The sequence below is a fragment of the Chryseobacterium sp. GTID13 genome, from assembly GCF_056172655.1.
This window is the reverse complement of record NZ_JAOCMB010000006.1, coordinates 229576-287246: the sequence shown is the minus strand read 5'-3', so window position 1 is coordinate 287246 and position 57671 is coordinate 229576. Positions and strand designations below refer to the sequence as shown.

General features: G+C 37.9%; 47 protein-coding genes, 1 tRNA gene and 6 pseudogenes (2 of these 54 only partly in view). 28 read left to right on the top strand and 26 right to left on the bottom strand.

Annotation, left to right across the window (positions count from 1 at the left end):
• The 3 genes from N4G44_RS17560 to argS all read left to right on the top strand — a co-directional run.
• On the top strand, window positions 1-267 hold the end of the coding sequence (locus N4G44_RS17560; protein ID WP_474928575.1) for a SusC/RagA family TonB-linked outer membrane protein. The gene continues 2730 nt to the left of window position 1, outside the view; the window shows 267 of its 2997 coding nt (coding positions 2731-2997); its start codon lies off the left edge, out of view; it ends in the stop codon at window positions 265-267.
• A 12-nt stretch (window positions 268-279) separates the two neighbouring features.
• The gene (locus N4G44_RS17555; protein WP_474928574.1) at window positions 280-1701 is read left to right on the top strand and encodes a SusD/RagB family nutrient-binding outer membrane lipoprotein; all 1422 of its coding nucleotides are present in this window, start codon (window positions 280-282) and stop codon (window positions 1699-1701) included.
• A 131-nt stretch (window positions 1702-1832) separates the two neighbouring features.
• Window positions 1833-3593 carry an arginine--tRNA ligase gene (gene argS, locus N4G44_RS17550; RefSeq protein ID WP_474928573.1) on the top strand — a complete coding sequence of 587 codons (1761 nt, stop codon included), beginning with the start codon at window positions 1833-1835 and terminating at the stop codon, window positions 3591-3593.
• Between the two features lie 91 nt (window positions 3594-3684).
• Here argS and N4G44_RS17545 read toward each other — a convergent pair whose 3' ends face one another.
• The 5 genes and pseudogenes from N4G44_RS17545 to ccoN all read right to left on the bottom strand — a co-directional run bounded on the left by N4G44_RS17545 (window position 3685) and on the right by ccoN (window position 15641).
• Window positions 3685-4623, bottom strand: a complete 939-nt coding sequence (locus N4G44_RS17545; protein ID WP_474928572.1) for a YihY/virulence factor BrkB family protein — start codon at window positions 4621-4623, stop codon at window positions 3685-3687.
• Window position 4624: 1 nt separating this feature from the next.
• Complete coding sequence (tamL, locus tag N4G44_RS17540) at window positions 4625-6949, bottom strand: translocation and assembly module lipoprotein TamL (protein ID WP_474928571.1); 2325 nt, start codon at window positions 6947-6949, stop codon at window positions 4625-4627.
• Window positions 6949-11978: pseudogene (locus N4G44_RS17535) on the bottom strand (translocation/assembly module TamB domain-containing protein). The gene tamL and the pseudogene N4G44_RS17535 overlap by 1 nt, the downstream one beginning before the upstream one ends.
• Window positions 11979-12457: 479 nt before the next feature.
• Window positions 12458-13345 (bottom strand): cbb3-type cytochrome c oxidase N-terminal domain-containing protein, encoded by an 888-nt coding sequence (locus N4G44_RS17530; RefSeq protein ID WP_474928570.1) that lies wholly within the window; start codon window positions 13343-13345, stop codon window positions 12458-12460.
• A 16-nt stretch (window positions 13346-13361) separates the two neighbouring features.
• On the bottom strand, window positions 13362-15641 hold the full coding sequence (gene ccoN / locus N4G44_RS17525) for a cytochrome-c oxidase, cbb3-type subunit I (protein ID WP_474928569.1): 2280 nt from the start codon (window positions 15639-15641) through the stop codon (window positions 13362-13364).
• Window positions 15642-15825: 184 nt separating this feature from the next.
• Between ccoN and N4G44_RS17520 the strand changes: the two genes are divergently transcribed.
• The 3 genes from N4G44_RS17520 to N4G44_RS17510 all read left to right on the top strand — a co-directional run bounded on the left by N4G44_RS17520 (window position 15826) and on the right by N4G44_RS17510 (window position 18594).
• Window positions 15826-16119: a helix-turn-helix domain-containing protein gene (locus N4G44_RS17520; RefSeq protein WP_474928568.1), complete on the top strand. Its 294-nt coding sequence runs from the start codon at window positions 15826-15828 to the stop codon at window positions 16117-16119.
• Between the two features lie 117 nt (window positions 16120-16236).
• Window positions 16237-17664 carry an amino acid permease gene (locus N4G44_RS17515; protein WP_474928567.1) on the top strand — a complete coding sequence of 476 codons (1428 nt, stop codon included), beginning with the start codon at window positions 16237-16239 and terminating at the stop codon, window positions 17662-17664.
• Between the two features lie 147 nt (window positions 17665-17811).
• Window positions 17812-18594 (top strand): GLPGLI family protein, encoded by a 783-nt coding sequence (locus N4G44_RS17510; RefSeq protein WP_474928566.1) that lies wholly within the window; start codon window positions 17812-17814, stop codon window positions 18592-18594.
• A gap of 71 nt (window positions 18595-18665) precedes the next feature.
• On the opposite strand, the gene N4G44_RS17505 is transcribed toward N4G44_RS17510, so the two are convergent.
• A tRNA-Gln gene (locus tag N4G44_RS17505) sits at window positions 18666-18736 on the bottom strand.
• A gap of 99 nt (window positions 18737-18835) precedes the next feature.
• On the opposite strand from N4G44_RS17505, the pseudogene N4G44_RS17500 reads away from it, so the two are divergent.
• The 4 genes and pseudogenes from N4G44_RS17500 (at window position 18836) to N4G44_RS17485 (ending at window position 22245) form a co-directional block, all read left to right on the top strand.
• Window positions 18836-19862, top strand: a pseudogene (locus N4G44_RS17500) (AMP-binding protein).
• A 51-nt stretch (window positions 19863-19913) separates the two neighbouring features.
• A complete protein-coding gene (gene arfB, locus N4G44_RS17495; protein WP_474928565.1) occupies window positions 19914-20306 on the top strand; it encodes an alternative ribosome rescue aminoacyl-tRNA hydrolase ArfB in 393 nt (130 codons plus the stop codon).
• Window positions 20307-20709: 403 nt separating this feature from the next.
• A pseudogene (locus tag N4G44_RS17490) lies at window positions 20710-21089 on the top strand (GreA/GreB family elongation factor).
• Window positions 21090-21270: 181 nt separating this feature from the next.
• Complete coding sequence (locus N4G44_RS17485; RefSeq protein ID WP_048502613.1) at window positions 21271-22245, top strand: deoxyhypusine synthase family protein; 975 nt, start codon at window positions 21271-21273, stop codon at window positions 22243-22245.
• Window positions 22246-22484: 239 nt separating this feature from the next.
• Here the strand turns inward: N4G44_RS17485 and N4G44_RS17480 are convergent, their stop codons facing one another.
• Window positions 22485-22631, bottom strand: a complete 147-nt coding sequence (locus N4G44_RS17480; RefSeq protein ID WP_474928564.1) for a hypothetical protein — start codon at window positions 22629-22631, stop codon at window positions 22485-22487.
• A gap of 102 nt (window positions 22632-22733) precedes the next feature.
• Between N4G44_RS17480 and N4G44_RS17475 the strand changes: the two are divergent.
• Window positions 22734-23029, top strand: a pseudogene (locus N4G44_RS17475) (MGMT family protein).
• A gap of 211 nt (window positions 23030-23240) precedes the next feature.
• Here N4G44_RS17475 and N4G44_RS17470 read toward each other — a convergent pair.
• The 7 genes from N4G44_RS17470 to N4G44_RS17440 all read right to left on the bottom strand — a co-directional run bounded on the left by N4G44_RS17470 (window position 23241) and on the right by N4G44_RS17440 (window position 30893).
• Window positions 23241-23618, bottom strand: a complete 378-nt coding sequence (locus tag N4G44_RS17470; RefSeq protein WP_474928563.1) for a helix-turn-helix transcriptional regulator — start codon at window positions 23616-23618, stop codon at window positions 23241-23243.
• 439 nt (window positions 23619-24057) lie between these two features.
• A complete protein-coding gene (gene htpG, locus N4G44_RS17465) occupies window positions 24058-25950 on the bottom strand; it encodes a molecular chaperone HtpG (RefSeq protein WP_474928562.1) in 1893 nt (630 codons plus the stop codon).
• A gap of 121 nt (window positions 25951-26071) precedes the next feature.
• Window positions 26072-26560, bottom strand: a complete 489-nt coding sequence (locus N4G44_RS17460; RefSeq protein ID WP_474928561.1) for a hypothetical protein — start codon at window positions 26558-26560, stop codon at window positions 26072-26074.
• A gap of 144 nt (window positions 26561-26704) precedes the next feature.
• Entirely contained in the window at window positions 26705-27559 is an 855-nt protein-coding gene (locus N4G44_RS17455) for a helix-turn-helix domain-containing protein (RefSeq protein ID WP_474928560.1), read from the bottom strand.
• Window positions 27560-27632: 73 nt separating this feature from the next.
• Window positions 27633-28637 carry a recombinase RecA gene (gene recA, locus N4G44_RS17450; RefSeq protein WP_474928559.1) on the bottom strand — a complete coding sequence of 335 codons (1005 nt, stop codon included), beginning with the start codon at window positions 28635-28637 and terminating at the stop codon, window positions 27633-27635.
• Between the two features lie 253 nt (window positions 28638-28890).
• On the bottom strand, window positions 28891-29877 hold the full coding sequence (locus N4G44_RS17445) for an oxygenase MpaB family protein (RefSeq protein WP_474928558.1): 987 nt from the start codon (window positions 29875-29877) through the stop codon (window positions 28891-28893).
• A gap of 242 nt (window positions 29878-30119) precedes the next feature.
• Complete coding sequence (locus N4G44_RS17440) at window positions 30120-30893, bottom strand: response regulator transcription factor (protein WP_474928557.1); 774 nt, start codon at window positions 30891-30893, stop codon at window positions 30120-30122.
• Window positions 30894-31336: 443 nt separating this feature from the next.
• Between N4G44_RS17440 and N4G44_RS17435 the strand changes: the two genes are divergently transcribed.
• From N4G44_RS17435 to N4G44_RS17425, 3 genes are read left to right on the top strand one after another with little or no spacing between them, the layout of a single operon-like run.
• The gene (locus N4G44_RS17435; RefSeq protein WP_474928556.1) at window positions 31337-31984 is read left to right on the top strand and encodes a hypothetical protein; all 648 of its coding nucleotides are present in this window, start codon (window positions 31337-31339) and stop codon (window positions 31982-31984) included.
• 29 nt (window positions 31985-32013) lie between these two features.
• Window positions 32014-32436 (top strand): hypothetical protein, encoded by a 423-nt coding sequence (locus N4G44_RS17430; RefSeq protein ID WP_474928555.1) that lies wholly within the window; start codon window positions 32014-32016, stop codon window positions 32434-32436.
• Window positions 32437-32461: 25 nt separating this feature from the next.
• Window positions 32462-32719 carry a hypothetical protein gene (locus N4G44_RS17425; protein ID WP_474928554.1) on the top strand — a complete coding sequence of 86 codons (258 nt, stop codon included), beginning with the start codon at window positions 32462-32464 and terminating at the stop codon, window positions 32717-32719.
• Window positions 32720-32810: 91 nt separating this feature from the next.
• On the opposite strand, the gene gap is transcribed toward N4G44_RS17425, so the two are convergent.
• The 3 genes and pseudogenes from gap to N4G44_RS17410 all read right to left on the bottom strand — a co-directional run bounded on the left by gap (window position 32811) and on the right by N4G44_RS17410 (window position 35460).
• The gene (gap, locus tag N4G44_RS17420) at window positions 32811-33815 is read right to left on the bottom strand and encodes a type I glyceraldehyde-3-phosphate dehydrogenase (RefSeq protein ID WP_040997219.1); all 1005 of its coding nucleotides are present in this window, start codon (window positions 33813-33815) and stop codon (window positions 32811-32813) included.
• Window positions 33816-33845: 30 nt separating this feature from the next.
• Window positions 33846-34831 (bottom strand): annotated as a pseudogene (pfkA, locus tag N4G44_RS17415) (6-phosphofructokinase).
• 287 nt (window positions 34832-35118) lie between these two features.
• Window positions 35119-35460 (bottom strand): winged helix-turn-helix transcriptional regulator, encoded by a 342-nt coding sequence (locus tag N4G44_RS17410; RefSeq protein ID WP_474928553.1) that lies wholly within the window; start codon window positions 35458-35460, stop codon window positions 35119-35121.
• A 96-nt stretch (window positions 35461-35556) separates the two neighbouring features.
• Between N4G44_RS17410 and N4G44_RS17405 the strand changes: the two genes are divergently transcribed.
• Window positions 35557-36363, top strand: coding sequence for a DNA alkylation repair protein (locus tag N4G44_RS17405; protein ID WP_474928552.1), 807 nt, complete (start codon window positions 35557-35559; stop codon window positions 36361-36363).
• A gap of 98 nt (window positions 36364-36461) precedes the next feature.
• On the opposite strand, the gene N4G44_RS17400 is transcribed toward N4G44_RS17405, so the two are convergent.
• From N4G44_RS17400 to N4G44_RS17390, 3 genes are all read right to left on the bottom strand, one after another.
• Window positions 36462-37010: a TIGR03915 family putative DNA repair protein gene (locus N4G44_RS17400; RefSeq protein ID WP_474929040.1), complete on the bottom strand. Its 549-nt coding sequence runs from the start codon at window positions 37008-37010 to the stop codon at window positions 36462-36464.
• Complete coding sequence (locus tag N4G44_RS17395) at window positions 36995-37219, bottom strand: hypothetical protein (protein ID WP_474928551.1); 225 nt, start codon at window positions 37217-37219, stop codon at window positions 36995-36997. The genes N4G44_RS17400 and N4G44_RS17395 overlap by 16 nt, the downstream gene beginning before the upstream one ends.
• A gap of 135 nt (window positions 37220-37354) precedes the next feature.
• Window positions 37355-38614 carry a putative DNA modification/repair radical SAM protein gene (locus tag N4G44_RS17390; protein WP_474928550.1) on the bottom strand — a complete coding sequence of 420 codons (1260 nt, stop codon included), beginning with the start codon at window positions 38612-38614 and terminating at the stop codon, window positions 37355-37357.
• A gap of 143 nt (window positions 38615-38757) precedes the next feature.
• Here N4G44_RS17390 and N4G44_RS17385 point away from each other — a divergent pair, with 143 nt between their 5' ends.
• The 7 genes and pseudogenes from N4G44_RS17385 to N4G44_RS17355 all read left to right on the top strand — a co-directional run bounded on the left by N4G44_RS17385 (window position 38758) and on the right by N4G44_RS17355 (window position 43727).
• Complete coding sequence (locus N4G44_RS17385; RefSeq protein WP_474928549.1) at window positions 38758-40086, top strand: hydroxymethylglutaryl-CoA reductase, degradative; 1329 nt, start codon at window positions 38758-38760, stop codon at window positions 40084-40086.
• Window positions 40086-40253: a hypothetical protein gene (locus N4G44_RS17380; RefSeq protein WP_265129510.1), complete on the top strand. Its 168-nt coding sequence runs from the start codon at window positions 40086-40088 to the stop codon at window positions 40251-40253. Before N4G44_RS17385 ends, N4G44_RS17380 begins: the two co-directional genes overlap by 1 nt.
• Entirely contained in the window at window positions 40253-40531 is a 279-nt protein-coding gene (locus N4G44_RS17375; RefSeq protein ID WP_474928548.1) for a hypothetical protein, read from the top strand. Before N4G44_RS17380 ends, N4G44_RS17375 begins: the two co-directional genes overlap by 1 nt.
• Window positions 40532-40885: 354 nt before the next feature.
• A complete protein-coding gene (locus tag N4G44_RS17370) occupies window positions 40886-41320 on the top strand; it encodes a hypothetical protein (protein WP_474928547.1) in 435 nt (144 codons plus the stop codon).
• Between the two features lie 2 nt (window positions 41321-41322).
• Window positions 41323-41708: pseudogene (locus N4G44_RS17365) on the top strand (DUF423 domain-containing protein).
• Between the two features lie 269 nt (window positions 41709-41977).
• The gene (sucC, locus tag N4G44_RS17360) at window positions 41978-43168 is read left to right on the top strand and encodes an ADP-forming succinate--CoA ligase subunit beta (protein ID WP_474928546.1); all 1191 of its coding nucleotides are present in this window, start codon (window positions 41978-41980) and stop codon (window positions 43166-43168) included.
• Window positions 43169-43247: 79 nt separating this feature from the next.
• The gene (locus tag N4G44_RS17355) at window positions 43248-43727 is read left to right on the top strand and encodes a hypothetical protein (RefSeq protein WP_474928545.1); all 480 of its coding nucleotides are present in this window, start codon (window positions 43248-43250) and stop codon (window positions 43725-43727) included.
• 41 nt (window positions 43728-43768) lie between these two features.
• Here the strand turns inward: N4G44_RS17355 and N4G44_RS17350 are convergent, their stop codons facing one another.
• Window positions 43769-44653: a mechanosensitive ion channel family protein gene (locus N4G44_RS17350; protein ID WP_474928544.1), complete on the bottom strand. Its 885-nt coding sequence runs from the start codon at window positions 44651-44653 to the stop codon at window positions 43769-43771.
• 95 nt (window positions 44654-44748) lie between these two features.
• Between N4G44_RS17350 and N4G44_RS17345 the strand changes: the two genes are divergently transcribed.
• Window positions 44749-45384, top strand: coding sequence for a peroxiredoxin (locus tag N4G44_RS17345; RefSeq protein ID WP_474928543.1), 636 nt, complete (start codon window positions 44749-44751; stop codon window positions 45382-45384).
• Between the two features lie 100 nt (window positions 45385-45484).
• Here the strand turns inward: N4G44_RS17345 and N4G44_RS17340 are convergent, their stop codons facing one another.
• The 3 genes from N4G44_RS17340 to N4G44_RS17330 form a co-directional block, all read right to left on the bottom strand.
• Window positions 45485-46075 carry a hypothetical protein gene (locus N4G44_RS17340; RefSeq protein ID WP_040997197.1) on the bottom strand — a complete coding sequence of 197 codons (591 nt, stop codon included), beginning with the start codon at window positions 46073-46075 and terminating at the stop codon, window positions 45485-45487.
• A gap of 160 nt (window positions 46076-46235) precedes the next feature.
• On the bottom strand, window positions 46236-46751 hold the full coding sequence (locus N4G44_RS17335; RefSeq protein ID WP_474928542.1) for a hypothetical protein: 516 nt from the start codon (window positions 46749-46751) through the stop codon (window positions 46236-46238).
• Window positions 46752-46833: 82 nt separating this feature from the next.
• On the bottom strand, window positions 46834-49101 hold the full coding sequence (locus N4G44_RS17330) for a TonB-dependent siderophore receptor (protein WP_474928541.1): 2268 nt from the start codon (window positions 49099-49101) through the stop codon (window positions 46834-46836).
• Window positions 49102-49285: 184 nt separating this feature from the next.
• On the opposite strand from N4G44_RS17330, the gene N4G44_RS17325 reads away from it, so the two are divergent.
• Entirely contained in the window at window positions 49286-50341 is a 1056-nt protein-coding gene (locus N4G44_RS17325; protein ID WP_474928540.1) for a Gfo/Idh/MocA family oxidoreductase, read from the top strand.
• A gap of 115 nt (window positions 50342-50456) precedes the next feature.
• Here the strand turns inward: N4G44_RS17325 and N4G44_RS17320 are convergent, their stop codons facing one another.
• Window positions 50457-52346 carry an ABC-F family ATP-binding cassette domain-containing protein gene (locus tag N4G44_RS17320; protein ID WP_474928539.1) on the bottom strand — a complete coding sequence of 630 codons (1890 nt, stop codon included), beginning with the start codon at window positions 52344-52346 and terminating at the stop codon, window positions 50457-50459.
• Window positions 52347-52563: 217 nt separating this feature from the next.
• Here N4G44_RS17320 and N4G44_RS17315 point away from each other — a divergent pair, with 217 nt between their 5' ends.
• Together N4G44_RS17315 and N4G44_RS17310 are read left to right on the top strand one after the other, a co-directional pair.
• Window positions 52564-53076, top strand: coding sequence for a 5' nucleotidase, NT5C type (locus N4G44_RS17315; RefSeq protein ID WP_474928538.1), 513 nt, complete (start codon window positions 52564-52566; stop codon window positions 53074-53076).
• Window positions 53077-53218: 142 nt separating this feature from the next.
• The gene (locus N4G44_RS17310) at window positions 53219-54865 is read left to right on the top strand and encodes an alpha/beta fold hydrolase (RefSeq protein WP_474928537.1); all 1647 of its coding nucleotides are present in this window, start codon (window positions 53219-53221) and stop codon (window positions 54863-54865) included.
• Window positions 54866-54981: 116 nt separating this feature from the next.
• Here N4G44_RS17310 and N4G44_RS17305 read toward each other — a convergent pair whose 3' ends face one another.
• Window positions 54982-55845, bottom strand: coding sequence for a glycoside hydrolase family 25 protein (locus N4G44_RS17305; RefSeq protein ID WP_474928536.1), 864 nt, complete (start codon window positions 55843-55845; stop codon window positions 54982-54984).
• 65 nt (window positions 55846-55910) lie between these two features.
• Here N4G44_RS17305 and N4G44_RS17300 point away from each other — a divergent pair, with 65 nt between their 5' ends.
• Complete coding sequence (locus tag N4G44_RS17300; protein ID WP_474928535.1) at window positions 55911-57173, top strand: NAD(P)/FAD-dependent oxidoreductase; 1263 nt, start codon at window positions 55911-55913, stop codon at window positions 57171-57173.
• Window positions 57170-57671 carry the 5' portion of a tRNA (guanosine(37)-N1)-methyltransferase TrmD gene (trmD, locus tag N4G44_RS17295; protein ID WP_474928534.1) on the top strand. The gene runs 170 nt beyond the window's last position, so the window shows 502 of its 672 coding nt (coding positions 1-502); the start codon lies at window positions 57170-57172; its stop codon lies off the right edge, out of view. The genes N4G44_RS17300 and trmD overlap by 4 nt, the downstream gene beginning before the upstream one ends.

Below are 57671 nucleotides of genomic sequence, written 5' to 3'. Positions count from 1 at the left end.
TCGCGTGAATTTGTTTATGATGGTTCCTTTATTAAGCTAAGAGAGGCAAGTATTGGTTATATGCTTCCTAAATCATTATTGGCCGGAACCAAAATTTATGACGCTAAAATTTCGATTGTAGGTAGAAATTTATGGATTATTCATAAAAATTTACCATATGCAGATCCTGAAGCTGTTGTTGGAGGAGGACTAAATTCTTATGGATGGTCTATCGGTTCAATGCCTACGACAAGAGATATTGGAGTCAATGTAACATTTAAATTCTAAATTACTTTAAAAATGAAAAATATTATAAAAATAAGTTTGATATCTGCATGTATTGGGATCGGGTTAAGCTCATGTCAAAGCGATTTAACATCTCTTAATGATGATCCTAAACATCCTTCCATCCTTCCATCCGAAAATTTATTGGCAACGGCTATGTATCAGTCGTCATATTATATGGATAATCCAAGTGTAAATTTTAATAACTACAGATTCTTTACACAACAATGGGCGGAAACTCAATATCCGGATGAAACTCAATATAATCTCGTAACCCGTAACCAGCCTCGTAACCATTTTAACAGAATGTACGTTTACAGTATCAATAACCTGAAACAGGCAAAAATGAATCTGGTTAATGAAGTAGAGACGGATGATATACGTACCAACAAGTTGGCAACCTTAGAAATTGAAGAAATTTTTATTTGGGAAAATATTGTGGATACTTATGGTGATGTTCCCTATTCTGAGGCTTTCAAACCTGATGAGATTTTAACTCCAAAATATGATGATGCCAAAACTATTTATCTTGATTTAATTAAGAGAATCGATGCTGTTACTGCTACTATAAAGCCGGCTGCTACTGGTTATAGTGATTTAGTTTATGGAGGGAATATGACGAAATGGAAAAAATTTGCTAACTCTATTAAATTAAGATTAGGAATCAATTTAGCAGATGTTGATCCTGCATTATCGAAAACTACTGTTGAGTCAGCAATCGCTGCAGGAGTGATCTCTTCTGATTCTGAAGCCTATAAATTTAGTTATGATGGGAACACCTTTTCAAGCCCTGTTTACGACAATTTAGTTGCTTCCGGTAGAAATGACTTTATTCCAAGTCAGTTAACTATCAATACCATGAGTAGTTTATCAGATCCAAGAATGGACGTATGGTTTACAAAAGTTGGAGGAGTTTATAAAGGTGGGGTTTTCGGAGAATTAAATGATCCTTATACTAATTTCTCTCAATTAAGCTCTTACTTTAGAGGTGCCACTACAGCATCAAACTTGCTAAGTTATGCAGAGGTAGCCTTCTTAAAAGCTGAAGCTGCTGCAAGAGGATATTCAGCAGGGGGGACGGCAGCAGACCTTTATGCTATCGCCGTTAAAGAATCTATGAGGGAGAATGGTGTAAACAGTACTATTGCAGATACGTATGTGCTTGCAAACCCTTATAATCCAGTAAACTGGAAACAGTCTATAGGAGTACAAGCTTGGATTGCAATGTTTAACAAAGGATTTGCAAGCTGGAATTTCACAAGACGTTTGGATAGCCCAACACTTGTTAATCCTCCTAAATCTAATTTGTCATCTGTACCTTACAGAATGCCATATTCTGATCAGGAGTATGTGTTAAACGGAGCTAATGTAAGTGCTGCTGCTAGTAAAATTGGTGGTGACAAGGCAACTACAAAATTATTCTGGGATAAATTTTAATATCCAATATATTTTAACATTCATATCAAAAGCCGCCTTCGGGCGGTTTTTTTATTTCCGTATATTTGTATTTCAAAATTTGAGATGAGACAGGCTATTCTATGTGGTCTGTAAAAAGTAATAGTATACACATGAATATTAAAGATAGTATAGAAAAGAAACTTTCAGAGGTTATTTTAAATGTATATCAGTTAAAAGACATCAATCTGGAGATTCAGGAAAATAAAACCGAATTTGAAGGTGATTTTACCATTGTAACATTTCCATTGGTAAAGCAGCTGAAGAAAAATCCGGAAAGTATTGGCGTTGAACTGGGAGAAGCTTTGACGGAGCAGTCGGACTTGTTCGAAAGCTTTAACGTAGTAAAAGGGTTCCTTAATGTTAAAGTACAGAACCAGCTGTTTGTGGACAATTTCAAATCCGTGAGCAATGATTTTGATGCCATCGAAAAGAAAAATTCTACGGTGATGGTGGAGTATTCTTCTCCAAATACCAACAAACCGCTTCACTTGGGACACGTAAGAAACAACCTGTTAGGATTTTCTGTGGCTCAGATTTTAAAAGAGGCCGGATATGATGTGATCAAAACGCAGATCATCAATGACAGAGGAATTCATATCTGTAAGTCTATGCTTGCCTGGGAGAAATTCGGTCATGGAGAAACTCCGGAAACAACCAATACGAAAGGAGATAAATTCGTAGGAAACTACTATGTAGAGTTCGATAAAAACTACAAAAAAGAAATCTCTGAGCTTGTAGGACAAGGAATAGAAGAAGAACAGGCTAAAAAAGATGCTCCGATCATCAAAGAAGCTCAAAAAATGCTTTTAGATTGGGAAAACGAAGATCAGAATGTGAGAGATCTTTGGAACGAAATGAACTCATGGGTTTATAAAGGTTTCAATGAAACTTATAAAAGACTTGGAGTAGATTTTGATCAGGTACAGTACGAAAGCAATACTTACATTTTAGGAAAAGATCTGATTCAGGAAGGTTTAGACAAGGGGATTCTTTATCAGAAAGAAGATGGTTCTGTTTGGTGCGACCTTACCGACGAAGGCCTGGATCAAAAACTTCTGCTTCGTTCAGACGGTACTTCTGTTTACATGACTCAGGATCTGGGAACAGCTGTAGAGCGTTTTAAAGACAACAATATTCAAAAGCTGATCTACACGGTTGGAAATGAACAGGATTATCACTTCCAGGTTTTATTTAAAATCATGAAAAAGCTTGGATATTCATGGGCAGATCAATTATTCCACCTTTCTTATGGAATGGTTGAACTTCCGGAAGGAAAAATGAAATCCCGAGAAGGAACCGTGGTGGATGCAGACGACCTGATGGCAGAAATGCACGAAACGGCAAAATTAAAAGCTATCGAACAAGGAAAACTTGAAGGCCTTTCCGAAGAAGTAAAAGTAGCTTCTTACGAAATCATTGGAATGGGGGCACTGAAATACTTCATGCTGAAAGTAGATCCTAAGAAAAAAATGTTGTTCAATCCGGCAGAAAGTATTGAATTTAATGGAAATACAGGTCCGTTCATCCAATATACTTATGCACGTACTCAATCTTTACTGGCAAAAGCAGATTATCAGTATAAAGAAGTTTCAAACGTTGCTTTAAACCAGTATGAAAAAGAACTGATCATGCTTTTGGCTAACTACAAAACAGTTGTAGAAAGAGCAGCAGAAGCATTGAGCCCGGCCTTGGTTGCCAATTATGTTTATGATCTGGCTAAATCTTATAATTCATTCTACCAAAGTAATATCATTCTCAAACTGGAAGATGAAAATTTAAAACAATTCCGTTTAAACCTTTCAGATCTTACAGCAAAAACAGTTAAAAAATCATTAGCACTCCTCGGTATCGGAACCGTAGACAGAATGTAAAAAATATAAAGCCTCCTGAAATTTGGGAGGCTATTTTTTTATAATAATATGCGGAATCCAAACCCGAATCCCACACTTCGGACCACGTCTCTCAACTTTCTTTCACTACATTCTCACCATCTTTTCTACTGTCTCTGTACAGCTTCGCCGCACTCCATTTCGCATGTTTGGAAAGAACCACTTTATAGCCTTTTTTGTAATTATAAACCTTGGTAAACTCAGCGCCAAAAAAGATGAGCATACAGGAATAATTAATCCACATCATTATTAAAATAACAGTTCCCGCAGCTCCGAAAGTAGAAGTAGGTTTAAAATTACCGAAATATAGGCTCAGTAGAAATTTACCCAGCGTAAATAAAATGGTAGTCAATAAAGCTCCTTTCCATACAGGTTTCCAACTGATCCTGATATCAGGGAGCACCTTGAACATCAGGGCAAATAAAAGCATTACCAGACCAAAACCTATGGCAAAATTCACAAATTCTACCAGCATATAAGTTTCAAGCCCGAAATAATTCGTAATCCAGTTGTTGAACAAACTGATCATCGAAGATAAAATCATGGTGATCATCAGTAAAAATCCAAGAATAAGAATCATTCCCAATGAATTGGCTCTGTCCAAAAGGAATTTTACAAATGCTTTTTTAGGCGCTGCTTCCACATCCCAAAGGGTATTGAGAGTATGCTGCAGCTGAAAAAATAAAGTAGTGGAACCAAAGACCAAAGACCCGATTCCCACTATTTTCATGAAAATATTCTGCTTGTCAATGAGCGCTCCTGCAATCATCCCTTCAATACTTTTTGCAACATCTTTTCCCATTAATCCGCTGATCTGATTGCTGATCTCACCTCGGATGGCTTCTTCACCAAAGAAATTTCCGGCAATCCAGATAATAATGATCAATAATCCGGGGATAGAAAAAATCGCATAATAGGCAAGGCTTGCCGAATCTTTTGATGCGGAAGAATTGTTCCATTCGGCGAAGGTATCTTTAAGTACCTCCCAGAAAAATTTGATATTATTGATCATATTAGAAAGGATATCCTATGGCTATGTTTAAAACTAAATTATCTTTTCTCCAGCTTGAATCTCCGAAGTTGATCTTGTCAAATGCCCACCGGTCTCCTTTTTCATAGTAAGGAACACGTAAAGGCATGGCCAGATCGAGTCTTAAAATTAAGATAGAGAAATCAAGTCTCAGACCAACTCCGGCTCCGACGGCAATTTCACTTAAAAAATCTTTTGAAAATTTACCTCCCGGTCTATGCTCATCTGCATTGATCAGCCAAACGTTTCCGGCATCTACAAAAGCAGCAACATTCAGGAATTTATAGATATTGGCGCGGTATTCGGCGTTCAATTCCAGTTTAATATCTCCCGCCTGATCCAATAGCAGTCCCTTTTCAATAGTCCGGGGATCAAAACTTCCCGGTCCTAAAGTCCTTGCGCGGAAAGCACGGATACTGTTACTTCCTCCTGCAAAAAACTGTTTTGAGAAAGGAATAAACTCTGAGTTTCCATACGGATAAGCAATTCCCCCGATAAATCTGCTGGCGAATGAACTCTTTTCAGTGAATTTATGATAGAACCTGAAGTCATTTTCAATTTTGGCATACTGGCTGAAAGGAATTCCGAAAATCTTTTTCTCCTTATCATTTTTCGCATTGGCCCCTGTCACCAAACCGGTAATGTTTCCTGCAAGATCCAACGTTCCTTTATAATAGATCGTGTTGGTTTTGGGAAGCATTGTATTGGTATACGTATATGAATAGGTAGGTCCAAAAATTAACTGTTTATCGACTACTCTCCGTGCTGCAGGAGTGGTTGCCTGCTTGTAGAATTCCTCTGTTACATTGGCAGGAGAAACCAGGGTAATGTCAATAACCTTCAGGTCATGTTCCTTTCGCGCATTTTCCTTCCATACATACCCGAATGATGCATTAAAATTATTAAGCGTATAAAGCTGGGTACGGTTCTGAAATTCATAGCCTAAAGTAATATTTGTTCTTGGAACAAAAGCACTTGAAGAATTGAAACGGAAAGGAGCAACGATTCTTGGTATTGAAAGCTGGACATTCGTTCCTGCGCGGAAAAGATTCTTGGCATCTTCCTGGCCGCCCATCTGGAAATCAAAAGCTCCATAAACAGCTGCTTTAAACTGTTCGGCTCCACGGAAGAAATTTCGGTGGGTCCAGTTTAAATTTAATTCGCTACCGGCATAATTGGCAGAGTTAGTTCTTCCCAGAGCTTCAAGTCTGAGTGACTGGATCTGTCTCGGTGTTAGCAGATAATAAGCATCAAACTGGTGTTTCAATGAATCTGAAACAATGAATTCATTCTTTACAAATTTAAAAACACCCAGACTGATCAGACGGTTGAGGGTCAGATTATGATTGGAGCGGTTATAGAGATCTCCTTTCTTAAAATATAAAGCCCTGTCGAAAATTTTCGGTTTAAATTTATGTTGAGGATCGATTACATAAATATCATCATAGGCATATTTAGAAAGGGAGTCCGGGTTCATCGGAACATTATATTTACCCCTTTTTACATCCTGGATATTATAATTCGGAAAAACAATGACCTTGTCAATACTGAATTGTTGAGTGGCAAGATCCGGCGTATTATCCTTTAATTTTACATTAAGCTCTACCTTATGAGTTTTGCTTACCGTACTGTCTGCCTGGACAATAATATTGTCAGGATTAAAGTAATAAAACCCTCTTTCCTTTAAACCGGTATCAATACGTTCCCTTTCATTCTTAATGACATCGAGATCAAAAGGATTTCCTGTTTTAAGTAAGGTTTTGGGAGCTAAAGTCTGAATTTCTCTGTTAACAAGTGAAGAATCCTGCTGAAATTTCACATTACTTATCAGATATCTTCCGCCGGGTCTTAAAGTATAAATAACCCTGGCCTTTTTATTTTTAGAAACTGTATCATAAGTAGCTTTTGCGTTGAAATATCCTTTGTTTTCAGAATAATTTTCAATGATGTCTTTGTTGAATTCGCGGTCTACATCTCCTAGTAAAACAGGTTTTTCACCCACCTTATATTTCAGCCAGTAATTGAACCCTTTATCCTTTTTAGGTTCTTTGGCAATATTGTAAAAATACAGCTTCGGACGCAGTCCTAATATAGAAGAATTGGGCTTGGGAACCAGATTTTCTTCCAGTGATGCCTTAAGCTCATTCTTTTCCTTCTTCGAGAGACTGTCATTTTCTATTTTTACTTCTCCGCCGGTATACAGCATCTGGCCTTCCTTCAGAAATCTTGTATTGCTGCATGAAAGAGTAACAGCGGCAAATCCTGAAGTGAACAAATATCTGTAATATATACTAAATCTACTTTTCATTATTTAAATTCTACCACCTGGTTATTCTTATTTTCTTTTTTACGTCTGTCTTTTCTTGATTTCTGGAAAATCTCACGGAATTTATCATAGTCTAATGTGATAATGAATCCTAATCCCGTTTCTATGATCTGCCCCTGAAGAGCCACCTGATATTCATCCTTACGATAGGCGCGGAGCATATACCTGCCGTCTTTGGAAAGGCTGTAGTCTACCGTAACATTTCCTGCGATGTTCGTCATATTTTCATTCTGGCGGGCTTCACCTTCCAGGGCGAAATTACTTCCTACGGAAACCTTCAGACGGTCATTCAGTAATTTTTTGCTTACTCCTACATTCAGGTCTGTTCTTGTATTTTTTTCTCCGCTTGAATAATCTTCGGAAGAATCAAGGCCTAGATCGATATCAACCCCTTTGATCAGTCCGGATGCAAGATTGTTCAGCTGCTGCGAAAGAATTTTACTTACACTCTGTCTTGCAAGCATTTCAGCAGATACTCCCGCGCCGGATTCAAACGGATTTTCCCCGATGAAGCGGTTCAGTAAAAGAAGGGCAAAAACCTGCTTATTCATTTCAGATTCCTGGGTTCTGAGCTGGGTCAGTTTTTGGTCCACAATATCGGTTACTGTAGAGGAAACCGCATTATTCTTTTCATCTGTAGTAATATCGAAAGTGATCTGAGGCTTCAGAAGCTCGCCTTTCATTTTTAATAAGGTATTGAAAGGTATTCTTTGCTTAAACTGGTTCATAATTGAAGCATCCTCACCGCTTACCTGCTGTTCCACCAGGTCTATAGGAGGAGCTTCTGTTTTATAGACTGCTGTAATATCCATTGTTGCGGCGGTAGGCTCTCCTGTCCAGGTAATCGTGCTTCCTTTCTGAATGTCGAATTTACGTTTCAGAAGACTTACTGAAAGTTCATAAGAGCCTTTTTCCACCTCATAAACTCCTACAAGAGTGGTTTTTCCTGAAGGATCAATTCCGCCGGTAAGATCAGCCTCACCCTGGAGTTTTACAAAATCTCCGTTAGCTTTATCAATAACAATTGAGAGTTTGGCTTCCTTGCTTACTTCAATATTCACACTTACATCCATTCCCTTGAAACGGCTCTGCGCTTTCAGAGAATCAGCTACGATAGTTTTGTTTAAAACTACCTGATCCTGATCGATGAACTCCACAATTCCGTCTCTCTCCTGAAGGGAAGGACTGGACTGCGGAAGGACAAAAGTGAAATCCGTATCATCGGAAACTGAAAGTCTTCCGTCTACCTTTGGAAGATCAAGGTTTCCGCGAACGTGAAGCCCGGCATCAATCGCAAGGATTCCATACATCATGGCATCATTGGATTTCTCAGAATTCACCACTTTAAAATCCTTTGCATTGACGTCGAGATTAAAAGCATAATCCCTGTACGTCTGCGTAAGAACCTGTCCGTCGATGACAAGGGAATTCCCGTCCTTATCATTGATTTTAAATTTATTAAACTCAATACCGCGGCTGGTAAAATCAATTTCGTCATTAAGTTTTCTGAAATCACTGCCGGTTTTGGCAATTTCGAGTCCCGCATCATTGAATTTCACTTTACCTAAAATATTCGGTCGGTCAGTATTTCCTGTAATTTTTAAATTTCCTGAAAGATAGCCTTCCGTATTCGTTATGGCATTCATGGAGAATCCCTGGATGCTCTTCATCTGAAGCTGGTTGATGGCCATATTCAGATCGAATGTGCTGGAAGAAGTATTGTAATCTCCAAGAATTTTTACATCATTGTTATTGCCGGAAAGAGCAACATCAGCATTTAAAATATTCGGTGAAGTATTGTTCACTTTTACAGCAAGGTTTCCTACAGGACTTCCATAGACGATGAGGTCTGAAACATTAAGATCGGAAGTGAAGGTCATCTTTTTCGTAACATCTCTAAGCTGTGCCGTTCCGTTGATGGTCCCTCTTGCCAGAACCGTATCTTTTTTGATCAGCTCGGTAATGGTTTCAATTTTAAAATCTTTCAGCGAAATGTTTAAAGGACTGCCCGCACGTTCGGTTTCAGATTGAAGTGAAATCTCACTGGCACCATTGGTCAGGATAAAGTTATCTGCTAAAATTCCCTGGCTGCTGATCTGAATTTTATTGTTTTCGGCTACATTCCAGTTTGCATAATTAAGTTTCAATCCATTTGGATTTAAAGAAATTTCGGTAATATCATTTAAAGATTTTGCATTTCCGGCGATGAGGAACTGGGTGGCGTCTTTGTCGTCTTTCGTGGTTACATTATAATTGATAATGTTGTTGGCGACATCTCCGGTCACCGCAATTTTTTTCAGGGTGAAGCTGGAACTTTTTAAAGCACCTGCATTAAGGCTGTATTGGAGAGCCTGGTTTTCATTGGTTACTTTTAACGCAATGTTTTCCAGGGAATTTTCACCGTACAGCAACTGCGGAATCTGCCCGTCCACTACTATCTTTTGAGAATCGGCATCATAATTTCCTGCCAGATTGATTGTTTCAAAGCTTTTTAAATCGGGAACAAATTTCCTGATCAGATCATCATTCTTGACCTTTGCATTGAATGTAAAAAACTGTCCCGGATCTATTTTCTGTCCCTTCGATGGCTTCTGGAACTGATAATATTGATTGATGGTTTGCGTCAGAGCGCCAAATATTTGGGTCAGTTTATATTTTCCTATCAGCGAAACGTCTGCAATCTGAGAATTGAAAATAACCTTCGTCGAATCCTGGGTGGAAGAAGCTTTCAGATTGACTTCCTGTACGGGATAAACCTCCTCTGTATCTGAAAATGCAAAATCTTTCAGGTTTAAATACCCGTTCAGAGCATCCGGGTTGAGGCTTGAAAAATTACCGTCAATTTTTCCGGCAATGATCATTGGTTTCTCATAGAATCCAAGCTTGTTTACATCAAGTTTGATGACTTCTCCATTGATTTTTACGGTAGGATTTTTTTCATTATAAACTCCGGAAGCGATTAAGTTCAGATTGGCATTCGGATCTTTTGAATTGAGAACGATATTGTAAGCTCCTTTATTGATTTTACCGGTCAGATCCATATTCTGGTAACGGTAGCCTTTGTAGACAGCCGATGCCACATGGCCTTTGAGATTGGCGTTGGCATTTTTAAAATCAAAACTTTCACCTTTAGCTGAAATTTGTGCTGTGATGGGCCCGATATCCTTATTTTTAATGATCTTTCCTACCTGCACAGCCTGAAGATTGGCTTTTACATCATACAGCTCCCTGTTTTTTCTGCTCATGTCCACATCTGCAACAATGGCTGCATTTCCAAGGGTAGAGTAGAGGTTCAGGTCTGTTTTGACGACTTTGGTTGTTCCTTTTGCACTTCCTTTAATGCTGAAATGAGACGGCAGGGAGATATTGGAAGGAATTGTATTTTTGGGAACCAGATTGTAAATTGTTTTAGCTTCCGTGGAAAGTTCTGCAATCCTGAGGTCATAGTAAAGGTTTTCAGGTTTCATTGCGTTTTTGATCCTTCCGGACGCATTTACTCTTAACTGATCCAGTCCTGATACTTTGAGATCTTTAATCAGAAGGTCATTCACCATTCCCTGAACATTTGTGTTCACATTCAGGATAGCATTCGGGTATTTGCTGAACGGGACTGTATTCCGTAAGGTAGGAACAATAGTCAGAATATCTGAGAAGCCTATCCTGGAATTTTTAATATTGGCAGAAATTTTTACAGCTCCGGGATTGGCGGTCAGCTGATCAATCGATTCATAATTTAAGATGACCTCATCACGGATCAGCGTTTTTGGAGTCTGCAGATAAAGGTCTTTCAGATAGGACTGCTTTTCCTGGTACACAAAATCAGTATTGAATTTCTGAATATCCAGACCTCTTCCTTCTTTAATTTCTGCTGAATTCACGGTTCCTGCAAAAGTATTGTTCTCCATTTTGAAGCTTCTTACCTCCACATTCATTTTAGAGAAATTCATATGGTTGAAATCCATTCCCTGTTTGGTGGGAGCAATAGCAGTATTGTTGTAAACGGCTTTTACATCATTCAGGACAAGTTTTCCGAGAATCAATTTCATGGCTTTATCCTGATCCGAAACTTTGGATACTTCAGGTTCCTTTTTATCCTTCGGATTGGCATTTTGTGTGGGAAGATAAAGATTGGCATTAATGTCTGCCCCGGAAAGAACAACATTGGAAATATTGTAAGCATTGTTTTCCAGGTCCAGCTTATTAACCTTCGTGCTTAATTCTTTAAACAGGACTTTAGCAAAGGTTTTGGTATTGTCATCCCCGTAATCAATATCGAAGTTGGTGAGTTTTATGCCTCTGAGACCAATATTCATCGGCTTTTTATCGTTAAGTGAATCAACCTTTTTCTCTACTTTTTTGGATACTTCTTCAAGAAGGTCCTGTTTTAATTTTAATTTCAGGCCGTCCAGATTGATATCATTAACAGCATAGGTATTTTTACTGAGGTCAAAAGTTTTAACCCGAGTATCAAACGATTTGAAGTATAACTGAATGTCATTCCTCGACTGCTGGTCATTGAAGGTAACACCGATATCCTTTAAATTGATTTTATCAAGCGAGATAATAAACGGTTTAGAAGGGCTTTCTTCCTTATCACTGGTTGCAAAAGCATTGATAATATAATCGAAATTGAATTTTCCGTCCGGCTTTCTTACCACATTGGCGCGGGCTCCTTCAAGATCTACTGAAGTAATATCGGCAGTAGAATTGATAAGCTTCAGCATGTTTAAGCCTACATCGAGCTTTTTAACGGCAAGAAGGGTGTCTACATCCTGGCCTTTAAGATAAAGGTTTTCCATGATCAGGCTGTTCGGGAACCCTATATAAACCCTTTCCAGGCTTACTTTGGTCTTGATTTTTTCTCAAGATATACAACCAGTTTGTCTTTGATGAAGTTTTGAACGGCAGGAAGCCTCAGACTAAGGATCAGCAGGGTAAGAAAAACCAATATTGAAATAAAGGTTATTGCAATACGCCTCAGGAGTTTTCTTTTGTTGATTTTCAGTTTCAAATGCGATTAGGTTTCTAACAAAGATAAGAATACTATTTTATAAGCTCTTTGTTGTGGTATCCCATTGCAAGTGCAAAAATCCTGCCTTGGCTGTCTTATTATGGAATTTAGTTTAGTAGTTGTCAAGTGAATTAGTTGATCAAGACAACCAAGGTGTGGATTTTTTGGTTTAAAAGCCCCCTTTTTAATCATTTTTTTAAGTGTTGAAAAGGTTTAGCAAAATGAAATTCAAATGTTAGTATTTCAAAAGGGGGCAGAGATATATGGAGATAATAAATTTTTGTTAAATCATGTGAGCTAAGTTTTAAAAGACTAAGAGCTGGAAGAGGGAGGCTGGAAGTTAATATTGGCCATTTATTTTTAACATTGATCTTAAATTTCATATTCAGACTGGCTTTAGAAAACTAATAAAATGCTGCATTAGATCTGATTTTCATAGCTTCCCTCTTCCAGCTTCATACTTCCTGACCTCATTAAAACTAATTGTTTCCGTTCTCCCATTTCACTTCTTCTCCCTGAGGAGCAGCACCGCCCTGAGCCGGGGTGATAGGGGAAGTTTCCTGGTTAATATGGTAAATGTAGGCTGCAATTTTTTCGGCATCTCTTCCTGTGATGGTTCCTTCCTTGATGAAAGGTCTCATGGTAGGATTATTGGGTGAACCGTTTTCAAGCATCCAGAAAACATTTTTAAACAGACTCTTTTCTTTAATATTGATCCAGTGGGTATCCGTAAGGTTCGGCCCGATTCCTCCTTTTCCTCCGTCACCATGACAGGTTACACAATTGGTTTTGAAAAGCTCCTGACCTTCTGATATATTGTCTGCATTGTATTTTGCCGTTTCAAGGTTGATCTGAGGAGCAGTCTTTTCGTATTCGGCAATAGAAGCAAGCATTGTTTTGGCTTCCTTATCATATTCTGCTTCCGGATGGGCATATTCTGTAAAAGCAAAGGCAGTAAGATAAACTACACAGAATATACATCCGAACCAGAAAAGACCGATCCACCATTTTGGAAGCGAATTATCAAGCTCTGTAATTCCATCAAAGCCATGATCGATCAGGATATCTTTTTCTTCAGTAGCGGACTGCTTTTTAAAGGCGGAATTCCAAAGCTTCTGGTAATACGGAATGCTTTTCTCTGCCAAATATTCTTTCTTTTCTTCCTCGGATAATCTGCTGAAACTTTCATTTTCAACCAGGTCTCCAATGGAATTCATGATCATCAGAAGGATCACAGCAATCACGATAAGCGCCCAGAAAAAAGGTGAGGAAAAATAGCCTGAATCTCCGGCGAACATTTCAAACGCCATGATCGTTAAGCCTATCGTTGTTGCGATGTATATTGAAATAGGGGTTCTCTTTTTCATTGCGGTATCATTTTAATTACTCAGCACTGGCTGTTTGAATCTGCGTTGTTTTAATATCAGTTCCCAATCTTTGAAGATAGGCGATCATCGCTACGATTTCTCTTTGTTCAAGAGGAATAAACGAAGCTCCTTTTGCTGTTCTTTCTTTTTCCATCTGGTCTTTTACATCAGTGGCTTCGGAATAAATTCTCTGTACAATAGCTTTAGACTGATTGTCTGCCCATTTTCCGGCAGAATCTATTTCTGCTTTTGAATAGGGAACATCGAAGGTATTTTTCATCAATCTCATTTTGTCAACCATTTGAGAACGGTTCAGTTTATTGGTGATCAGCCATGGAAAACGTGGCATAATGGAACCTGCGGAGGTAATTCTTGGGTTATACATATGTTTGAAGTGCCATGAATCCGGGTTTCTGCCACCCTCTCTGTGAAGATCCGGTCCTGTTCTCTTGGATCCCCATAAGAACGGTCTGTCATAAACAAATTCTCCTGCTTTGGAATATTGTCCGTTTTTACCTTCAAATCTTACGACTTCATCACGGAAAGGTCTGATCATCTGGGAATGGCAGGAATTACATCCTTCGCGGATATACAGGTCTCTTCCTTCCAGCTCCAGCGGTGTGTAAGGTTTTACAGCGGTAATCGTAGGAACACTCTGCTTAAGGGATAATGTAGGGACTATTTCTATCAGTCCGCCTATGGCTACGGTGATGAAAGCGAGGATGGAAAGTAGTTTCGGAGTTCTTTCCAGCCACAGGTGAACCCCTTCGCCTTCTTTTCTTCCGCTGCCGATATCTGCCAGTGCCGGAGCTTCTGCAGGAACGTTTTTCTGGAATGAACCTGATCTTACGGTTTTGATAACATTCACCACCATTAAAACAGCTCCTGAAAGATAAAGGATACCTCCTAAGAATCTCATTTTAAAGTAAGGAATAATGGCAGTTACCGTATCCAGCCAGTTTTTATACATTAAAGTTCCGTCCGGGTTAAACTGCTTCCACATCAATCCCTGGGTAAATCCTGAGATATACATCGGAACGGCGTAGAAGATGATTCCTAATGTTCCCAGCCAGAAGTGCCAGTTGGCCAGTTTTTTAGACCATAACGGCGTTCTCCACATAATCGGGATCAGATAATACACCACCCCGAAGGCCATGAAACCATTCCATCCAAGTGCACCTAAGTGTACGTGCCCGATTACCCAGTCTGTGTAGTGCCCGATTTTATTTAAAGATTTTGTGGCTAATAAAGGTCCTTCGAAAGTAGCCATACCATAACAGGTGATTGCTACGACGAAGAATTTAAGGATCGGGTTTTCTCTTACTTTATCCCAGGCTCCTCTTAACGTAAGGAGACCGTTCAGCATTCCTCCCCAGGAAGGGGCAATCAGCATAATAGAGAAACCGGTTCCTACGGCCTGAGCCCATGCCGGAAGCGCCGTATACTGAAGGTGGTGAGGGCCAGCCCAAAGGTATACGAAAATCAGCGACCAAAAGTGAATAATGGATAATTTGTAGGAGAATACGGGACGCTGAGCCGCTTTCGGCATGAAATAATACATCAGACCCAATACCGGAGTGGTCAGTACGAATGCTACGGCATTGTGGCCGTACCACCATTGTACGAGAGCATCTTTTACACCGGCATATACGGAATAGGATTTCCAGCTTGTGAATGATAAGGGAACTTCAAGATTATTAAAGATATGGAGCATGGCTACGGCAATCCATGTCGCGATATAGAACCAGATCGCTACATAAAGGTGTCTTACCCTTCTCTTGGTGATGGTTCCGAACATATTGATTCCGAAAATAACCCATGAGAAGGTGATCAGGATATCAATAGGCCATTCGTGTTCCGCATATTCTTTGGAAGTATTGATTCCCATTAAGAATGTGATCACTACGGCAACAATCATCAGCTGCCAGCTCCAGAAGTGGATCCATGAAAGCGTATCGCTGTACATTCTTGTTTTTAAAAGTCTCTGCATACTGTAGTAAGCGCCGCAGAAGAAGGAATTACACACAAAAGCAAAAATAACGGCACTCGTATGCAGCATTCTGATCCTTCCGAATCCCATAGCGCCCTGTGTGTTGATAAGCCCTTGGATATTTCCGCTTCTCAGACTCTGGATCGTGGTATCATCTGTCCCGAATAAAAACTCAGGCAACTCAGGGTAGAAAAGCATCAGCGCGGCTGTAAGTCCCAGCAGAAAGCCGACCAGCCCGAATACGATAGTAGCATACAAGAATGCTCTGACAATATTATTGTCATAATTGAATTTTTGCGTCTCCATAATTCCAATAGTGTTGTTCCGAAGTGATATTTATCCTCTGAAATCAAATGATGATACTCTTGATTGGGATGAAAAAATAAATATCATGTACGTGTATAATGTTTTGCCAAAGGTATTTATTAACTTTGTGTAAGTCTAGTAGGTATCCTTCTAAACTATACCGAAAACTACTAAAACAAAAACGATGAAAGTATGTGGTCAAAATATCAGGAAAATCCGTAGAAGCAAAGACTTTACGCAGGAGTATATGGCTTTTGAGATGGGCATTTCCCAAAAGGCCTATTCGGATATTGAAAATTCTAAAGTGAAGATTAATCTGGAAATACTGACGAAGATTTCAGACATTCTGGAAATTAAGCCTTCGGATATCTGCAGCATCTCCCATAAATGCGGAACAGATGGGAATGAGGATAAATATCAGGGGCTTTTGGAGTATATGAAGAAGAATAATATCTCTGTTCCAAAAGAATTTTTATAAATAAGCCCTGCTTTTTCACATTTTAAATCATTACAGCTGAATATCTTAAAATTTCTTACAGTTCCATAGAATGTGAATTCCTCTAAAGTTTTATATATTTAGAGCATAATTCATTCTATGAACAGCCAACAGAAAACAGAACCCAAGGACGGGTCTCTAGTCAGAGGATTAACCAACAGACATATTCAATTAATTGCCCTCGGGGGAGCCATAGGAACGGGACTGTTTCTTGGGATCGGCCCGGCAGCCGTCTTGGCAGGACCATCCGTTATTCTGGGATATGCCCTCGCAGGAATCATTGCCTTTTTTATTATGCGTCAGCTTGGTGAAATGGTTGTTCAGGAACCTGTTTCAGGAAGTTTCAGCCATTTTGCGTATAAATATTGGGGGAATTTTCCGGGCTTTGCTTCCGGGTGGAATTATTGGATCCTCTATATCCTTGTGAGTATGGCGGAGCTTACAGCAATTGGTCATTATATTCACTTCTGGTGGCCGGAAATTCCGCTTTGGGTTTCCAGTTTATTCTTTTTCATCGTTATTAATGCTTTAAACCTTGCTTCCGTAAAAGTGTACGGGGAAACTGAATTCTGGTTTTCCATCATTAAAGTGGTGGCTATTGTTGCTATGATTCTTTTCGGCATTTATCTTCTGATAAGCGGTACCGGGGGAGATAAGGCCAGCATTCAGAATTTATGGAATGACGGCGGATTTTTCCCGAAAGGATTGTTTAATAAAACTGAAACCGGATATTCCGGGCTCTTTGCCGCTATGGCCATGATTATGTTTTCTTTTGGAGGATTGGAACTGATAGGAATTACGGCTGCGGAAGCTAAAAATCCTGAGAAAACCATTCCGCAGGCTACCAATCAGGTGATCTACAGAATCCTGATCTTTTATGTGGGAGCCCTGGTTATTTTATTTGCTTTAAGCCCATGGAGGGAGATTACAGAGGGCACAAGCCCTTTCGTAATGGTTTTTCAGAACTTAAACGGACTTGAGTTTAACCTTTTTGGTAAAGTAATACAGTTTAATTCACTCATCGCAAATGTGCTTAACCTGATTGTTTTAACAGCGGCTTTATCCGTGTACAACAGCAGTGTTTACAGTAACAGCCGCATGCTTTTCGGCCTGGCACAGCAGGGAAATGCTCCGAAGTTTTTAACGAAGCTGAACAAAAGCCATGTTCCGACCAATGCTATCCTTGTATCTTCCTGCTTTGCGGGAATCTGTATTATTATCAACAAACTGGTTCCTGAAAAAGCATTTGAGTATTTAATGGCTTTGGTGGTTTCTACTCTTATCATCAACTGGCTGATGATCTGCTATACCCATTTGAAATTTAGGAAAGAGAAAGACAGAGAAGGCATGAAGACATCTTTCCCCTCTATATTTTATCCGGTTTCAAACTATATCTGTATCTTGTTTTTAATGGCAATTTTAGTATTGATGAGTATCACAGGAATGGAAATTCAGGTGATTTTAATCCCGGTATGGATTGCTTTTCTTTTTGTCATGTTTAAACTGTATAAACCTAAAACCAAATAGTAAACGGAAGGGGGAATTGAAGCTGCGGGGTTAAAGTTTACGAGATTGAAATTATATAATTTACTTCAGTTGATGAAACGAAATAGAGTTTTCGTCTGAACAATAGATCTAAACCTGGACCTATATTTTATGAAAATAACACACAAATTGAAATTTATTTTACTTTTTTCGTTATTGTCAACGTTTTGTTTTTCGCAGAAGTTTAGTTTTATCTATGATGTTAAATATAAAACAAGCAAGGAAAAACCTGAAGATATTACTACGGATAAAATGATCCTGGATTTTGAGAATAATACTTCTATTTTTAGAGAATCCATGTCCAGAGATACTGACTCCCTTACACTCATTAACAAAAATGGAGGGTATAAATTGGGAGTTGAAAATCAATTTTACGTTAAAAAAGATATCATTAATCAAAAAGTAGAGAAAATTATTACTTATTTACATGCAAATTACCTTCTTCCTATTGATGAACAGTTAAACTGGAAAATCTTGCCGGAACAAAAAACAATTGGAAAATATAAGGTACAAAAAGCGGAAGTTAATTATGGTGGTAGAAATTGGATTGCCTGGTTTACAACAGAGTTACCTTTTAATGATGGTCCCTATGTTTTCCATGGATTGCCCGGTTTAATCATTTCTATTGAAGATACAGCACATGATTACTCTTTCAATTTGATGCAAATAAAAAAAGGCAGCAATTGGTTTGATGCAAGGACAAAAACCGTTACAATCGACTGGGCAAAATATGATCTTCTTGGAAAATCCTATTATAACGATCCCTGGAACACCAAAACCGCGAGGAAAGTTACCTTTACTGATCCTCAGGGGAATGAAAAAGACATCAATGAAATGATCAGACAGGCACAGAAATCTATTCTTGAAGATAATAATCCTATAGAGTTGAATCACAAAATCAATTATAAATAAACTTCTGCTGAATATCAACTGTACAGATCAGTTTTTTAAATTAAAAAACCATCCTCGGAAAGGATGGTTTGTAGACCCACAGGGATTCGAACCCCAGATGACTGAACCAAAATCAGTAGTGTTACCGCTACACCATGGGTCTTTGTTTATTTCAGTGGTGCAAATTTACAGCTTTTTTCTTTAGATACAAGAACTTTTTAAAGTTTTTTTTAAATTTACACTACTTTTTATTTACACAAACATGCTCGTAGACTTCAATAATCTCAATATTAATAATTTATCTTTTGAAACAGATTTTGAACAAAAAATCAAAAACTTTTTAGAAGAATGGTTTTCTGAATCGTCTACCGTAAAAGTGCAGACTTCCGGCTCTACAGGAACCCCTAAAATTTTTGAGATCGAAAAAAGAGAATGATCAGCTCTGCTGTGATGACTTGTAATTTTCTTGGACTGAAAGAAGGAGATAAGGCATTATTGTGTCTTCCTGTTGAATACATTTCCGGGAAAATGATGATAGTGCGTTCTATTGAAAGAAAATTGAAGCTGACGATTACCGGGCCATCCCTTAATCCGCTTGAATTTTTAGATGAAGAAACAGATTTCTGTGCTATGACTCCTCTTCAGGTAGAAAATTCGCTGGGCAAACTGCATTTGATCAGGAATCTGATTATAGGCGGAGCAGCCGTCTCCGAGTCATTAAAAAGAAAGATAACTCAAAACCAAAAATTGAAAAATACCCGGATCTTCGAAACCTACGGGATGTCCGAAACCCTTTCCCATATTGCCCTGAAGCAGATAATGCCTGAACCTGAAGATTATTTCACAGCTTTTGAAAATGTTTCTATCAGTGCAGACGAAAGGGGTGCCTGAGAATTTTTGCCCCGAATGTTAATGCTGAGGTGCTTCAGACTAATGATTTAGTTGAAATAAAAAATGAAAAACAGTTTAAATTCCTGGGGCGTATAGACAATATCATCAATTCCGGCGGAGCCAAAATTTTTCCTGAAACGCTGGAAGCTTTGGTGAAAAAGGAAATTCCTAATGAAGCTGTTTTTATAGGAGTACATGATGAAAGTTTGGGACGGAAATTGATACTTGTTATTGAAGGAAAAGAATCTGCAGATCTTACATCAAAGATATCAGGCATAGCATTTGAAAAGAATTTTCACAAGCCTAAAGAAATTATTTTCATTGAAGAAATTCCACGAACCCCAAACGGTAAAGTAAACCGGATAGAATTGGAAAGAAAAATAAGTAAAAATTTATAATCTTCTATCTTGATTCTTGTCTCTTGAATCTTGACTCTCAAAATAAAAAGCATGAAAGATTTTTCAAAAGAACTCAGTTTTAAAACTTCCAGAAGCAGCGGGGCAGGAGGCCAGAACGTAAATAAAGTGGAAACTTCTGTAACCGTTCTGTGGCTTGTTGCTGAATCTGAATTTTTCAATGAGGATCAAAAAGAGCTGATTCAAAGTAAATTAAAGAACAGGATAAATGCTGAGGGATATCTGTTTCTGACCGTATCGGAGAGCAGAACCCAGCTGATGAATAAAAACAAAGCCATTGAAAAAATTACTGAGCTCGTTAATAAAGCTTTGATTGTTCCCAAGAAAAGGGTAGCCACAAAACCATCTAAAGGGCAAAAGCAAAAACGGCTGGATACCAAAAAGAAAATTTCTGAAAAAAAGGAGAACAGGAAGTTTAAGTTTTAGACTTTTGTTGCGTGTTGCGTGTTTCGTGTTCCGTGTTCCGTGTTGCGGGATTCGGGATTCGGGATTCGGGATTCGGTTTTGAGTTTCATATATCAGGTTTTTTCAGTATCTTAGGGGTATTATTAATATCAATTAAGTATGACAGCAATTTCTTCTTTATCAGCAGCCTGCCCATCCAATGGCCTTTTGCTGTCGCTGTTGTACCTTCATACAGATTCTTTTCTTAAAAGTTCCAAGGACTTTATCAATTAAGCCCTGTCAGGATCCAAAGACAGGGGAGTTTTTCAATAGATTTTACGTATTATTTTTTGCAGTTTTCTACGGGTAAAGGGCTGACAGGTCTTTCATTCCGCTTTGGATCACTGGGATCACTGCATTCATTATTATTTTAAAATATTAAAAAATGTCCAATCCTATAATTGTAACAACCGGAATTTACGATGCTATAAAAGATACGATCAGAAGAAAAAAGTAAGCATACCGGAAGAAAAACGTCTTGCTGAAGAACTGAGAAAAGCGAAGCAGGTTTTAAGAAGAGAGCTTCCAGAGGATGTGGTAACGGTCAACAGAAAGGTAACGATCAAAGATCATAATCAGAATTTTGAACACGAATATATTTTTGTGGCTTCTGCAAAAGCTAAACCGGCAAAAAATAAACATTCCATTTTATCGGAGATTGCCCTGGCAACTGTTGGGTATAAAGTAGGAGATATTATCAACTGGCCTTTTAAAGAAGGGGAAAGAAAGATAGAGATTTTAAAAGTGGAACCCTGGTATGGATAGTTCCTCATATCTTGTATTTTGTTAGATGAAAGTACAGCTTCAGGGCTGTACTTTTTATTTGGAATCTTGATGAGTGGAGTATTTTTTATCATTTGTTAAAAAAGGATGCTGATATAAGAGTTTCTTGAAGTACCCATGTTGCATTCCGTTTTTAAGTTTTATCTTTGCAAAAATTAAAAAAATGAGCAAACCGATTTCTGAATTTATAGAGAAATATTACCTGCACTTCAATGCAGCTGCATTGGTAGATGCATCTAAGGGGTATGTTGCACATCTTAAAGATGGCGGAAAAATGATGATCACTTTGGCAGGTGCTATGTCTACTGCTGAATTGGGAAAGATCCTTGCAGAAATGATCCGTCAGGGGAAAGTTGATTTTATTTCTTGTACAGGAGCCAACCTTGAAGAAGATTTAATGAATCTTGTGGCACACTCTCACTACGAAAGAGTTCCGCATTACAGAGACCTTACGGCTCAGGATGAGTGGGATCTGTTGGAAAGAGGCTTGAACAGAGTTACAGATACTTGTATTCCGGAAGAAGAAGCTTTCAGAAGACTTCAGAAACATATCGTAGAAATCTGGAAAGATGCAGAAGCTAAAGGCGAGCGTTATTTCCCACACGAATTCATGTACAAAATGATCCTTTCAGGAGTTCTTGAGCAGTATTACGAAATTCCAAGAGAAAACTCATGGATGATCGCTGCTGCAGAAGCCAACTTACCAATCGTAGTTCCGGGATGGGAAGACTCTACAATGGGGAACATCTTCGCTTCTTACTGTATCAAAGGGGAGCTTAAAGCAACCACTATGAAATCGGGAATCGAGTATATGACTTATCTTGCAGACTGGTATACTAAAAATTCAGGAGGAAAAGGAGTAGGATTCTTCCAGATTGGTGGAGGTATCGCAGGAGATTTCCCTATTTGTGTAGTACCGATGCTTTACCAGGATATGGAGATGCATGATATTCCTTTCTGGTCTTATTTCTGCCAGATTTCGGATTCTACTACATCTTACGGATCTTATTCAGGAGCAGTTCCGAACGAAAAAATTACCTGGGGTAAACTGGATATCACCACACCGAAATTCATCGTTGAAAGTGATGCTACCATCTGTGCACCATTGATGTTCTCTTACATCCTTGAGAATTCTTAAGATTAAATTCTTATTAAAAATACTGGCGCTTCAATCATTTTGGAGCGCTTTTTCTTTTCCACCGTCATTGCGAGCGCAGCGAAGCAATCTCATCTTAAAAACGAAGTTTAACCTTAATATTCTTAAACCTTAATTCTAACCTTAATGTTTCAAAAATAAAAAAAGCATTAAGAAAAAGTTTAGTTATTAAGATGATTAAGAGATTGCTTCGCTACGCTCGCAATGACAGGCTGTGATAATTATTCAAGCGAATTTACCAGTACAAAATAACGGTAAGCCAAAATGCCTTTTTCCAGTTTGGTTAATTTATTGGGGTCCTTATCGCTCAGCTTTGGAAGCACTTTTTTATTCACGGTATTCAGCAGCTTGAAAAATGATTTTTTCATATCTTTAATATTTAAATGAAACATCATTGAGGACTAAAAGAATTCAAAAATGATGCAGAATTTATTATTCGGAACTATTTATTTACAGGATAACAGATTATTATGGACGAAATTTTCAAACAACAGGTTTACGAAATCACAAGACTGATTCCCAAAGGTAGAGTTTCCTCTTATGGTGCCATAGCCAAAGCTGTAGGTTATCCGAATCATTCCCGGCATGTAGGAAAGGCAATGGGGGCTGTCCTGCAGATGTTCCTGCTCATCGGGTGATTTCCAGCTCTGGTACGTTATCCGTTCCTGAATTCCAGAAAAGATTGGAAGCAGAAGGAATTACTGTTGAAAATTTTAGAATAAAAAACTTCAAAAAACTCTTCTGGGATCCTTTAGAAGAATTATAGCTTACTAAAATATAAATTGAGTTTCCGGCGGCGGAGCCGCCGGAAACTCCACTTAAAATATTGATAATACCCACCACCAGAAGTCGGATCATCATTCCCCTTCTCCGAAGGGGTGGATTTTTGCCCGCAAAAAGACGGGGTAGTTAAAAACAATAAAAAATGCCACAAAGCCCAACAGCTTTATGGCATTTAAAATTTATAAGTAAAGAAATTACTTTCTGCTTCTCGGACTTTTCAGTTCTTCCTTCAATCTTTCATTCTCTTCTTTCAAAAAAGAGATATAATCCTGAAGATTCTGAATGATAGACCCCGGAATATTATTAAACTGACTGTTAATTGCACCTGAAGAACTATCATTAAATACAGGATGATCATTATTGACCACAATTTTTGCTTCCTCGTCTTCATAGATGTCCTCTACTTCAACATCCAGGAAACGGGCAATTTTGTTCCATTCGTCTTTTATAATCCTTACATCTCCGCTTTCCTTTCTGCTGTAGTTGGATACATCGGTCGCAATAATATCAGCAATCTGCTGTTGAGTGTAGCCTTTCTGTTTTCTGATGGCACGTAGTTTTTCTTTTTGCATATCCGGCATTTTATACAAAAATGGAAAAAAACCTTAAAATGTACAATAAAAAATGGAAAAAATATGGGTCAGATTCTTAGTATTTAGCATAAAATAGGCAGGAAGTTGATTTTATTAAAATATTCACATCAATACATTGATATTTTTCTTTAAAACATTACCAACTCATCACCAATTCATCACCAATTTATCATCACAACTCGCCATCACAATCCGTCATTGCGAGCGCAACGAAGCAATCTCATCTTAAGAACGAAGTTTAACCTTAATATTCTTAAAACCTTATCTATCCTTAATGTTTTAAAAAATAAAACCATTAAGAAAAAGTTCAGAAGTTAAGGTAATTAAGAGATTGCTTCGCTATGCTCGCAATGACAGTGTAAGCATGAAAAAAGCTGCTCCCAATATGAGAGCAGCTGTATTGTTTATGTATTATTTATTATTTCTCCAGTTGCTTATAGCTTCTCTGGATAAAATCTGTAAGGTCTTTTCCTTTCAGGAGATTTTGGGAAAGTTTCGCAAGATCCAGAGCATACCTGATAAGATTTTCTTTTTCCTCAGCATTTTCTGTTTTCAGGATCTGGTTGGAAAGCTCACTGTTAGAATTCACCACCAGATTATACATTTCCGGGAATCCTCCCATTCCGAACATACCGCCACCACCGGTTGCCTGCATTTCTTTCATTCTTCTCATGAATTCCGGCTGGGTAATGGTAAACGGAGCATCACTGCTGTCAAGATCTTCAAGCTGTACAGTGAATTTGGCATCTTTTACAGCCTCTTCAACGTCTTTCTTTAAAGCCTCTTTTTCAGTTTCATTCAATTTGGAAATAACCGGCTCATCTTTTTTGATCAGGTTATTGATATGATCTGCATCTACTCTGGCAAATGAGATCTTCTCTTTTGTAGTTTCCAGTTTCTGGATCACGTGAGAAATCACAGGTGAATCTAGTAACAGAACTTCATATCCCTTATCGTTTGCCGCCTGAATGTAGCTGTGTTGCTCATCTGCATTGGTAGCATAAAGAATTACTGTATTTCCGTCCTTATCGGTTTGTGAAGGTTGAATTTTTTCCAGTAATTCATTCCACAGGAAGTATTTTCCGTCCGTGGTAGGATACAATGTGAATTTATCCGCCTTTTCTGCAAACTTCTCTTCTGTGATGATTCCGTATTCGATGACGATCTTGATATCGTTCCATTTTTTCTCATAATCTTCACGGTTTTCGTTGATCAGGGAAGACATCTTATCAGCCACTTTTTTAGTGATATAAGAAGAGATTTTCTTCACCGCACCATCCGCCTGAAGGTAAGAACGGGAAACGTTCAACGGAATATCCGGAGAATCTATTACCCCTCTAAGAAGCATCAGGAAGTCAGGAACAATGCCTTTCACTTCATCCGTTACAAATACCTGGTTTTGGTATAGCTGGATTTTATCCTTGTCGATATTTAAGTTGTTGCTTATTTTCGGGAAGAATAAAATTCCGGTAAGATTGAAAGGATAATCAACATTCAGGTGGATATTGAATAAAGGCTCCTCAAACTGCATCGGATACAATTCATGATAGAACTTCATATAATCCTCATTCGTCAGCTCACTTGGCGCAATAGTCCATGCCGGAGTAGGGTTGTTGATAATATTGTCCACTTCTTCCGTTTCAGCCACTGCATCTTCAGGAGCATCCTCCGGTAAAGGAATTGTATGTGTTCTTGTTCCGAATTTAATAGGAACAGGCATAAATTTATTATACTTTGAAAGCAATTCACGGATCTTACCTTCTTCAAGGAATTCCGTAGAATCTTCTGCAATATGAAGAACGATTTCCGTTCCTCTGTCAGTTTTATCCGTTGTTTCTTCAAGGGTGAATTCCGGGCTTCCGTCACAGATCCATCTTACTGCAGGCTCATCTTTGTAAGATTTTGTGATAATTTCCACTTTTTCGGCCACCATAAATGCAGAATAGAACCCAAGACCGAAATGTCCGATAATTCCTGCATCTTTTGCTGTGTCCTTATATTTTTCAAGGAACTCCTCGGCTCCTGAAAAAGCAACCTGGTTGATGTATTTTTCAACTTCTTCAGCAGTCATCCCGATACCCTGGTCGATAATATGAAGCGTCTTGTTTTCCTTGTCAATCTTAACTTCAATCTTCGGATTTCCGTATTCAACTTTTGCTTCCCCGATGCTTGTTAAATGCTTTAATTTTAAAGTAGCATCCGTTGCATTGGAGATCAGCTCTCTCAGGAATATTTCGTGGTCACTGTAAAGAAATTTTTTAATAAGCGGGAAAATATTTTCCACAGATACATTAATATTTCCTTTAGTCATAATAATTTTTGTTTTTAATTTTCTATTCCTGACTCAAAAAAATACCATGCGTCAGAATGTGACAGAATGGCATTGATTTGTGAAAAAATGTTTTAAAAACTGAAGCTTGAACTATAAGAATTTATACTGATTTATTGATTGTTCTTTGTTTCCTGAACTGAAAGACAAAGCCTATAACAAAAAGTACAAACAGGGCAAAAAGAGTCTGTCCGATGATTGCATCTGTAGGCGCTTTGGCTAATGGATGCCCAAGGGGAACACGTGTAAAAGTCTCATTAACGGTAGGAACCAATGATAAGAAAAAGCTGAAGGAAAGAAGAAAAGTTTCAAAGAAACGGGCTCTGTTGTTTCCTTGCTTTTTGTTGTGAAGAAAATAAGCGATCAATATTAAAATAACGATGAAAAGGGCAAAAACATGTCCGGGATTAAATCCTCCATGTTTGGACAGTCCCAAAGCCGTCAGTGAAGTGATCAGCGTTAAATAAAAATAAATCTTCCCCGTAAGTCGGTTTAAATTAATTTTCCCTCTTTTTATAAAGTCTATAACTGCGGCTACAATAGCAATAATACCTATAGCGGTATGGAAAATTCCTAAATACGATAGTCCCATAATTTTAATTTTTTGAATGTTGAATTACTGTTGACAAAATTGCAACAGAAACAGAAAAAAGATTTTGTAAATAAGCTCAATTATCTGTCTGTTTGGTTCAAAAAAATGATAACTAACGTGGAAAGAAAGATTTGAATAAAAAAATTAATCTTCCTTGTTTACCTTCGACCGGTAATTAGTTGGGGAGGTATTGTATTTGTCATGAAAACTTTTGGTAAAGTTCGCCAGATCGTTGAACCCGCATTCAAAAGCAATATTGGAAATACGCTCATCGGAAATCAGCAATAATTCTGCAGCCCTTTCCAGTCTTTTGTTTTTAAGGTAACTGGCGGGAGAGTTGTCGTATAATTTTTTGAATTCTCTTTTAAATGAAGAAATACTTAAATTGGTTTTCTGTGCCAGCTCTTCAATGCTTGCGGGCGAGTACAAATGGGCTTCTATAATCTGTTTAAATGTATAAGATGTAGGCGAAAAAAGCTGGGATAATATAGCTTGTATGGTCTCTGCCTCTTGTGTTTGTGAAAGCAGAAGGATGATTTCCTTTAGTTTTAAAATCAGGATCTCATCATTAACCAAAGCCGGATTTTCAAAATAGAAGAGGAGCCCTTCAATATATTTATGAATCAGGAAATCATTGTTGATTTTTCCACTCAGCTGGTTGGTTGCTTTGTTGCCGGGCTGTAGGAGGACAGGAAGTTCTCTTTCATAGATTTTCTTTAATATATCCGGGTGGAAGGTGACGATCACCACTTCGCCTTTACTGTCAGTGCTTGAATTATGAATGTGGTTTCCTGAATTAATACAATTGAGTAATAACGAATGTCTGGTAGGAATGTCGGTATGGACGTTATCAGACTGATATTGCATTTCGCCTGTCAGCATATATAAAAAACAGGCCTGCTCGGCAACCGGAAAGGTAAATTCAAAAGGAGATTTCACATCCACCTTCTGAATGAATGTTTTCCCGAAGAGGTCAATTTTTTTATAATCAGTAATCATGGATCAATGTGTTTTAGCAGGCATATAAAGTTAAAAAGAAAAACGATCTGAATTTCAGACCGTTTTTTATTACTTATTTTTTGTTTTTCATTTCTTCCTTGATCTTGTTTTCAAGTTCTTCGGCAAGTTCAGGATTGTCTCTTAAAACATCCTTCACTGCATCACGTCCCTGACCAAGTTTTGTTTCCTCATAGCTAAACCAGGAACCGCTTTTCTTCACAACTCCCATATCTACGGCAGTGTCAAGGATTTCTCCTACTTTGGAAACTCCTTCACCATACATGATATCGAATTCTGCCTGCTTGAAAGGAGGAGCTACTTTGTTTTTCACGATCTTCACTTTCACGCGGCTTCCGATAGCTTCGTCACCGTTTTTGATCGGTGCACTTGCTTTTCTGATATCCAATCTTACGGAAGCATAGAATTTAAGGGCATTACCACCGGTAGTCGTTTCAGGGTTCCCGAACATTACACCGATCTTTTCTCTCAACTGGTTGATGAAGATCACCGTACATTTTGTTCTTGAAATGGTCGCTGTAAGCTTTCTTAATGCCTGAGACATTAATCTTGCGTGAAGACCCATTTTGGAATCTCCCATTTCACCTTCAATTTCCGCTTTTGGAGTAAGAGCCGCCACCGAGTCAATAACTACGATATCAATAGCTCCTGAACGGATAAGGTTATCGGCAATTTCCAAGGCTTGCTCACCGTTGTCCGGCTGTGAAATGATAAGGTTTTCCAGATCAATTCCCAGCTTTGCAGCGTAAGTTCTGTCAAAAGCGTGCTCCGCATCAATGAATGCTGCAATACCGCCTGCTTTCTGAGCTTCAGCAATAGCGTGAAGGGTTAATGTTGTTTTACCTGAAGATTCGGGACCGTATATTTCAATGATTCTTCCTCTTGGGTAACCGCCAACGCCTAATGCGATGTCCAGTCCTAAAGATCCTGAAGGAATTACCTCTATGGTATTATCTACGGCATCATCTCCCAACGTCATTACAGTTCCTTTTCCGTATGTTTTATCTAGCTTGTCAAGCACTAAAGCCAGTGCTTTTTTCTTATCATCAATATTACTCATCTCTATTAAAATAATTTCTCAAAAATACATAATTTTAACATCAAAAGCTAATATTATTTGGTTTGAAAACGTGTTTTTAGAGTTAAAAAATGATAAATTTTTATAGCGGATATGATTCATTATAAAAGCAATGTATAATCTTATGATTCAACGCATAAAAAACACATTTTTATGCTTTTATAAGAATATTTTATAGGGTTTTTCTAATGGAAATTTGAATCTTTTGTAATCCTCAAATAATCTTCAAGGACTTTCATCTGGTCTTTATTTCCTTTTTTATTCTGGCTTCCCGGCTTACCAGTTTGTCATATATTTTATTGATCAGAATCTTTGTTTTGGGAAACAGATTTTTGGCAGGAACCTCAGGGATCTCAAGTCTTTTGCAAACTTCATCGTCCAGAAGAAACCAGGTACAACAAATATGAAGATATCTCAGATTTTTCCTTTCAAATTTGAATTTTAAAATAGGGTTTTCCAGAGATTCATTCAGCAGGGAATGGGCCAGGAGGATAGAATCCTTATCTGAATGTGGCTGCACGGAAGTCCAGAGGTAGAAATACTCCGTTGCCTGCTTTTTATTGTCCGGGAGAAGCTGTTCAGGGATCCCCAGCAAATAGCCTACGTATTTCCAAAGATGGAAAATACCTTCCTCTTCCTCATCAGAAAAAGTATTTCCCAATTTTTGAAGACTGTGAAGAAAAACAAGGCTGAAACCAATGTAAGTGGCCATCATATCCCATGAATTGATGGGTTCGCCCCAGTTTTCCGTATCCCATTCTTTGTAATATTTCTTTATGGAAAGCCTTGCGTAAGAGTGGATCAGGCGGGTTTTGATGGCAAATTCATAACCTTTTGCATGCAGTTCCAAGGCATCGTAACGTGTGGCATTGACCCAAAAATCCAGTGTTTCCGAAAGTCGTTTTACGGCACCTTTTTTCAATGCTTCTGTTGCGACAAGCGGTTTATTCAGATAAGCATAATCGTAGCCGCCCATCAGGCAGTAATCCCTTAAAGAGATCAGCGAATCCAGATTACTCCGCATACAAAGTTCTGCACCGCTTTTTAAAAGGTTATAATCAAGCCATCCGGGAATTTTCTGGGTTTGGGTGAAGAGTTTTTTTACACTTTCAGGAACTTGGTCTGCATCGGAAACACCATTTCGGATGTAGCCTTCAATTTCCCTGGAAGCTTCGTGAAATTTTTTAGCCAGATAAACATCTTTTACTACCTGATCACCCATTTCATCTATATGATAAAAATAGGGTGAAAACTGATCAAAGTCTTTAAAACTTACTTCAGCGCCGGAAAAATCGATAAGCTGCTTTCCGTTGCCTTTTTCCCAGAAATTTTTGAAGTGGGGAAATCTTTAAATCTCGGTTGTGTAATTGGTCTTTCCATTCCGTATAAAAATACAAGTTTTGAACCGAAATGATCTGGTGAGATTTATCAGTGCTTTGGCTGGATTTTATTTAATATGAAATTTTAGATAAGTCCTTTTTCAAATGCCTTTTTAACGAGTTCTTTACTGTTCCTTGAATTTGTTTTCCGCAGAATATTTTTCCTGTGTGTCCGTATTGTATGTTCAGACAGGATAAGTGCCTGGGCTATTTCCGGTCCGGAATATCCTTTTGCAATAAGGGACAGGATTTCCATTTCCCTTTTCGTTAAATGTTCTGAAAAATTTTCCGGCTTCGAAAAACAATCCAGTTTTACCTGGTGGAAATCATTTCTCGGACCTATTCCTGAAACCAGCACGGTATACGGGTTTTCTTTCGTGATATGGTGGATATTGGTATGAATATTTATAGACTGTATGGGAATTCCGGTTTCGTCTTCCATTGTAATAATAGACTGATGATGAAACAGCTCATAATTTCCTTCCGCTGTTCTCATTCTGAAACAATAGCTGCCTTTAATGTAAAGCTGGCTTTTCAGGGCAATCTCTGTTATTTTGTTGACAAGAACCTGTTCAGCTTTTATCACAAATTCAATATCATCAGGGTGGGTAAGATCGATAACTTCCTTTAAGTTTTCAGGATAAGTGGACAGACCGTGAAGCTTAAGAATGTTTTCGTGATGGTGCGAAAGGGTACTGTTGGTAAGATTCAGGGCATAGTAATAAAATTCACCTATGGCAAACATTTCACCAATGAGGCGCTCAATGGGTGGTTTATCCAGGATTTTTCTGTCTCTTCTGATCCCCGGATAAGTATTCCAGATTTCAATGAGAGGATGTTTTTGTTCTGAGTTCCCCATGATAATTAGTTTTAGCTAAAATAAACCAAAATACTTACAAAATACCACAAAAGGGGGATTTTTTTACTTTGATAAAATTCTAAACTTTGTAGGAACTAATAACCAGGGAAACTCAATTTATTCTATCCGTTTTTGATTAATGATTTATTTTTTTCTATAGGTATATAATTAGAAAGAAATATTCGTCATAAAATAAATGCCGGGCCGTCTGTACGGACGATCTTAATTATTGAAAGTTATTAAATGATGTTATAAAACAGTTTACCCTTTTCTTTTTTAGTTGTTTGAAAATGATAAACTAATAAGCCTCTCGTTGCTGTAGAGGCTTTTTCTTTTGTATCCTGTCATTCTTTTTCACCTTCTTCTTCCGGGCTTCAAAATCACCCGAACGGGTACTTTACTTGTCTTCATGAAATTTGAAACTTTGTGGAAAACTAATAGCCATGAAAACAAAAATTGTATTACTTCTATTCTTCTCTTTGGTTTTATGTTCAAAGATGCCCGCACAGTACTCGTTAACAAATATGAATGAGGTGGTTAATAAAAATGATAGTATTCACAAAAATAGCGATGATTTTTATCCACAAATCTTATTCAAAGAAGAGAAAGAAAAGATAACAAATGCTGCGAAAAAAGGAATAACAAGCTTATCAGCAAAAGACTTGGATATAATAGTCAAAGAAATTGAACTTGCAAAAGATTTTCGAAATGTTAAAAACATTATAAGCAAATCTGGCCTTACTGACGATGAAAAGACTAACTTGACAGCTTCTGTTACGCATTTTGAACTTGTAGCGGGATTGAAAAGAGGAGCAAAAGGTGACAGACCTGTAAGAGTCTTATTTCCTGCTGGTTTTAATAAATGGGGAAGTCGTCTGTCGACTGTTTTTTTTGAAGGAAGCCCTGAATATACCCAGTTTTTTCAAAATAACAACGTGGTGTATAATCCCAATCTGAGAAACCTTTCTTTCAATTCGGAAGTGGTCAATGATTATCTCGGACCTTTAAGAATAGGGATTGGTTTCCAGTTTAACAGTACAGTGAAAGATAATGATAGTATTGCAACAACTGAAGTTAAAAAAATCAATTAGTTTCTTCACTTCAGAATGGAGGTGGAAATTTGTTTGTTAACCTTAAATATCCGGTTATTGCTATTGGAGAAGATGGGGGTGATTTTGGTTTGAAATCATATATCTATCATAATACCGGTGTGGAGCTCACTAAAATGAATCAGTCTGATAATGATTTTATTATGACCAATAATACAGGAATTGCAGTTGGAGCATTTGCTATTGGACATAAGAAACAGATATCTGCTTTTTTAGAGGCTAAAGGCTCCATTATATATGGGAACTCTAAATTTAACAATATTCTATCTGTTGATCAGGATTTTAGAAAAGTTCTTCCACTTGTCAATCTCGGAGTAGGAATAAGTTTTCTGGAAATGTATACCATTAAAGCAGAATTCTATCCGGCAGGAAGTTACATTAAGAGAAACTTTCCGACTACAATATCTTTTACCATTGTACCTAAAACTAAATAATTATTTAACCTTTAAAATATAAACCATGTTACCTACAAATGCAATCCAATTTATTATGCACGCACCACAGTTTATTGCCCACATGCAAAGTAACGGGCTTGATCCAAATATTTGTCATGAGATAAATATCAGACTCATAAATGATGAAGTTAATCAAGTTTCATATTTCGATGTCTATTTTGACTATGGAAGGCTTGGGCAAAGTACCAAAGATGTTGTTGCTACCGTAAAAATAATTGACATTAATAGATTTCAACTAGTCAATATAAAATTTAGATCATAAAGCATTTTTACACTATGAAATCTATATTTAAACAAAAAAACCTTCCCATCGGGAAGGTTTTTATTATTCATTGCTTATCGCTTATTACTCATTATAAAGAAGCAGCGTGTACAAGCATATCTACCAACTTGTTAGAGTAACCCATTTCATTGTCATACCAAGAAACAAGTTTTACAAAGTTTGGAGAAAGCATGATACCGGCATCTTTATCGAAGATAGAAGTTCTCTTATCTCCTACGAAATCCTGAGAAACCACAGCATCTTCAGTGTATCCTAAGATTCCTTTCAATTCACCTTCAGAAGCAGCTTTGATTACTGAACAGATTTCTTCATAAGAAGCAGCCTTTTCAATTCTCACTGTTAAATCTACTACAGAAACGTCAACTGTTGGTACTCTGAAAGACATACCTGTTAGTTTTCCGTTTAGTGAAGGGATTACTTTTCCTACTGCTTTAGCAGCACCTGTAGAAGAAGGGATAATGTTGTTTAGAGCAGCTCTTCCTCCTCTCCAGTCTTTCATTGAAGGACCATCTACGGTTTTCTGAGTTGCCGTTGTAGCGTGTACAGTTGTCATAAGACCTTCAACGATTCCGAAGTTATCGTGGATTACTTTAGCTAAAGGAGCTAAACAGTTGGTTGTACAAGAAGCGTTTGATAAAATTTTGATGTCATCAGTAAGCTCTTTGTGGTTCACACCCATTACGAACATTGGAGTATCGTCTTTAGATGGAGCAGAAAGGATTACTTTTTTAGCACCGGCATTTAAGTGAGCGGAAGCACTTTCTTTATCAAGGAATAAACCTGTAGATTCTACCACATAATCAGCACCTACTTCGTTCCATTTCAGGTTGTTCGGGTCTCTTTCAGCAGTTACTCTGATTCTTTTTCCGTTTACTACAAGATCGTTTCCTTCTACAGAAACTTCTCCAGGGAAAATACCGTGTACAGAATCATATTTTAACATGTAAGCCATGTATTCTGCGTTGATTAGGTCATTGATTCCTACTACTTCAATGTTATCTCTTTCAGTCATTGCTCTGAAAACAAGACGTCCAATTCTACCAAAACCGTTGATACCTACTTTGATTGTTGACATAATAGTTTGTTTTAGATTTATAAAAATAATTTAGATTGCTAAAATTTCTGAAATCAGTAAAAGATCTTTATTGATTTCATTATGTTTTTTAATGGCTTCTTCGATTGGTGTGTATACCAGATCGTTGGAACGCATTCCAGCCATTACATTTGTTTTTCCTTCCATTAATCCTACTACGGCGCCGTAACCCAGTCTGCTTGCCAGAACCCGGTCTGCACAGCTTGGAGAACCTCCTCTCTGGATGTGTCCCAAGATGGTTACACGGATATCATAGTCAGGGAATTCTTCTTTTGTCTGGTTGGCCAGATCATAGATGCTTCCAAGTTTTTCACCTTCAGCTACAACTACGATGCTTGATGCTTTTCCGGTCTTTTCAGCCTTTCTGAAATTGGCAAAAAGATCTTGCATACTGTCTTTTTCTCAGGAATCAAAATATCCAGAGCACCTGTTGCCAGTCCGCTGTTTAAAGCGATGAAACCTGCATCACGGCCCATTACCTCCACAAAGAAAACCCTGTTGTGGGAAGTTGCCGTATCACGAACTTTGTCGATAGCTTCCATAGCCGTATTCAAAGCTGTGTCATAACCGATGGTATTATCTGTTCCGAAAATATCATTGTCGATAGTTCCCGGTACACCGATCACTCTGATCCCGAATTCTTCATTGAAAATCTTTGCTCCCGTGAACGTTCCGTCTCCTCCGATGCATACCAAAGCATCCACACCGTGTTTTATACAGTTGTCGTAAGCCTTTTGGCGGCCTTCTTTGGTTCTGAATTCAGTAGATCTGGCAGACTTTAGAATAGTTCCACCCTGGTTGATTATATTTTTTACGGAACGGGGACCCATTTTCAGGAATTCATCATGGATAAGGCCGTTATAGCCTTCCCTTACTCCGTAGCATTCGATATTATAGTAATTGGCGGTTCTTACTACCGCTCTTAATGCCGCATTCATACCCGGAGAGTCACCTCCTGAAGTAAGAACTGCAATTTTTTTTACAGCACTCTCTTTCATCTAGTAAAAAATTTCGAACACAAATTTACAAAAACAAGTTCAGATAATGGCAGTAAGTTGATAAGAGTTTTGAATATAAATAATTAAAAGCTTCTGAAATTTGAAGGTTTAAAAAAATAGCTTGCTTTTTTGTCTTGCAAAAATTTATATAAGAGGGTTTTCATGACGAAATTAATTTTCATGAAAATGATTAGAAAGAGCAGAATAAGCAGGCCAGATGCCCAAAATGAGAATAAGCAACACAGACTGGTTATCAATATTTCTGCAATGAATATTAGTAGAAAATATTAAACTTCTTTATCTGCAGAAATTAAAAGCTTTCCCCAATCATTTAGCTCCCAAAGGACCTCAACCAGTTTTTCCCCAAGTTCAGTCAGTGTATATTCCACTCTGGGAGGAAGTTCATTAAACGATTGTTTAACCAAAATGCCATCTTTCACCATTTCATTAAGCTGCTGATTCAAAACCCTGCGGTCTACTTTTGCAATACCCCGGAGAAATTCGCTGGGACGTTTCTTCCCTTCATTGATCTGCCATACAATCGGAATTTTCCATTTTCCACTAATGGTATTAACAGCAACTTCCAGCGGGCATATCTTATTTTCTACAGCGTTTTCCTCTATTTTCATAAAATTGACTTTTTAGTCCCTATGGGTGAAAAATATGCGGTATTGCTTATTTTAGTTCACTTTCGGACTTTTGTAAAGTTAATCATTAATAATGGTATGATCGAAAAACGAAAAGGAGCCCGCTCCATCAAAGATATCCCCGAATCTATTCTCACGCAATTAAACAGAGGAGAAATCGAAAGCGTAAATCTTACGGAATGGCTGGCCGTTGACCAGAAACTGCTGTTTGAAAATTTTCTTTTGCAGCACAACAGAAAAGAATATATAAAACCCATATTGAAAGCAGTAGATCGCTTGAAAAAACAAACGGTCAATACCCTTAATGAAGCGATAGGTGTTGGAATCTTAAATGAATCTTTAAAAAATGGGGATGAAGATTTCTTATCTGTTGTTTCGGTACATACATCTGATCTTGTAAGATGCTGGGGAACTTATATGGTGGGGAGAAATGAAGCTTTAACCATCAGTGAAAAACTGGAGAAAATACAGGCATTCGCCTCCGACAGTCATTTTGGAGTAAGGGAAATTTGCTGGATGGCAGTAAGACCCGGAATTGCTGAGAATCTTGAAAAAAGCCTTACCATATTATCAGGCTGGACGGGTCACGAAAACGAATATATCAGGCGTTTTGCCAGTGAATCAACAAGGCCCCGCGGTGTCTGGTGTGCCCATATTGAAAAACTTAAGAAAAATCCGGGACTGGGACTTGTCATTTTAGAGTCAATGAAATCCGATCCTTCCCGGTATGTACAGGATAGTGTAGGAAACTGGCTGAATGACGCCAGCAAATCACAACCGGAATTCGTAATAGAAATTTGTGATGAATGGCTCCGAGAAAGCCCGATAAAAGAGACAAAATATATTGTTAAGAAAGCATTGAGAACAATTCAAAAGAATAAATAAAGAATAAAAATAAAGAGTAAAGAATAAAATTATAATATTTAACCAGTAAAAATCTGCTCAATCCACCAAATCTGCGAGAGAAAAATCCTCACCTCAAATCACCATTTCTCCGTCAGATACTTCCAATATCTCTTCGGAACATGCTGAACGTGGAGTTTCAGATTCTTCCTTTCCACAATATTGGTCTTCGTAAAATATCTTTGCCACAGCGTTTGATAATTCTGTTCCTCGTCATGAAACTTCTGCTGATACCTGTGAAGATCCAGCTTTTCTTCAGGATAAAAAAACTCACAATTTTCCAGATCATATAGAATTCCATAATTTCTCCGCAGATCATAAATCATCCACTTCTGGTCCTGATAGCGGTCTTTAAAATGTTTCCGGATCAGGGGAAGAACATCAAAATCAGGATCTATTTTGGCAAAGAAAACGCCATCCTGCATTTTTTCGAACCTTACAAAAGCAGTCATCCGGTGTCTTTCCCTGCTTACGGATTTGCAGATTTTGGAAATTTTTAAAATATCAGGGTCTGCATAATTCTGCAGGATATTTTTGTCAGGATGCTGTACAGACTGTCTTATAGCAGATAAAATAAGCTGTTCCAGTTCAGGCTCTTCGGATAAATAAACCTTTAATAACTCGTGAATCCCCGATTTTTCAATATTTTTTCCAATTTGTTTAAAACCCGCTCAGCTTTATCACTTTGGGTAATCACCTCATGAATTTCCGCAAAAATATTTTCCTGGTGAAATCTCCCTTTACTCACAATTTCCACATCTTTATAACGGTATTCGAAAACTTCAAATACTGCAGTTAAAAGGCCGTCAAAACTTCCGTCGTAGAGAAGGGTAGTCATAGTAATGTGTTGATATGTTGATGTGATAATGTGATGATTTGATGATTTGGTGATTTGGTGTAGCAGTTAAGCGGATCACTTCCGGTTCTTAATCTTAATCTCTTAATCTCTCAATTTTTTTAATTTTTTAATTATCTAAAACAAGCTCAATTGCTGTGAAAATTGGTTGTGAAATTTAGAAGAGCTTCCGCCTACAAGCAAATTTCTGAAGTTTTTATCCGTCAGATATTTCAGGTAAGCATTTCCTGCATTAAAATCGATGAAATATCTCGCACGATTGACGGCAGCTCCCAGTTTTTTCAGATGATCCATATTTAAAATCTGAAAACGGCGTGCCTGAACGATTTTCTGTGCTGTTTTTACCCCAATTCCCGGAATCCTTAAAATCATCTGGTAATCCGCAGTCTGCAGATTAACGGGAAATTGATGTAAATGCCTTAATGCCCAGCTCAGTTTCGGATCAACTTCAAGATCCAGATAGGGCATATCCGGGTCTAAAATTTCTTCAGCCTTAAATCCATAAAACCTCATCAGCCAGTCGGACTGGTAGAGCCTGTTTTCACGAAGCATGGGAACCGCTGTTGTCAGGGAAGGTAATCTCTTATCCTCCAGTACCGGAACGTAACCGGAATAGTACACTCTTTTCAGACTGAAATTTTTATAAAAATGATCGGCCACTTTGATGATCTGCAAGTCATTTTCATTGGTCGCACCCACAATCATCTGGGTAGACTGTCCTGCAGGAGCAAATTTTGGCACTTTCCTGAAAATCTTCTTTTCATCCTTATATTGGGCTATCCCATTCTGGATATACTTCATAGGGCTGAGCATATCCTGCCTGTTTTTTTCAGGAGCCAGTAGTTTCAGTCCGCTTTCTGTAGGAATTTCAAGATTGATCGATAGCCTGTCTGCATACAAAGCGGCTTCCTGCATCAGCTCATCACTGGCTCCCGGAATAGATTTTAAATGAATATAGCCGTTAAAATTTTCTTCCAGACGTAGCTTTTTTGCAACTCTTACAAGGCGTTCCATCGTGGTATCAGCATTCTTAAAAATTCCGGAGCTTAAAAACAATCCTTCAATATAATTCCTGCGGTAAAAATTAATGGTAAGATCTACAACTTCTTCCACTGTAAACCCGGCTCTTTTAATATCATTGGAACTTCTGGATACACAATAAGCGCAATCATAAATACAATGATTGGTCAATAAAATTTTGAGAAGAGAAACACATCGCCCGTCTTCCGTATAGGTATGGCAGATCCCGCTTACGGAACTGTCTCCTAAAGCGCCTTTCTTATTTTTTCTTGTTCCTCCGCTTGACGAGCAGGAAACATCGTATTTCGCTGCATCAGCAAGGATTTCAAGCTTTTCTTTCAGGCGTTCAAAATTCATATTTCAGCAGGATGTTATAATTTGTATCAAAATAATATCCAAAATTAGTTCCAAAATTGATAAATATCAATTTTTTTCTATAGAAGTTATCCACAACGGAGACTTACAAAAATTACTATCTTTACACATATTAAATTTATACTATGAATCATAAACCGGTAGAGGGTTTCTCTAAACTTACAAAACAGGGAAAAATCGATTGGCTTGTCAGCGAGTATCTTGAAGGAAACGAAGAATATCAAAATATATTAAAACAATACTGGAACGAGAATACTGAGCTTCAGAAACTCCATGAAGAGTTTTCAGAAAATACCATTTCCAATTTCTATATGCCTTACGGAATTGCTCCGAATTTCTTAATTGACGGAAAATTATTTGCCCTTCCTATGGCTGTTGAGGAAAGTTCAGTAGTCGCTGCAGCTTCAAAGGCTGCTAAATTCTGGATCGATAAAGGCGGTTTCAAAACGACTATCATCAACAATGAAAAACTAGGGCACACGCACTTTATATTCAATGTAGAGCCTCATAAACTTCTGCATTTTTTTAATTTTAAATTGAAGAAAAGATTATTTGAGGCCACAGAAGATATTACCGCCAACATGAGAAAACGAGGCGGTGGAATTTTAGATATCAAATTGGTAGACAAAACCTCTGAAATGCCCAATTATTACCAGCTTAAAGCAAGCTTTGACACAGTAGATTCCATGGGCGCGAATTTTATCAATTCATGTCTTGAGCAGTTCGGGAAAACAATGAAGCAGGAGATTGCAACAAGTGAAGATTTCACCCAGGAGGAAAAGAATACGCTTCAGATCGTGATGAATATTCTTTCCAATTTTACACCCGACTGTATTGTAAGAGCTGAGGTTTCCTGTAAAATTGAAGACCTGAAAGATGACAGCGGTATCTCCAATGAAGAATTTGCCGCCAAATTCAAACAGGCGGTTACCATTGCAGAAATTGAACCTTTCCGTGCTACAACTCACAATAAAGGGGTGATGAATGGGGTAGATGCTGTAGTAATTGCCACAGGAAATGACTTCAGGGCAACGGAAGCATGTGCGCATGCCTATGCCGCAAGAGACGGACAGTACAGATCCCTGACACACTGTACAACGGATAACGGGATTTTCAGATTCTGGATCGATCTTCCGATTTCTGTAGGAGTAGTAGGCGGACTTACCAACCTGCATCCATTGGTAAAATTCTCACTGGCACTGCTTGGAAAGCCTTCTGCGCAGGAACTGATGAGCATTCTGGCGGTTTCCGGACTGGCCCAGAATTTTGGAGCTCTCCGTTCTTTGGTAACTACCGGTATCCAGAAAGGACATATGAAAATGCACTTACTGAATATTTTGAACCAAATGGGTGCTACGGAGGAAGAAAAGCAGCATTTTGTGACTTATTTTAAAGATAAAACGGTAAGCCATCACGAAGTGATCAATGAATTTAACAGATTAAGAGCTCAGTAATGCTGCAGATTATCTTGCCCATCATATTCATCCTGTTCGGAATCTTTTTGAAGAAGACAACATCGCCGGGCTTCAGAAATTCCAAAAAGCTTTCCAATGTCTTTATTATATTGGGAATATCAACCCTGGTGGCGAAAATGATATTAATCTACATCCATTCCAGATAATGAAAAGGTGTACAGTATTTTTCCTATTGCTTTCATGCTTAAGTTTTTCACAACAGAAGAATGTAAAGATCAGTGATCTGAAGCCGAAATCAGAAAATACTGTTTTCCCGGTGGTTTCTTATCCGCAAAACCCTTTGGTGGAGCAGAAGATCAATACTTTTCTGCAGTTCAGTGAACTTGAATATATTCCGGATTCCGGCGGGAACCCTTTTAAAAGGCTTCTACTGCTACAAATTCCTATACCAATTACGTATATTTTTACGGTTGGAAAAAATTAGAAACACCTCAGAATATTCTGAGCATCAACATAGAAGGTGAAGCTTCCGGAGCCTATCCTGAAGAATTCTCAGACTGGAAGAATTTTGATCTGAGGACAGGAAATTATATTAATGCTGAAGATCTGTTTCAAGCAAGCAGTGCCAAAACAGTGAATGGTTTAATTCAAAAAGGAATCAAAAAAGAGTTAATGATTTTCTTATTGAATTAAAATCTCAAAAAAATACTTCGGAAGAAGTTCAGGAGCAAATTGGTATGTATGAAGCTTGTTTCATGGATTATACATTGAAAGACGTTAAACTTTTTTCGGAAAGGATAAACTTACTTTTATAGCGGGCAGATGCTCCAACCACGCAATGCGGGCGCTGGATGATCTGGGAAGCCACGAACTTGAATTTACTTATAAAGAGCTTGAAAAATATTGGAGCCCTTATGCAAAAAACCTGATTTCCGGATCTGAAAAAGTCGATAGAACAAGTCCTGCCAATAAATTATTCAAAGGAAAGATTGACGGAAAATATCCTGTCACGGTTTTGTTTAATGAAATCAATGAGGATGGTTCGTTTTCGGCTACCTATTGGTATGATAAAAATAAGCAGCCAATCAATTGGAGAGGAGAATTTGTCCATGATCATTTTTCTATCACAGAAGATGATTATCATAGTGAAGAACTTAAGCAATGGATACCAATAGCCTTAATCGAAGCTGATTTGAAAGGAAATAAAATCACCGGAACCTGGCAGGATTACAAAACAAAGAAATATTTAAATCTAGAATTAGAAGAATTATAAAAATGAAAACAATTACTTTAATTTTCGGTGCCGTTTACGGAATGTTGTCAGTGATTCTGGGGGCTTTCGGAGCACATGCTTTAAAAAAATACTGTCTGTGGAAAGATTGGAAAGCTTTGAAACCGGCGTAAGATATCAGATGTATGCCGCATTCTTTTTACTGATCATCGGATATATTTTAAAATTTGAAACGCCATCTGAAAAATGGACTTCGATTCTGATGATTGCAGGAACGTTTTTATTTTCAGTAAGTATTTATTTCTTAAGCCTGCAGGATTATTTAGGAGTCAATCTGAAATTTCTGGGCCCGATCACTCCGCTTGGAGGTCTTTTTATGATCCTGAGCTGGGGAATGCTGATCCTTTATTTTGCTAAAAACAGAATTTAAGATTTTTATATTCAGCACTCTGAACTGTCAGTAAGATGAGGTCATGCTGAACAAAGCTTAGCGTCCTTATGTAAAGTGAATTATAATGAAAACCAATAGGAGACGACGATTAATAAGAACATTGAATCCGAAGAATAGAGCAAATTTCGGAAACATGTTAAAAATCAAGTTCACCGCACTTTAATTTTTAAGTCAATAAACTTGAACTTCCATGTCTTTTTAGTAAATTTGTCAACCTTTAAATTTTAAAATAAAATAATAAAAATAATATGAATCTTCACGAGTATCAATCAAAAGAGATTTTATCAAAGTACGGAGTAGCTATCCAACGCGGTTTCGTTGCAAACAACGTAGATGAAGCTGTAGCAGCTGCTGAGAAACTGACCGCTGAAACCGGAGCTCAGGCTTGGGTGGTAAAAGCACAGATTCACGCAGGTGGACGTGGTAAAGGTGGTGGTGTAAAGTTCTCTCCAAATATGGATAAGCTTAAAGAAAACGCTCAGAACATCATCGGAATGCAGTTGGTAACTCCACAAACTTCTGCTGAAGGTAAAAAAGTAAACTCTGTTTTGATTGCAGAAGACGTTTATTATCCGGGAGAATCTGAAACTAAAGAATTTTATGTTTCTATTCTTTTAGATAGAGCTGAAGGTAAAAATACGATCGTATATTCTACTGAAGGAGGGATGGATATTGAGCACGTTGCAGAAGTAACACCTCATTTGATCCACAAGGAAATCATTGATCCTGCTTTAGGTCTTCAGGGATTCCAGGCTAGAAAAATTGCTTTCAACCTTGGTCTTGAAGGAAATGCATTCAAAGAATTTGTGAAATTCATTTCATCTCTTTATAATGCTTATACCGGAATTGATGCTTCTCTTTTCGAGATCAACCCTGTATTAAAAACTTCAGATAACAAAATTATTGCTGTAGATGCTAAAGTAACTCTTGATGACAACTCATTGTTCCGTCACAAAGACTTAGCTGAACTAAGAGATACAAGAGAAGAAGATCCAATGGACGTTGAAGCCGGTGAAGCTGGTCTTAACTTCGTGAAACTTGATGGTAACGTTGCCTGTATGGTAAACGGTGCCGGTCTTGCAATGGCAACTATGGATATCATCAAATTATCAGGTGGTAACCCTGCCAACTTCCTTGACGTAGGTGGTACTGCTGATGCTCAGAGAGTTCAGACAGCTTTCGGAATCATCCTTAGAGATCCTAACGTAAAAGCAATTCTGATCAACATCTTCGGAGGTATCGTAAGATGTGACAGAGTAGCTCAAGGTGTTGTAGATGCTTACAGAGCTATGGGAAGCCTTCCGGTTCCATTGATCGTAAGATTACAGGGAACTAACGCTGTAGAAGCAAAACAATTAATTGATGATTCAGGTCTTCCTGTACATTCAGCAATTACTTTGGAAGAAGCAGCAAACAAAGTAAAAGAAGTTTTATCATAAGCTGAACTTTTAAATAATAAAAAAAACCGTTTCAATATTTGAAACGGTTTTTTTATATTTCAAAACTAAAAATAATCTGATGAAAAATGTATACATTCCCAATCCATGTTCCGAAAACTGGGAAACAATGTCTCCTCAGGAAAAAGGAAGATTCTGTTCTGTCTGCAACAAATGTGTCATTGATTTTACGGAAAAACAAACTAAAGAGATCGAACATATTATCAAGGAAAAGCAGAATGAAGAAATTTGTGGCAGGTTTCTTAATCATCAGCTAAATATTGCATATGAAAAGCACTCATTACCAGATGACAGATTCTTCCAATACATTCCAGTGGCATTCAGAAATAATAAAATAGTTTTGGCGATGATGTCTGTAATCTTATTTTTAATAGGCTGTTCCAAGCCAAAAGAAACTTGTACAGCAACCACTGGTTTTGTCGTAATAGAAGAAGACAGTATTCCGGCTAACAATAATTATGCGATGGGAAAACCATTGATTCAAAATGACTCTGTCACAATGCATAAGAAGGACAGCCTGAAATTAAAACATAAAAAATAATTTAGAACATAAAAAAACCGCTAATGAAAGCGGCTTATATTTTAATGTTCCTGATTTTCGACAGGTAAAGATTCTCCATTTGTAATGCTGATACTTGTAGGAGTTACCAGTTGTATATTATCTGCATCCAGACGTTGCTTGATTTTCAGATAGGCCTCACTTTTCACCTGAACCATATTGGCTCCTACTTTCATCCAGAATTTAGCCTGAAGGTTAAAGTTGCCCTGCTTTAAGTCGGTGAAGATAACTTCCGAAGTATCCAGTTTATCTACATTTTCTAGACTTTTAATAACATCCAGCATTCCTTTTTGCGCTTTGGTGATATCTTCGTCCGCCGGGATCTCAAAATTTAAAATAATCCTTCTCTGTGGCGATGCGGTAATATTGTAAAACGGAGCATTGAAAATAACCTGATTAGGAATATAAGCTTTCTTGCCGTCATCTGTAATAATCTTGGTCGTTAAAAAACCGATTTCCTGAACTGTTCCGGAGTGAGTTCCTATGGTGATATAATCGCCCACTTTAAAAGCTTTATCAATTCCGATGAGCATTCCTGAAAAAATACTGGATACCAGATCTTTTAAGGCAACCCCTGCGATAACCCCTGCTACCCCTAAACTTCCGATAAACTTCCAAAGAAAACTACTGAAGCCCATAATTTCAAGCGCAATGAAGGTTCCCATCAGCATGATCAGGAATCGGAATACGCTTATTAAAGTAACCAGAGAGCTCTCTTTCTGGCTTTTAGGGAAAAATTTATGAAATAATTTTACGGCGCCTAAACTTAAGTACTTACTGGTAATAAGGAAAAAAGAAAAGACTAAAATTCCGACGATAAGTTTCGGTGTAAGCTCGGCAAACCTCATATACCAGCTTTCCAAAACCCTGTAAATGACATCTACGTAGCTGTATCCATTGTTCTGCATGAAAAAAAATTTATTAAAGATATGTAAATTTTCAACAAAAATTTTGCCAGTTTCAAAAAGTCTACTAAATTTGTAGACTAACAAAGCAGAATATTATGTCAATCAAACTCGGAGATACAGCACCGGACTTTCAGGCAGAAACGTCTTTAGGTGATATTAAGTTTCATGAATTTTTAGGTGATTCCTGGGGGATTTTGTTTTCCCATCCTGCAGATTATACCCCTGTATGTACTACGGAGCTGGGATATACCTCGAAATTGAAGTCAGAATTTGATAAAAGAGGAACAAAAGTAATTGCTTTAAGTGTGGATGGAGTAGAAGACCATCAGAACTGGATTAAAGATATTAATGAAACCCAGAAGACGGATGTACAGTTTCCTATTATTGCAGATAAAGACAGACGGATTTCAGAGTTGTACGACTTTATTCATCCGAATGCTTCAGCTACAGCCACCGTACGTTCATTATTGATCATTGATCCGGAGAAAAAGGTAAGATTAATCATTACTTATCCGGCTTCTACAGGAAGAAATTTCAATGAAATTCTGAGAGTTCTGGATTCCCTGCAGCTGGTTGATTCGCACAAAGTGGCTACTCCTGTCAACTGGGAAAATGGTGAGGATGTTATTATACCTCCTGCTATTTCTACCGAAGAAGCGAGAAAAATATTTCCGAAAGGAGTTACTGAAGTAAAGCCCTATCTGAGATATACGCCACAACCTAATACGTGATTTATTTGATTTTTTATAGTTTAGTTTTAATTTGTACGAAAATCGCCCCGAAATATTTTTCGGGGCGATTTCATTTTTTATTTAAGTAAAAGGTAAGTGACTATTTTGCGTCTCTGGCAATATCTTTAGCCTTTGAAGTTGGTAAATAGATACTGAATCCTACATTGAATGTAATGTTAGAATTTAAACCTTCACTACCAAATCCGGCTTGTCCCTGATATTTAACCAATCCTTCTAATCCGATGTTCGGAGTAATGAAGTAAGAATAACCAGGACCTACACCAAAGTCAAGACCTGTTGTAGAATTACCGTTTTCAACAGATGATCCTCCGATACCTACGTTACCTTCAAAGAACCAACGTCCGTGATTCAACAAATTATCTACTCCTTTTTCACCCGGAGAAAGATAATAACGTCCTAATCCTCCTACAGCATAATCAAATCTTGTCGGGCTACCGTTTGTTACTTTGCTGATTCCTAGATTAACATATCCACCAACTGCAACATTATCTTCTATAAAATAAGCTCCTTTAGGCTGAATTGCGATACTGTAACCACCACCGGTATTTAAACCGAAGTTACTTGTTAAAAGGCTACTTCCCACAAGCCAGTTACCTTTTTGAATCTGAGCGTTAGCAGTTGCTGTTAAACCTGTTGCTGCCAATATCCCTGCAAAAATTAGTTTTTTCATAATTTATTATTTTAATAATTAAATGGTACTATTAATTGAGTAGAGAAAAGACAATAAATGTGCCAGACTTCTTAATTTTAGATAAAAATTCAGAAAAACTGTTAATTTTAGCATGATTGAAATGTGAATTATTTTGCCTTTTTTTTGCTAATACTGCAATTTAGATAAACAAAAGAATCACTGAAATAATAAGGCCTGCAATGGTGAATTTTATTCCGCGTTTGAAAGCTTTTGTTTTAGGATTAAACATCCAGAAACTGGAAATGACAAAGAAAAATAAGGAAATCCCGAAAAAGGTGTTCAGAGGCGATAAAGTTTCTTTCGACTGCGATTTATGAAGTTTCACCATCTTGTCCAGTACAAAAGGAAGTTCTTTTTTGGAATATTTTGCCTTTCCGGTAGAAGCATCATAAGTTCCCTGCTTAAAATGAAGAACGGTACCTTCTGTTTTTTCAACTTCAAGACCTTTAATTTTCAGTTCTTTTCCAAGTTCTTTTTCTGAAAGGTTAACGGCAACTGTTTTATCATATTTTTTCTCTTTCTTAAGAAAATCTGTATCCCTGTAAACAAGCAGAACTCCGCTCAACGCATACACAGCCATTATCCCGGCAAGAAAATATCCCAGATAACGGTGCGTGATTCTCATGAAGCTTCTTGTGTCTTTGATCTTATCCATATTGTATGTTTGTTTTATAATTCAAAAAGCGGAAGCTGCAGCAATGCAGTTTCCACTTTGAATACTGAAATTATATTTAATTCTATAGTTTATACGTTAATGTAAAATAATAGTTTCTTGGTGTGATTGGGTTAACTGAGTAATTTTCATGCACGTTATAGTTCACAACATCAAACAGGTTGCCCACCTTTCCCTGGATAGAGAATTTCTTCCATTCGTAGCCTACGGATACGGTTACTGTTGTATAATCTTTTAATTCAAATATTCTGCTTACTCCGTTTCTGGCAGCTAAGCTATTGCTTCCTGTTTTGGTATCATTCCATCCTGCCAGACGATTGCCTATATAATAAGCTCCAGCCCCAATTTTTAATCCTTTGGCAAATCTTGTAAATTTATAGAATACGGATGCATTGGCAGTAGTAGCCGGCGTTCTCACAATTCTTTGTTTTTCAACATATCCAAAATCGTCGGGAGTGTCCAGGTATACTGAGTTGTTGTAAGAAAATCCTCCTATAATAGATAAGTTTTCAGTTGGGTTTCCGGTAATGTCAAGCTCAATACCACGGCTTCTCATTTTTCCGGCAAAATCTTTTAAAAGCCCGTTTGGATCTATTTGCACCCCTGCGTCATTTAAAGCAACCTGGTAATAATTTTTATATAAGATCTGGTAAATTGTAAGGTTGAATGCTAAAGCATTATTCCAGAGATTTTTCTTTGCTCCGATTTCATATTGATCTATATAGGTAGGCTTAAGTCTTCTGTCTTCTCTGTCGAGACCCACATTGTTTGAAAAGGAATTGGTATAGGTTGCGAATACTGATAAATTGTCATTAGGCATATATACAATACCTGCTTTAGGTGATACTGCCATATCTGATGAGCTTGAAAAAGGAACATCCGGCTGGGTATTATCCTTAAAATTCTCTTTTCTGGTGTTTTTGTTTTCTACATAAGACCATCTTAAACCTGCCAATACTTTGAACTGTTTGGAAATACTGATAAAGTCCTGAGCAAATACCCCAATTCTTTGAGTAGGAATTCTTGTACGTTCAAATTTTGCAACATGTTCTGAAGTTGGCATTGTACCTCCTGCCCATGTAGACGGATCATCCAGATAAACAAGTCCGTTAGGATTTCCATTTGTACCGAATAGGAAAGAACTGCCATAGACAGCTTTCTTTGGATCAGCAATCGTAGGATCATAATAGGTATAGGAATCTGCCAACCCATAATCTGCATCTGCCCCGATTAAAACTTTATGATTTACACTTCCCGTATTGAACTCTCCATTGATGTTGGCCTGCAATGAAGTATAATTTTGCTCATTATAAGTTCTGTTCAAAGGTCTTTTCCATGCCAAACGATTACCTGCATATTCCCATTGCACTCTTTCCGTTGAGAAATAGTCCTTGGTATAGTTCTGATAAGATGCGGTAGCGTTTAAAGACCATTTTTCACTGAACTGGTGGATAAATGTTACATTCGTAGATAACTGTTCTACATTCTGATATTGCCAGTCTGCTCCTAAAAAAGCATTTCTTGACAATAAATTGTTCATAGAATAACTTTTGTCAGCATTTGTAATAGAACCGATCCCGAAATCCGGAGTGAAATTATTCTTAAGGTAGTCTGCCTCCACAATCAACTGTGATTTCGGACTTAAATTGAATAAAAATGAAGGATTAAAGTAATATTTCTCAGACTGAACAACATCTCTGAAGCTTTCGGCATATTCGTAAGCACCGTTTACTCTGAAAGCAATGTTTTTGGATAGAGGACCGTAAATATCAACGGTCGGCTTATAAGAATTCCAGCTTCCGCCGTTCAATCCTATACTTCCCCCAAAATTAAACTTTGGCTTTTTGGTAATCATATTGATAATTCCACCTGCAGCTGTATTTCCGTACAGCATAGCATTGGCTCCTTTCAATACTTCAACTCTTTCCAGCCCGCTTACTTCAGGGAAAACACCACTGTTGATTCTTGCACCGTTTTTGAAGATATTATCGTTTCCTAAAATGAAACCACGTCCTCCGAAACTGTCCTGAGAATTCCCTCTTGATGAAGTAATGTACATTCCATTTACATTCTGAAGTACATCGCTCAGCTGTTTCGCCTGCTGCTGCTCAATAATTTCATGAGTCACAATAGAAATAGCCTGAGGATTTTCCATTACTGTAAGGCTGGACTTTGTGGATAAAGTTCTTGCCTGGTTTGGATTTCCGGTTTTATGAAGGTTAATGTCTTCAATTGTTTGGGTCCTGATAGTATCGGCTTCAATATTTTTCAATTGAGCACTTAAAGACAAGGTACCCAGTAAAAATCCTAAAGTTACAAGCTGTTTATTCATTTTATTTTTATGTAGACTAGTTTTAAATAGCGGCAAAAATAAGAATTTTGAAAAAGATTAATTTAGAATTAATAAAAACAATAAAATGATTTTTATCATATTCTACACATGTGACCAACCTCTGATCAATACCAAAAGCTCTCCGGCTGCAGATTATTGAATATATTTGTTAAAAATTATTCATATGCAATTAGTAAAAGCAGGACTTTGTGCCTTTGGAATGAGCGGTAAAGTATTTCATGCCCCTTTTTTGAAAGAGCATCCCGGATTTTTTATAGCAGCTATAGTAGAAAGAAGTAAAGAAGAATCAAAAGAAAAATATCCGGAAGCTACCATTTACCATTCGGTAGAAGAGATGCTTCAGAATGCAGATATTGAGCTGGTGATCATTAATACTCCTGTGCAGACCCATTATGAATATGCAAAGATGGCACTGGAAGCAGGTAAAAACATCATTGTTGAAAAACCTTTTACAGTCAGTGTTTCAGAAGCCGAAGAGCTGGTTGAGCTTGCAGAACAAAAAGGACTGTTTCTAAGTGTTTACCAAAACAGGAGATTTGACCGTGATTTTCTTCAGGTTCATAAAATATTGAACAATGGAAAATTAGGCGAAATAAAAGAAGCAGAAATCCGTTTCGACAGATTCCGTACCACGCCCAGCGGTAAACAGCATAAAGAAGATCCGCAGCAGACAGGCTCAGGATCTCTTCATGATCTTGGAGCGCACCTTGTGGATCAGGCGGTGCAGTATTTTGGTTATCCTGAGAAGTTGTTTGCTGATGTCTTTTCCATGAAGGGAGAAGAATATGCGAACGATTATTTTGAAATTCTGCTGTACTATAAAAATAACCTGAGAGTAAGGCTGAAATCATCTGTCTTCACCAAAGAAGCGCATTATGCGTATGCCATTCACGGAGAGAAAGGAAGTTTTCTTCAGGAAAGAACTGATAATCAGGAAAACGAACTGGTAGCAGGAGCTATACCGGTTTATGGAACAGAATGGACAGAACCTCTGAAGGGAACAGATGGAATTTTAAATTTTTTAAATGAAAATTCAGAAACCGAAAGAATCCTAACTTCCAGTGAGGCCGGAAACTATATGGATTATTACCAGCAGATCTATGAATATATCGTTTTCGGGTATGCATTGCCATCCCAGGGAAGAGAGGTGGTTCAGAATATGAAGATCATCGACGCATCCCTGGAGAGCTCGAAAGATGGAAAAATAGTGTATTTATAAGGTAAGAGGGTTTGAGAGTGGGAGAGTTTTGGAGTATGAAAAATAAAGCTTTCTATTCTAAAACACTCTAATGCTCTAACGCATTAACGCTACAACACTCAAACCCTTTCACTCATTATATTTCCTGGAGTTCCAGCCATCTCATCTCATATTCCTCCAGCTTTTCAGAAACAGCTTCTAATTCGGCGGAAAGTTTTGCCACTTTTTCATAATCTGTTTCATTATTAAGCTGATCCATGATCTTAGAGCGCTGTAGTTCAAGCTCAGGCATTTCTTTTTCTATGGTTTCCAGTTCCCTTTGTTCTTTAAAGGTCATTTTTCTTTTCTTGGAAGAAGCGGAGGAAGTCTCAGGGGCTGCAATGATTTCTTTAATGGGTTCCGGTTTGGAAGCTGTATTTTTTTCCAGAGCATCTTCGCGGCTTTTCGCTTCTCTGTATTCTGAGAAATTGCCTACAAAATCTTTAATCTTCCCATTTCCTTCAAAAGCAAGGATATGGTCTACAATCCTGTCCATGAAATATCTGTCGTGCGACACAATAATCAGCGAACCCTGAAATTGCTGAAGGAAATTTTCAAGAACAGTCAATGTCGGAAGGTCAAGATCATTCGTAGGTTCGTCAAAGATCAGGAAATTAGGGTTTTGGTAAAGGATATACATCAGGTGCAGCCTTCTTTTCTCACCACCCGACAGTTTTGAAATAGGAGAATACTGCGTCTGGTCGTCAAAAAGGAAGAGCCTTAAAAACTGTGATGCGGAAAGACTTTTTCCATTAGCAAGAGGGTAAAATTCTGCAATTTCCTTGATGAAGTCTATAACTCTTTCATCTTCCTTGTATTTCAGCCCTTTTTGTGAAAAATATCCGAAAGAGATGGTTTCTCCTGTTTCAATCTCTCCTTTGTCAAATTTTTCATAACCCTGGATGATATTGAGTAACGTAGATTTTCCAACCCCGTTTTTTCCGACGATTCCCACTTTTTCTCCACGCTGGAACTGATAGCTGAAGTCTTTCAGTAATACTTTATCTCCGAAGCTTTTATCAATATTCTTCAGCTCAAGGATCTTGTTCCCCAGGCGTTTCATTTCAAAATCCAGTTCGAGTCCCTGTTTGCGGGTATCGGTTTTAGCTACTTTTTCAGTTTCGTAGAAAGCGTCGATCCTGCTTTTTGATTTTGTAGTACGTGCTTTAGGCTGTCTGCGCATCCATTCCAGCTCCTTTCTGTAAAGATTATTCGCCTTGTCTATGGTAGCGCTCATATTATCTTCACGGATCATTTTATTTTCCAGGTACGTAGCATAAGATCCGTTGTGAAGATAAAGGTTCTGATCCTCCATTTCCCAGATAATGTCACAGACACTGTCTAAGAAATAACGGTCGTGGGTTACCAGCAGCAAGGTGATTTTTGCTTTGGTCAGATAATTTTCAAGCCATTCTACCATTTCCACATCAAGGTGGTTGGTAGGTTCATCCATAATGAGAAGGGTATGCTTATGCTCAGCTCTGGTTTCTGTTAAAAGTTTTGCAAGGGCGACACGCTTCACCTGACCTCCGGACAGAGTTCCCATTTTAGCATCAAGATCTGTGATCTTAAGTTGGGAAAGAATCTGCTTCATTTCGTTTTCCAGATCCCAGGCCTTGTGAGCTTCCATATCATTCAGGGCTTTTTCAATAAAGGCATCATCCGTTGAATGAAGGGATTTATGATAGTTTTTAAGCGCAAGGATCGGTTCCGAATCCAAAGTCATCATGAACTCATCAATCGTAAGCTCCGGGTTATAGTCGATCTCCTGATCAAACAGGACCACCTGAATGTCTTTATTAATCACTACAGTACCGCTGTCTGCAATTTCCTTCCCCATCAGTATTTTCAGGAGAGTCGATTTTCCGCTTCCGTTTTTGGCAACAATAGCTATTTTGTCCCCTTCATTGATGTGAAAAGAGATGTCTTTAAACAAAACTTTGATGCCGTAAGATTTAGTAAGATTTTCTGCAGAAACGTAATTCATTGGAATGTAAGAGTTTGATATTGATTTTGAATCGAGCCGCAAAAATACGAAAATGTAACTAGAAAAGTTTTACAGATTTCTACTCTTTATTGATCCCGGATTCGGGCCAAGGTTAGGTTTTAATATTTATTTAATAGGTGGAACCTCAATTTCAGGAAAGACATTTAGTAAATTTGAAAGAGCTAATGCTTAAAATAATATCAAATCATATTAAATAATGAAAAAAGTAATTGTAGATATGGATGGGGTAATGGCGGATGTCTACCATCAGCTTGTACAGTTTGAGAAAAGAGATTCCGGGAAAGAAATTGAGATCAGTGGTCTTGCGGGAATGCCGGAAATTGAAGCATTTCCGAATGGGAAGAAACATGTCAATGAAGTAGGGTTTTTCAGGACACTGCCTGTAATAGAGGGAAGTAAAGTAGCTTTAGAGTATATCAACAGCAAGTATGACTTGTATATAGTTTCTGCAGGAATGGAATTTCCCAACAGTTTAAGGGAAAAGTTCGATTGGCTGGCAGAACATTTTCCTTTTATCAGCTGGGAGCAGATTGTATTGTGTGGAAGTAAGAAAGTGATTCATGGAGATATTATGATCGACGATTATCCGAAAAACCTGGATCATTTTGCAGGGGAAAAATTTATCTTCACCCAGCCTCACAATGAGCTGATAGAAAATGAAACCTACAAAAGAGTGCATTCATGGGAGGAGATTATGAGTATCCTTTAGGTAAAAGTTTTAAATTTTTTTAGAAATATTGTCACGAACAAGTGATGTTTTACAATAAGTTTAACTAAAGCGCTTTAAAATTTAATAAGATATTGGGAGTATTCAAGGGATGAAATGAAGAATTTTGCACCAAACTGATCCCATGAAAAAACTCAATATTTTATTCTCACTTTTTGCTGCATATTCATTGAATGCACAGATGATTTCCGGAACTGTGATTTCCAAAAACGAAAACAAGCCGATTCCTTATGTGAAAATTGGAATAGAAAAAGAAAATGCAGGTACGGTTTCCGATGAAAAAGGAAATTTTACAATTGATCTTTCAGGGTTTAATCCTTTACAGAAGGTCAGAATTGAAGTTCCTGGCTATGAACCTTACTCTGAAACAGTACAGAATCTCAGAAAGCAGGACCGGATGCAAATATTTTTAAATGAAAAAGTTAAAAATATTAAGGAAGTCAATATCAAATTAAAAAAACTGATCGATAAAAACTGGGGAGTGAATACGAAAACAAAAAGTGTTATCTATTCCGTGAATCCCAAGTTCAGAAAAGAAGATTTTCTTGGTGAAACAGCGCTGGAATTTAACGCCAGCAAAAGATCCAAAATTAAAAATATCAACCTTAATATTGCAAGTTACGTCTCCGATAAGCCTGTAGTGATGAGGTACAGTATTTATACAGAAAAAAACGGCTTCCCGGATCAGAATATCCTGGACGAGGAAATAACGGTGGAACTCACACAGGATATGATCAAAGATGGAACTTATACACTGGATGTTAATGATCGTAATATCTGGGTACAGGGAAAATTCTTCATCGGAATTCAGTTTTTAAAAGAATTTGAAGGAGGGATCAGGATCAGTGCAGCTCTTTTCAGAACAGGATTTATTAGAAAATTTTATGGTGACTGGCAGAAAATGACGCTGGCAGCACCGGCAATTAACATCGATGTAAAAGTGGATAAATCAGCAAAAAATATCAAGGATGAATCAGCTGCATCGGGAGACGATCTTGAAGGTCTGGTTTCTGATGTTTCGAAATATAATATGGAATCCGATAATTCTGTTTACGGAAAAAATGATGCTTCAGGGGCTTACCTTCCTTTAAAAGATACACAGTTGTACTACGAAATTTATGGAGAAGGAGAACCACTATTTCTTCTTCATGGAAACTCAGGAAACATCAAGGATTTTTACCAGCAGATCCCGGTTCTGTCTAAGAAATTTAAAGTAATTGCCATAGATACAAGAGGGCAGGGCAGAAGTGTTGACGCCTCCGAAAAATCTTTTACCTATACTCAATTTGCAGATGATGTAAAAGCCCTTGCAGATAAATTGGAACTGAAAAAAATAAATATTGCCGGATGGAGCGACGGCGGAATTACAGGACTTGAATTTGCACTGAAGTATCCGGAAAATTGTAATAAGGTAATTGCAATCGGGGCCAATGCTTTCCCGGAAGGAGTTGATGAAAGGCTTGTTTCCCATATGAAAAACCAGCTCTTAGTACTGGATATAGAAAATAAGCCTGAAAAATTCAACGAAAAAAGATTGGTGGAAATTATGCTGAATGAACCTCACCTCAGCAAAAAAGAACTTAGCAAAATTAAAAGCCCTGTTTTGGTTATTGCCGGAGATCGAGATGTGATCAAGCAGCATCATACAGAGATGATAGCAAAACAGATACCCAATGCCAAACTTAAAATCTACAAAGATGCAACCCATATGATTCCCTTTGAAAATGCTGCTGAACTGAATGAAGATATAGTAGAGTTTTTGGGAAAATGAGAAATCATGGAAGGAAGCTGGGAGAGGGAAGTTGGGCGTTTTTAGATATGAATGACTCACAGAAATTGATCGTCTACAATAACTTCCATCTCCCATCTTCTGGCTTCCATCCTAAACTAATCAAGGGTCAGCCTTTTCAAAGACCAGGAGCTTCCGTTATAAATATCCAGATCCACTTTGGTATTGATTCCGTGAACGATCCCGTTTTCCGTGAACTGCCAGAAATCCCATTGGTCATCAGGAGTGGGAGAGGGCACATCATTATAATTGGCCAGCCATAGAGGATAGCCATCAAATTCCCCTTTCAGGAAATCTTTATAATAATGATAATAAGTGTAGATGATTGGTTTTTCACCATACGTTTCCTCTACGATCCTGCACCATACTTTCAGATCCTCCACAAGTTTTTTATTTGTTTTCCTTTTGGGGATTTTTTCAATATCGAGGATAGGTGGAAGATCACCGCTTTCCAGCTTTACATTAGCCAAAAAATTATTAGCCTGGATTACAGGATCCTCATCAGCCCTGTAAAAATGATAGGCTCCGCGGATCAGATGATGCTTTTGGGCTTTCACCCAGAATTCATCAAAATGTTTGTCTGCATTACGGTTTCCCATCGTAGCACGCATCACCACAAATTCCAAGGGAATGGTCTTATTTCCAATGCTCAGGCTGTCCCATTTTATATCTTCCTTATTCTGATAATGGGAAACATCGAAGCCATAGGTTTTATCCAGATTAGCCGTTAGGATTTTCTGGATTCTGGCCGTTTCCAGCTCAGTGTTGTGCAGCTTTTTATGGTTGAATTTATTAAAGTACAGCGCATAGTAATAGCTTACGGACTGCTTCAGGTAAAATCCCGTTCCTATCAAGGCTAAAATCAGAATACCCAATATCACTTTCCGGCGGAAAAAATAATTCTTCCGGCGGTTCTCATGTACTTTTTTGGCAGTTTTTTTGGTATACTTTTTTGGTGACATAAAGTTTTGCAAAACTAACTTATTTCACTACTAAATGCTAAATAAAATCAGTAAATTTGTGTATTATGGAAACACGCGAAAAGATCATCATTATAGGAGGAGGATTTGCGGGGCTGCAGCTTGCAAAAACATTAAATGGCAGGAACAAGAAGGTAATTGTTCTGGACCGGGTGAACCATCATATGTTTCAGCCGCTTTTTTATCAGGTTGCCTGCGGGAGGATAGAACCCTCCAATATTTCCTTCCCATTCCGAAAGATTTTTCAGCAATCCAGAAATACACAGTTTCGTCTTACCGAGGTAAAAGAGATTGATCCTGTTAATAATAAAGTCATCACAGATGAAGCCGAGTTTACCTATGATAAACTGGTGATCGCTACAGGTTGCAAAACCAATTTCTTTGGAAACAAAGACATGGAAGCAAGAGCTTTCGGGATGAAAAACACCCAGGAAGCGATAAGCATCAGAAATCATGTGCTGATGACCTTTGAAAAACTGATTCTCGAGAAAAGCAGAAGCGATGACGGAAACTGGAATATCGTTATTGTAGGAAGCGGACCTACCGGGGTAGAGCTGGCAGGGGCTTTTGCAGAAATGAAAAAAGAAATTCTTCCAAGGGATTATCCTTATATGAATTTCGACCAGCTTAAGATCATCCTGGTAAGCTCCACAGAAAAACCGCTTGCTGTAATGAGCAGTGAAGCACAGGAGAAATCTGAGAAATACCTTAAAGATCTTGGGGTAACCTTTATGAGTGGAGAGGTGGTTACTGAGTATGACGGTGATAAAGTGCATACCAAAAGCGGAAAAAGCATTCCGTCCAATAATGTGATCTGGGCAGCAGGTGTTACCGGAAATGTAGTTGCGGGGTTTCCTGCAGAAAAATTGGTTAAAAACAGATATATAGTAGACAGATATAATAAAATAAAAGGTTACGACAATATTTATGCAATAGGGGATATTGCCTACATGGAAACCCCAAAGTATCCACAGGGGCATCCTCAGGTAGCTAACGTAGCCATTAATCAGGCAAAAAATTTAGGGAAGAATTTTCTGAAGAAAGATGCCCGTGACTGGGTAGAGTATGAGTACAAGGATAAGGGCTCATTGGCAACCATTGGGAAGCACAGGGCTGTGGTAGATCTTCCGTTTATCAAATTCCAGGGATTCCTGGCATGGTATTTCTGGATGTTCCTGCACCTGATGCTGATTTTGAGTGTAAGAAATAAGCTTGCCGTCTTTTTCAACTGGATGTGGAGCTATTTCAATAAAGACTCTTCTTTAAGATTAATTATTTCGCCTACTAAGAAAAACAGTACTTTACAATGAGAATTGATATTATAAGCGTACTTCCCGAATTGATGGAAAGTCCGTTTCAGACTTCTATTTTAAGAAGGGCAATGGATAAAGGTTTAGTGGAAGTTCATTTCCACCACCTGAGAGACTGGGCTGTCAACAAGCACAGGCAGATTGATGATGAGCCTTATGGGGGCGGAGCGGGAATGGTGATGATGATAGAACCGCTGGATAAATGCATCTCTGAACTTAAATCCCAGAGAGCATATGATGAAGTTATTTATCTGACCCCGGACGGTGTTACCCTGAACCAAAAAATAGCCAATACATTATCCATAAAAAATAACCTGATTTTTCTTTGCGGTCATTACAAAGGCATCGATCAGCGCGTTCGCGACCTTCATATTACCAAAGAAATTTCAATTGGCGATTATGTGCTTACGGGAGGAGAGCTGGCAGCTTGTGTGCTGGCGGACTCTGTCATAAGGTTGCTTCCGGGAGTTTTGAATGATGAGCAGAGTGCCCTTACAG

Coding starts and splice junctions, on each gene's coding strand:
- N4G44_RS17555 (WP_474928574.1), top strand. CDS start 280: ATGAAAAATATTATAAAAATAAGTTTGATATCTGCATGTATTGGGATC.
- argS (WP_474928573.1), top strand. CDS start 1,833: ATGAATATTAAAGATAGTATAGAAAAGAAACTTTCAGAGGTTATTTTA.
- N4G44_RS17545 (WP_474928572.1), bottom strand. CDS start 4,623: ATGATCAATAATATCAAATTTTTCTGGGAGGTACTTAAAGATACCTTC.
- tamL (WP_474928571.1), bottom strand. CDS start 6,949: ATGAAAAGTAGATTTAGTATATATTACAGATATTTGTTCACTTCAGGA.
- N4G44_RS17530 (WP_474928570.1), bottom strand. CDS start 13,345: ATGAAAAAGAGAACCCCTATTTCAATATACATCGCAACAACGATAGGC.
- ccoN (WP_474928569.1), bottom strand. CDS start 15,641: ATGGAGACGCAAAAATTCAATTATGACAATAATATTGTCAGAGCATTC.
- N4G44_RS17520 (WP_474928568.1), top strand. CDS start 15,826: ATGAAAGTATGTGGTCAAAATATCAGGAAAATCCGTAGAAGCAAAGAC.
- N4G44_RS17515 (WP_474928567.1), top strand. CDS start 16,237: ATGAACAGCCAACAGAAAACAGAACCCAAGGACGGGTCTCTAGTCAGA.
- arfB (WP_474928565.1), top strand. CDS start 19,914: ATGAAAGATTTTTCAAAAGAACTCAGTTTTAAAACTTCCAGAAGCAGC.
- N4G44_RS17485 (WP_048502613.1), top strand. CDS start 21,271: ATGAGCAAACCGATTTCTGAATTTATAGAGAAATATTACCTGCACTTC.
- N4G44_RS17480 (WP_474928564.1), bottom strand. CDS start 22,631: ATGAAAAAATCATTTTTCAAGCTGCTGAATACCGTGAATAAAAAAGTG.
- N4G44_RS17470 (WP_474928563.1), bottom strand. CDS start 23,618: ATGCAAAAAGAAAAACTACGTGCCATCAGAAAACAGAAAGGCTACACT.
- htpG (WP_474928562.1), bottom strand. CDS start 25,950: ATGACTAAAGGAAATATTAATGTATCTGTGGAAAATATTTTCCCGCTT.
- N4G44_RS17460 (WP_474928561.1), bottom strand. CDS start 26,560: ATGGGACTATCGTATTTAGGAATTTTCCATACCGCTATAGGTATTATT.
- N4G44_RS17455 (WP_474928560.1), bottom strand. CDS start 27,559: ATGATTACTGATTATAAAAAAATTGACCTCTTCGGGAAAACATTCATT.
- recA (WP_474928559.1), bottom strand. CDS start 28,637: ATGAGTAATATTGATGATAAGAAAAAAGCACTGGCTTTAGTGCTTGAC.
- N4G44_RS17445 (WP_474928558.1), bottom strand. CDS start 29,877: ATGGGTGATCAGGTAGTAAAAGATGTTTATCTGGCTAAAAAATTTCAC.
- N4G44_RS17440 (WP_474928557.1), bottom strand. CDS start 30,893: ATGGGGAACTCAGAACAAAAACATCCTCTCATTGAAATCTGGAATACT.
- N4G44_RS17435 (WP_474928556.1), top strand. CDS start 31,337: ATGAAAACAAAAATTGTATTACTTCTATTCTTCTCTTTGGTTTTATGT.
- N4G44_RS17425 (WP_474928554.1), top strand. CDS start 32,462: ATGTTACCTACAAATGCAATCCAATTTATTATGCACGCACCACAGTTT.
- gap (WP_040997219.1), bottom strand. CDS start 33,815: ATGTCAACAATCAAAGTAGGTATCAACGGTTTTGGTAGAATTGGACGT.
- N4G44_RS17410 (WP_474928553.1), bottom strand. CDS start 35,460: ATGAAAATAGAGGAAAACGCTGTAGAAAATAAGATATGCCCGCTGGAA.
- N4G44_RS17405 (WP_474928552.1), top strand. CDS start 35,557: ATGATCGAAAAACGAAAAGGAGCCCGCTCCATCAAAGATATCCCCGAA.
- N4G44_RS17395 (WP_474928551.1), bottom strand. CDS start 37,219: ATGACTACCCTTCTCTACGACGGAAGTTTTGACGGCCTTTTAACTGCA.
- N4G44_RS17390 (WP_474928550.1), bottom strand. CDS start 38,614: ATGAATTTTGAACGCCTGAAAGAAAAGCTTGAAATCCTTGCTGATGCA.
- N4G44_RS17385 (WP_474928549.1), top strand. CDS start 38,758: ATGAATCATAAACCGGTAGAGGGTTTCTCTAAACTTACAAAACAGGGA.
- N4G44_RS17380 (WP_265129510.1), top strand. CDS start 40,086: ATGCTGCAGATTATCTTGCCCATCATATTCATCCTGTTCGGAATCTTT.
- N4G44_RS17375 (WP_474928548.1), top strand. CDS start 40,253: ATGAAAAGGTGTACAGTATTTTTCCTATTGCTTTCATGCTTAAGTTTT.
- N4G44_RS17370 (WP_474928547.1), top strand. CDS start 40,886: ATGCGGGCGCTGGATGATCTGGGAAGCCACGAACTTGAATTTACTTAT.
- sucC (WP_474928546.1), top strand. CDS start 41,978: ATGAATCTTCACGAGTATCAATCAAAAGAGATTTTATCAAAGTACGGA.
- N4G44_RS17355 (WP_474928545.1), top strand. CDS start 43,248: ATGAAAAATGTATACATTCCCAATCCATGTTCCGAAAACTGGGAAACA.
- N4G44_RS17350 (WP_474928544.1), bottom strand. CDS start 44,653: ATGCAGAACAATGGATACAGCTACGTAGATGTCATTTACAGGGTTTTG.
- N4G44_RS17345 (WP_474928543.1), top strand. CDS start 44,749: ATGTCAATCAAACTCGGAGATACAGCACCGGACTTTCAGGCAGAAACG.
- N4G44_RS17340 (WP_040997197.1), bottom strand. CDS start 46,075: ATGAAAAAACTAATTTTTGCAGGGATATTGGCAGCAACAGGTTTAACA.
- N4G44_RS17335 (WP_474928542.1), bottom strand. CDS start 46,751: ATGGATAAGATCAAAGACACAAGAAGCTTCATGAGAATCACGCACCGT.
- N4G44_RS17330 (WP_474928541.1), bottom strand. CDS start 49,101: ATGAATAAACAGCTTGTAACTTTAGGATTTTTACTGGGTACCTTGTCT.
- N4G44_RS17325 (WP_474928540.1), top strand. CDS start 49,286: ATGCAATTAGTAAAAGCAGGACTTTGTGCCTTTGGAATGAGCGGTAAA.
- N4G44_RS17320 (WP_474928539.1), bottom strand. CDS start 52,346: ATGAATTACGTTTCTGCAGAAAATCTTACTAAATCTTACGGCATCAAA.
- N4G44_RS17315 (WP_474928538.1), top strand. CDS start 52,564: ATGAAAAAAGTAATTGTAGATATGGATGGGGTAATGGCGGATGTCTAC.
- N4G44_RS17310 (WP_474928537.1), top strand. CDS start 53,219: ATGAAAAAACTCAATATTTTATTCTCACTTTTTGCTGCATATTCATTG.
- N4G44_RS17305 (WP_474928536.1), bottom strand. CDS start 55,845: ATGTCACCAAAAAAGTATACCAAAAAAACTGCCAAAAAAGTACATGAG.
- N4G44_RS17300 (WP_474928535.1), top strand. CDS start 55,911: ATGGAAACACGCGAAAAGATCATCATTATAGGAGGAGGATTTGCGGGG.